This window comes from Erythrobacter sp. KY5, assembly GCF_003264115.1.
Lineage (GTDB): Bacteria > Pseudomonadota > Alphaproteobacteria > Sphingomonadales > Sphingomonadaceae > Erythrobacter.
Genome location: NZ_CP021912.1, coordinates 2,743,919 through 2,801,589 on the forward strand (window position 1 = coordinate 2,743,919; position 57,671 = coordinate 2,801,589).

Genomic DNA, 57,671 nt, shown 5'->3' on the forward strand with positions numbered 1-57,671 from the left:
TTGCTTGTCGAGCTTCATCCAGTTTTCGTTGACCGCCTCCCACGCCTGTGTCGACAGGTTGGTCCTCGCGGTCCGGGCGTTATTGCGCACCGCACTGAACATCTCTCGCACATTGGCAGGGTTCGCCTTGTCGCGAAGGACGAAGTTCCACACTGAGACACCGTCATAGCCATCATAGTTGGCTTCGTATTGCTGTTTGAGCCCCAGTGTCGCGATTACTGAACGCCATTCTTCTTCGGCGCGTTCCAAATCGCGGGTCAGCGCCATGCGAAGCGCCGCATCTAGCAGACGCGATGTGTTCTCCGCCCGCTCAAGATAGCGGAACATCCAGAACAGGCCGTTGGCTGTGCGTCCTAACATCAGTCTTTCAAAACCCACGTATCCTTGGTGCCGCCACCTTGCGAGGAATTGACCACAAGCGACCCCTTCTTGAGCGCAACGCGTGTCAGGCCGCCGGGCGTGATCTCGATCCCGTTGGGAGAGACCAGCACATAGGGGCGCAGGTCCACGTGACGCGGCGCAAGGCCGGCTTTCGTGTAGATCGGACAGGTCGAAAGCGAGAGCGTGGGCTGCGCGATATAGTTTTCTGGATCGGCCTTGAGCTTGGCGCGGAACTCCTTGATTTCCTTCCTGCTAGCGGTCGGGCCGATCAGCATTCCGTAACCGCCCGAACCGTGCACCTCCTTGACCACAAGCTCATCCAGATTGTCGAGTACGTAGCCAAGGCTGTCCTTGTCCGCGCACCGCCATGTCTGGACGTTGGGCAGCAGCGGCTTCTCGCCGGTGTAGAATTCGACGATCTCGGGCATGAGGGAATAGATCGCCTTGTCATCGGAAACGCCCGTTCCCGGCGCATTGGCAATCGTGATCCCGCCTGAGCGGTAAACATCCATGATGCCCGGCACGCCAAGCACGCTGTCCGGTTCGAATGTCAGCGGATCGAGATAATCGTCATCGACCCGGCGGTAGAGAACGTCGACCGGTTGGAAGCCGCGCGTGCAGCGCATCTGGACCCTGCCATCAACGACGCGAAGGTCGCTGCCTTCCACCAGCTCGGCACCCATCTGGTCGGCGAGGAAGGCGTGTTCGAAATAGGCGGAGTTGTAGATACCCGGTGTCAGGACCGCGACGGTCGGCTTGTCGCCGCTGCTGCCGTCAAACTTGGGTGGAGCGCAAGCGGCGAGGCTGCGCGCGAGGCGGCGCGGATAATTGGAAACAGGCTCAACCGAGACCTGACTGAACAGGTCGGGGAACATGTTCATCATCGTCTCGCGATTTTCGAGCATATAGGAAACGCCCGAAGGCGTCCTTGCGTTATCCTCGAGGACGTAGAATTCATCCGGTCCTGTACGCACAAGGTCGATGCCGACGATGTGAGTGTAAATGCCGCCCGGCGGCGTCATGCCAACCATGTTCGGCAGCCACGCTTCGTTGTTGCGCAGCAATCGTTCAGGCAGGCGTCCTGCGCGCACGATCTCTTGCCGGTGATAAAGGTCGTAGAGAAACGCGTTGAGCGCGCTGACGCGTTGTTCAATCCCGCGGGTCAGCTTTCTCCATTCGGCCGCAGTGATGATGCGCGGAACCATGTCGAAGGGGATGAGACGCTCTTCGGCTTCATCCTCTCCATAGACGTTGAAAGTGATGCCAGTGCGGCGAAAGCTTTCGTCGGCTTCGGCATTCTTGCGTTTGAGGAGCGCGGGTTCCTGTTTCTCATACCAGCCGCAATAGGCATCGTAAGCGGGGCGAATGTCGCCGCCGGCCGAATGCATTTCATCGAATTTTTCCGGACTGCCCGGCTGATCCCCTGCCATAAACTTGCGCGCTTGCTCCCATCAGGCCGTGCTGCACTCAATCAACACAGTCTACTGGAAGACGTTCCAATTAAAAGGGGCGCGATTGCGGGAGAGCCGCCCTCTGGCTCAGCGGTCGAGCTGTTCGAGGACCGTCAGGATCGATTCCGGCGCATAGGTAAAGCCATTGTGCGTGCAGCGCAGCGCGATGGCGCGGTCGCGCTGTCCCGGAAGGCCCGCTGCGCTGCGGGGCGCGATTGCACCGTCGAGCGGGCTCCACAAGGCGATGGTTTCGACCGGAGGCTTTTCGCCGAGATCCGCCTCGATTGGCGGCTGGTCGACGCGGTGGCCTGCGATGGCCTGATAGACGCGCCAGACATTGTTCGCACGCGGACTGCCCGAAAAGGGAGAACCCATCGTGATAACCTTGTCGATGCAGATCGGATGTCGCTTTGCCAGTTCGCGAGCATAAAGCCCGCCGAGGCTCCACCCTACCAGCGACACGGACGTCTCATACCGTTCACACACTTCGAACAGGCGGTCTTCGAGCCGATCCATCTGCTCCTGAGCAACGCCCCAATTGCGACCGAGGCCCCAGTTCTTGACCTTGTGCCCTGCCCGCTCGATGTTTTTCGCCATGTAGCGCATCCGGTGCGGGCCGGTCGCAAAGCCGGGTAGCAGGATGATGATCTGCCGGTTTTCAGCCTTCGGAATGTCGATGCGGCGCGTAAGCCGGCGCAGCGGCTCAGCCAGATAGCTCAACTCGCCAGCCAGCTTGGCCAGCGTGGGTTTGCCCGTTTCCTGATCCGGGTACACTTCGCGCGCCAGAGCAATCCGGCGCGCAAACTCACCCTCGCCAAAGCGGGCGCGGGGGGTGTGCAGTAAGGATGCGCGATGTTCCATAAGAGAAACAGGAATAGCCCATGGCAGTGAATACGAGGTGAAGGTTCGGTTCAACTAATCCATCACCTCGCACTTTGTGCCACGAAATCGCAACTTTTCACATAGCTGTAACAAAAGAAGGCGGCGAAGGCATTTCACCCTCGCCGCCATCCTTTTGCATCGCTTGCCTTGGTCAGACCTTACTCTGCCGGACACTCCCCGATCAGCTTGCCCTTGCTCGATGCGCTGATCGTCATGGTGCCCATTTCAGGGCTCTCGATCGCGACGGTCATGTCCATATCGTAGGAGTCTTCGGAATAGGTGCCGGTGTTGGTAATCTTGGCCGTGCCGGAAGACGGGTCCTGGCACGTCATTTCCATGTTCATCGTGCCGCCGCCGAATTCGAACGCGTTGTATTCACAATCCGCATTCTCATTGCCCGAGAACATTTCGGCAGCCGGCTTTTCGGCCTCTTCAGGTGTGACGCAGTTCTTGCTGGTGTTGACCTGCCCCTTCATGCCTTCGAGCATTCCGGTCATCATGCCGCGCGCTTCTTCGGGGATCTTGGTTTCATCGAAGGTGATGTCGACGAACTCGACCGTATTTTCCCACTCGCCCGGCGAGATGGACACGTCACCCATCGCTGCCTGAACTTCCTTCTGGGTAATCGTGCCGTCACCGTCAGCATCGGCGTCAGTCGCCCCGCCGCAAGCGGTAAGCATAAACACCGCGCTTGCGGCCAGAATCGCATTCTTCATTTCGTATTCCTCGTTAGATTGTCTCAGAAATTCTCAACGGCATTCGCCGATACGCTCATGTTGCGAGCGCAGCTTGATCGTCGCATCGCCCATGCCGAAATCGCCGTTCATGGTCATCGTCATGTCGGACGAGGTCGCGCCGCCTGTCCCGGTCATTTCCATCCGCATGTTCTGCCCGTCGACCCTGCATTGGATCACCGCGTCGATTTTCCCGCCCGAATAATCGAAACGTTCGTAAGTGCAGTCCTCGGCGTCTCGGGTCGAACGGTCGGTGATCGCGCGATAGCCCTCGGCAATCTCGGCCTCGGTCAGGCAGTAGGTGACCGAATTCGACATCATCTGGCTCATCATGTCCGCCACCTGCGGCGGGGCGCCGGGCATGTCGATCGAAATGAATGTTGTCGTGGCGCGGTACTGACCCGCTGTTGGACGACCGCCCGCATCGATCTGGGCGTTTGTCGTGGTGCTACCGACTATTAAAGCAGCGCCAAGTGCGCCGCCGATCAACCATGCTTTCACGAAGCATCTCCCTCACTTTTTGAACGATTCGGCGCGACCTTTTGCTTTGGCTCGGCATGCTAGGGGCGACACAGGCACTTCACAACCGCGCTGCCTGCACACATATCTTGTTCCATGTCTGATCTCATCATCCGCCGCGGTCTCGAAGAACCTGAAACTGGAGAGGAATTCACCCCTCACCGCCCCAACCGCCCGGAAAAATCGATGCCGGGCAAGAAGTTCAAGCTGGTCTCGGATTACGAACCGGCGGGCGATCAGCCGACCGCGATAAAGGAGCTGGTCGAAGGCGCGCTTGCCGGTGATCAGACGCAGACGCTGCTGGGTGTGACGGGTTCGGGTAAGACCTTCACCATGGCCAAGGTGATCGAGACGCTTCAGCGCCCCGCCCTGATCCTCGCGCCCAACAAGATCCTCGCCGCGCAGCTTTACGGAGAGATGAAAAGCTTCTTTCCTGAAAACGCAGTCGAGTATTTCGTCAGCTATTACGATTACTACCAGCCCGAAGCCTACGTCCCGCGCTCCGACACCTACATCGAAAAAGAGTCGAGCGTGAACGAGGCGATCGACCGGATGCGTCACTCGGCCACTCGCGCGTTGCTGGAGCGGGACGACGTGATCATAGTTGCCTCGGTTTCGTGCCTTTACGGTATCGGTTCGGTTGAAACCTATTCGGCGATGGTCTTCGACATCAAGAAGGACGAAACCGTCGACCAGCGCGAGCTGATCCGCAAACTCGTCGCCTTGCAGTACAAGCGCAACGACGCCGCCTTCACGCGCGGATGTTTCCGGGTGCGCGGCGACAACCTCGAACTGTTTCCCAGCCACTACGAAGACATGGCATGGCGTATCAGCTTCTTCGGTGATGAGATTGAAGAGATTGCAGAATTCGACCCGCTGACCGGCAAGACCGGTGCGAAGCTCGATAAGGTGCGCGTTTACGCCAATTCGCACTATGTGACGCCCGGCCCGACGATGAAACAGGCGACGCAGGCGATCAAGTTCGAGCTGGAGCATCGCCTGAAGGAGCTTGAGGAAGAGGGCAAGCTGTTGGAGCACCAGCGGCTTGAACAGCGCACGCATTTCGACCTTGAAATGATCGCCGCGACCGGCAGCTGCAACGGGATCGAGAACTATTCGCGCTTCCTCACCGGACGCCTTCCGGGTGAGCCACCGCCGACCCTGTTCGAATACCTTCCCGAAAACGCGCTGCTGTTTGTCGATGAAAGCCACCAGACCGTGCCGCAGATCGGCGCGATGGCGCGCGGGGACCACCGCCGCAAGATCACGCTTGCCGAATATGGCTTTCGCCTGCCGTCCTGCATCGACAACCGTCCCTTACGCTTCAACGAATGGGACGCGATGCGACCGCAGACCTTTGCGGTATCGGCCACACCCGGCCCGTGGGAGATCGAGCAGACCGGCGGCGTCTTTGCCGAACAGGTCATCCGCCCCACCGGCCTGATCGACCCGCCGGTCGAAATCAGACCTGTAGAGGATCAGGTTCAGGACTGCATTCAGGAATGCCTCGCCACCGCCAGGAAAGGCTACCGGACGCTGGTCACCACGCTGACAAAGCGCATGGCGGAAGACCTCACCGAATTCATGCACGAAGCGGGCGTCAAGGTCCGTTACATGCACTCCGACGTAGAGACGCTGGAGCGCATCGAGCTGATCCGCGACTTGCGCATGGGCGTGTACGATGTGCTGATCGGGATCAACCTGTTGCGCGAGGGGCTCGACATTCCCGAATGCGGGCTGGTCTGCATCCTCGATGCCGACAAGGAAGGGTTTCTGCGCTCGGAGACCAGCCTCGTCCAGACGATTGGCCGCGCCGCGCGCAACGTCGATGGCCGCGTCATCCTCTATGCCGACCGCATCACCGGATCGATGGAGCGCGCAATGGCCGAAACCGACCGTCGCCGCGAAAAGCAACGGGCGTATAACGAAGAGCACGGCATCACGCCCCAGACGATCAAGCGCGACATTGCGGACATCGTCGCTCACACCGCTTCGCAGGACGGCGTCACGGTCGATACCGGCGATGACGAGGTCAACAACCTGGTCGGGCACAATTTGCGCAGCTACATCGAAGACCTCGAAAAGCGCATGCGCGATGCCGCCGCGAACCTCGAATTCGAAGAAGCCGGACGCCTGCGCGACGAAATCCGCCGGCTCGAGAACGACGAACTTGGCCTGCCCGACGATCAGAAGAAAGCGCCGCGCGTGGGCCGCTCCAATGAAGGCAAGCCGGGGACGCGCAAAACGCGGTATGGCAAGACGCGATACAAGAGGATGGGCGGGAAGCCTTAAGACTCGGACTTTGACTAACTAATCTAATTTTGCTATTAAGGCTGACATGAGCCAGTCATACATGCAAATCCCGATTGATTTTGACGTCTTTCAAGGCCTTACCGCCCGACTCGAAGGGGGGCATGAGGATTACAACGAAGTCATTAGGCGATTGCTTGGTTTGCCTGCGAGTCAAAGCGCCCTCCTGCCAGGCGAAGTAGACATGCCCGGCCTGCCTGCACCAACAAATGCGCTCGCTCCGCGGGATGGAGGCGTTTGGTACTCCAACGTATTTTTCCCAAATGGCACTCACCTCCGCGCAACGTACAAAGGGAAAACCTACCGAGGCTGGATTACTAATTCTCAATGGTTAGATGAATTCGGAAAAGTTAGGACAAGCCCATCAGACGCGGCGAGCGCAATTTCTGAGACTAATGTGAACGGATGGCGCTTTTGGTTTGTGAGACGTCCGCAGGATGAGGATTGGCAGCGGATGGACACTCTTAAGTCGTGAGCGCATTTGAAATCATCAGCTTGATAATAGCAATCGTTCTCCTCGCTGGAGGATTCGCTTTCGCTGGGATCCAGATAGGACTTTGGATGGGCGGGAAGCCTTGACCCAGAGCGGCGTTCCCTGCCAATCAGCGCGCCATGAAAAATCCGCTCATTCCTGCGCTTGCCGCTGCGCTTCTCGCCACCTCCGCCGCAAGCCCGCTCGCCGCTGACGCGCACAAGGAAGGCGCCGCTTCTGCCGAGCGGATCGAGCCGCAGGTTCGCACTTCACAGCATGCCGGCACATTTGGCAGTCAGCGCATCAGCTACACCGCGACGGTTCGCGAGACGATCCTTGAAAGCGATGACGGCAAGCAGGAAGCAGTCATCGTCACCAGCTCCTACGTCAAGGATCCCGCCGACAAGACGCGGCCCGTCTTCTTCATCTACAATGGTGGTCCCGGTTCAGGCTCCGTCTGGTTGCAGATGGGCGCGTGGGGGCCAAAGCGGGTCGCTATCCCCTCGGACGCGCGCGACGATGGCGCGCCGCCTTATCCGCTGCTCGACAATCCCGACAGCTTGCTCGACGTCGCGGACCTCGTCTTCATCGACCCGCCGGGAACCGGTTTCAGCTATCTGACACAAGGGACCGATCCCAAGAAATATTACGGCCTGCGCCAGGACGCCCGCGCGGTTGCTCAGGTGATCCGGCGCTGGATCAACGACAACGAACGCTGGTCGAGCCCCAAATATCTCGGCGGGGAAAGCTACGGCACGAGCCGCACCGCGATGGTGGTCGATGAGCTTGAGGGATCGACTTTCAACGATGTCGGTCTCAACGGGCTGATCCTGATCTCGACCATCCTCGATTTCGCAGGGCGCGAGCCGACGCCGGGCAATGAGATGGCCTATATCGTCACGCTCCCCAATATGGCGGCGGCGGCGTGGTACCACGGCAAGGTCGAAGCGCCCTCGGTCGAAGCGATTGCGCAGCAAGCGCGCGAATTTGCCATCGGCCCGTTCGCAACCGCGCTTCTGAAAGGGCAGGACTTGCCCGATGCCGAGCGCGCGGCTGTCCGCGCCGAGCTTTCGCGCCTGACCGGCCTTTCGGAGCAATATCTCGATCAGGCGAACCTGCGCGTCACGGCGCAGCGTTTCTACAAGGAGCTTTTGCGCGACAGGGGCCTCACTATCGGAAGGCTCGATGCGCGCTACACAGGCGTCGATTACGACAATGCGGGCGAAACGCCCGACAGCGATCCCAGCTTCTACGGCATCGACGCTGGCTACACGGCGGCTGTGAACCAGTGGCTGCGCGAAGGGCTCGGCTTCAAGACGGATCGGGAATACCAGTCTATCGGCAGCCTCGGTGCGCAATGGGACTGGTCGCTCCAGGGGCGCGGGCGCAACGCCTATCTCAATGTCGCTCCGTTCATCGGGCGCGCGATGCGGCAGAACTCGCAGCTGCGTGTATTCAATGCGCAAGGGTGGTACGACTTTGCGACGCCGTTCTTCGGGGCGGAGTATTCGCTCAACCGGTTTGGCATTCCGCAGGATCGGATCACCTACACCTATTATGACGCAGGCCACATGATGTATGTCCGCGACGAGGACCGCCGTCAGCTTTCCGCCGATTTGCGCGAGTTTATCACCGCGCGATGAGGATGATTGCACTGGCGTCCGTACTGGCGCTTGCCGCATGCAAGCCGCCGCCGACCGATGCCGACATGACCCGCGACATGCCGGCGGCGGAGCCGACATTCGCCTCCGAACCGCTCCCCTCGCCCGAGACCGAAGGGGCGATGTGGGCGCGCTCGCAGAAGAATGTACAGCGGCTGGTCTACGGCATACCGGGCGAGCCTGCGCTGGTGACGCTCGAATGCCGCGATCAGGATGGTTCTGTCCCCGAGCTTCAGATTACCCGCATATCGCCCGCCGATGAAGGCGCGGGCGCAATGCTAGCGCTGGTCGGAAACGGACATATCGGACGCATGGCAGTCGATGCGCGCGAGGTAAACGGGCGGCTGATGTGGCAGGGAGAGCGCCTTGCCGCCGATCTGGTGTGGGAACCGCTCGCCGGGCCGCGCGCGCTTGGATTGACTGTACCGGGAGCTGGCCGGGTCGAGTTGAACCCAAGCGATCTTCCCGGCGAGTTTATCGAGGACTGCCGGGAAAGTTAGCGCGACCGCTCAGCCCGCTCTGTCAGCATGTCGGGAGTGAGAACCTGCGGCAATTGTTCGGCGTCCGCTCCCGGTTCGTACCACAGGTATAGCGGCACGCCCGCCGCGCCCTGCTCGCCCAGAAAGCCGGTGATTTCCTCATCACGCACAGTCCAATCACCGACAATCGCGATCACGCCCGCCTGCTCGAAAGCGTCGGCGGTGACTTCGCGTTCGATCGCGACGCTTTCGTTGACCTTGCAGGTGACGCACCAGTCTGCGGTGAACCATACGAAAACCGGCTGGCCGCTGGCGCGCGCTTCGGCAAGCGCCTCACGGCTGAATTCCTGTGGGGAGAGGAGCGAGGCGGCAAGATCGCGGCTTGGCGGGGCGTAGCCGCTTGGCAGGGCGAAAGCGCCGAAGATGAGGAACGGCGCGGCGACAAGCCCGAATGCAGGCCACGCCATCTTGCCCGCCTGCTGCAAACGCCCGACCACGAACAGCGCAAGCACGATCCCGAACAGCATGATGAGCGCGAACAGCGCAAAGCCGCGCCCGCCAAGCTGCGCCGTGAGCCAGATGAGCGCGAGCGCGGTGAGGCCCATGGGGATCGCCATCAGGCGGCGGAACCGGTCCATCCATGCGCCGGGCTTGGGCAGCATCCGGCGCAAGGCAGGGACGAACCCGATGGCGAGGAATGGCAACGCCAACCCCAGCCCAAGCGTGGCGAACAGCACGAGCGCGAGTGGCGTCGGCAACAGCAGCGCAGCACCCAACGCCGCAGCCATGAACGGCCCGGTGCACGGCGTCGCTGCGATTGCGGCAAGCAGCCCGGTCGCAAAGGCGCTGCGCCCTGCTCCGTTACCGGTGTCGATACTGGGCAGCTCGAAGATGCCTGCAAAGTTCATCGTGATGACGGTGGCAAGCACCAGCAAGGCGATGACGACGCTCGGCTCCTGCAACTGAAACGCCCAGCCCACCTGCTCTCCTGCCGCGCGCAGAGCCAGCATGATGCCGCCAAGCGCCACGCAGGCAATCACCACGCCAGCGGTGTAGGCAATACCTTCGGCCCGCGCCTCGGCCTCGCTCCCGCCGGCGCGCGCAAGGCTCAGGGCCTTGAGGCTCAGGATCGGGAAGACACAAGGCATGATGTTGAGGATGAGCCCGCCCACCAGTGCGCCAAGGATCAGGGTCCAGAGCGCAGGCGCATTGACGCCCATCTGCGCGCCGATTGACGGCAGGCCTTGCGGCACCTCGCCCGGTTCCGCGGTGAAACGAACGCCCGTTTCCTTGTCGAATGCGAGAATGCCGGACACGCTCTGAGCTTCGCCTGAGCCGAAAGGATCCAGCGGTATCTCCGCGACCAGCATATCGCCTTCGCGGTAGAGCGCCTGTGCGGGTGGGTACTGGACCAGCCGCGCCTCGGCGATGAAGACATGCGGCTCAGCCAAAGCCACGCTCTCGGGGATCGGAATGGCGAGGCGCAGCATGTCGCCCGCGATCTCGAACTGCGCGCTCGCATCGAGAAGCGGCGCAATTTCGGCCCGCCAGCGCGCAAAATCGCCGCCCTGCCCTGCACTCAGCGCAGCGTCCTGCGGCACGCAAAGGACATCGGTGCAGGCGAGATACTCGGCATAGCCGGTGACATTCGGCAGCCCTTCGATTGCCGTGCCATCAGGCACGCTGACCGGCACCAGCACCGTGTAAGGCCCCTTGTAGATGTGGTTCATCAGGCTCTGCGTCGGCAGCTCCTGAATGAACCGTTCGGGCACGGGATACAGCGCCTCGCCCATCTCCCAGCCCTCTGGCAGGTTGGGCCGCAAGACCATCCCCAGCCCCGCATCTCCGGGATTGGACCAATAGCCGTGCCACTCATCACTCGTCGGGGTGAAACGCAGCGCGAGCATCCATTCCTCGCCCGCGCGCGGCATGCCATCGGCGACCAGCTGCACCGCGATGTTATCATCGCCATAACGGACGCGCGGTTCGCTCTCCGCCTCCTGCGCAGCCGCACCGCTCGCCAGCAAAAGCGCGGCGAACAGCCCGATCAACCATGCAGGAAGCGCAAAGCGCGGTGCAGCGAACAATATTGCCTCGTCTCGTTTCGTCAGCGTAAGCGGCCTTAACCGGCGAAGATAATCTTCGCAAAGGCCGCGTGAAGGGTTACGAGGGTTCGCATGACGACCAAAGCAGAATTCGATACCGCCGATCTCCTGATCCTCGGCGGGGGTCTTGTGGGCATGACGCTGGCGCTGGCCGCTGCAAAACAGGGCATGACCAGCCATGTCATCGACCGCGCCGACCCGGCCGAGCTCACTGCCGAGGGCTTCGACGACCGCGCCACCGCGATCTCGACCGCAAGCTGGCACCTGTTCCGCAATATCGGGATCGCAGACGGGCTCGAACCCTTCGCCTGCGACATCGCCAGCATTGCCGTCACCGACCAGAACCGCCCCGGTCGTCTCGACTTCACACCTGAGCCGCATGAGGGGACGCTGGGCCGCATGTTCCCCAATCGCCGCCTGCGCCTTGCCCTGTTCGAAGCCGCTGCGGACGAGCCGAACATCAACTGGGTTTCCAAGGCCGAAATCGTCGAGCGTCAGCGCAGCGAATTCGGTGTTGCCGCCGTGCTGGCAGATGGCCGCAAGCTGAAAGGCCGGCTCATGGTCGCCGCCGAAGGGCGCGGATCGCCGACCCGCGACGAGGCAGGCATCACCATTGCCAAGTGGGACTACCACCACCGCGCCATCATCGCCGGGCTCACCCATTCCAAACCGCACGACAATGTTGCGTGGGAAATCTTCTACCCCGCAGGGCCCTTCGCGCTTCTGCCAATGAATGACGATGCCGACGGCACGCATCGCTCTTCGCTGGTGTGGACTGTTTCGGAAGAGGACGGCAAGGCAGTGACCAAGCTCGGCGACCGCGCGTTCATGGCCGAAGTGCAAAAGCGCATGGGCGATATCCTCGGCGAGGTGACCAGCATCGGTGCGCGTTCAAGCTGGCCGCTCGGCTTTCACCATACCGCCAAGATAACCGACGAGCGGCTCGCGCTGATCGGGGATGCAGCGCACGGTATCCACCCGATTGCAGGCCAAGGCCTTAACCTTGGCCTTCGCGATGTAGGCGCCTTGGTAGAGGTTCTTGCAGAGGGCGCTCGCATCGGGCTCGATCCGGGCGATGCGCAGCTGTTGAAGCGCTATGAGACGTGGCGCGGGCTCGACAGCTTCATGGTCGCGCTCGCCACCGACGGGCTCACCCGCCTGTTCGGCGTACCCGGCAAAACGGCTAGCGCTGTGCGCCGGATCGGCATGGCAGCGGTTCAGCGCACGCCTGTGCTCAAGACCTTCTTCATGGACGAAGCGCGCGGTGTCTCGGGCGACTTGCCTGAACTGCTGAAGGCCTGACGAAGCTGCTTGGAAGTCAGCGATTACACGCGCCACCGTCTACTTACCCAAGACCCAACCCACAAAGCGTGTCCAAGGGTCATATGCGAAGAAGGTTGCCCAAGCAAAAGCGTTCATCGAGAGCAAAACGATGCCGGACTCCCAATCAAGATCTTCGGTCAAAATGCTGTCGCCAAAAATGAACTGCGAGACCATCGCAGCCAAAGTAAAGATCGTTACGAGCGACGCGACAAGGCCGAGCCAAGTTCGCGAGTTCGAGTGAAAGAAACTCATTGCGGACCCCTATCTCGCACCATTCAGACCGAGCGACTATGCCTATGCGCTAGTCGTCGCCCGTCTGATCAACAGGGCTTGGTTGGCGCACGACATTGCCTGCTCCATCGCGAAGACCGCTTTGGTCAAGGACGGCAGCGGTCTCGATCACTTCCAACGCCTGCATAGCGTCGCGAAAACGCTCGGCATCGGCAATCCAGCTTTCGGCCTGCTCGGCGCCCGGCATGCCGCGGATCTCATCGATTGCGTTCTGGTAGCGCCCTTGTTCGAGCGCGATGCGCGCACGGTCCAGCCGGCGTTCCGGCTGTGACGACGGAGTGCTCTCGCGGCGGATCACGAAAAGCTGGCTCATCTCGCGCTGCATGCGTTCCCAGCTGATGCCCTCATCGCGCTCGACCAGTTGCGGACCAAGGCCATCGAGACGCGCGGTGAGGTTGTCGTAGCGGATCGGGTTGCGCGCAAAGGTGATGATCGTGTTGACCGCGTTGGGCCATTGATCTGAGAAACGTAGGCGCAGCTGGTCGGCGAGATAGCCCAGTTCCGCCCCACGCTCGACCGCGCGGCGGGTGGCAAAGGCGATCAGAAGTCCTTCGGCGCGCGCCGCGTTACCCGCAGCCGCCTGTGCCTGAAGATCAAGCCGCGCGAGCCGCTGTTCGGCGGCGGCAAGCCGCTGGTCGAGGCCGCCCTGCTGCTCGGCAACGTTGCGAACGGCCTCCGCTGCGCCTTCGGTGTCGCCCTCTTCCAGGGCTGCGACTGCGTCAGCGATTGGGCTCGGCGAAGGGCTCGCAGGCGTTGTCGGCGTGGGCGACGGGTCGCCCGCAATCGGTGTCGCGCCGGGAAGCTCCGGCGGGACTTCGGCAGCCGCAATCGGCTGCTCTTCTGGTGTCAGATTGTACCAAACCACATACCCCACCAGCGCTCCGCCGACGAGGAATGAAGCAAACGCAGCCAGCGCAAACCGCCCGGTAGAGGCGGGCTTTCTGCGGCTGCCATATTTCGATGCCATCGAATATCCGTCTATAATGACCCAAGAGGCCGGAGTTTTCTCCGTACCGGGACGATCCGCTTGCCTATATGCACGTCTCGCGGACCAATTCCAACAATGCGGTGTCATTGGGCGCGGGCGAGACGTGGATAGATTGCCAGCCGGTTCCGGCAGCTTCGGCGATGCGCGGGCCGAGAACGGCAAGCTTAATGCGCGAGCGTTGAAGTGCAAGGCGCCGGGTTTCGCTATCGAAGCGTTCGGCTGCGACGGCGGAGTGAAGCAGCACCGTCAGGCCAAGCTGGTCGAGCGCGCGTAAGGGTTCAGGCAATTCGAGCGGCACGCTCTCATAAGCGATACGGGTCACGATCTCGACGCCATCTGGAGCAGTTAGCGGAACGTGTTTCTCACCCGCGATTCGCAGGAAGCGGGTGGGCTTGGTGACAGCATCGAGAACGTTCTGAAGACCGCCTGTGCCGACATTCGCAATCTCGAATCCAGCCTCTTGCGCCGCCTCAGCAGTGGTCTGCCCTACTGCGTGAACGGGCTTGTTCGTGATGGAACTGAGCGCATCGCCCCCATGCCGGATCGCATTGGCGCTACCGATGAGGATGGCATCGAAACTTGAGGAATCAGGGCAATCCCATTCGCGCGGCCGCACTTCAAACAGCGGGTATCCTATCATGTTCAGGCCCAGCTGCTTGCCTGCCTCCATTGTCGCGGCAAGCCCCGGTTCGGGCCGCACGGCAAGAACGAAACCGGACATGGAGTGCGCTTACCCTTCGCCGCCGAAATGCTCGGCGATGGCGGGGGTGGCGCGGTGGAGCAGGTCTGCGGCGAGCGCATGGACAGGAGCATGATCGCCAGCACTGAAACTCGCTTCGCCATCGACCCGCTCGGAGCCATCCGGGCTGAACAAGGCGGCGCGCATGGTCAGTTCGCCCGCATCGCCGCTGCAAAGGACAGCCACCGGCGAGTGGCACGTACCGCCAAGCTTGGCGAGCAATGCGCGTTCCGCTTCAAGCTCTGCTCGGGTCGCTGTGTGGTCGATTGCAGCCAGCAATTCGCCTGCCACCTCATCGTCTGCACGGCATTCGAGAGCGATCACCCCTTGCGCTGCTGCCGGTATCCAGTCGCCCGTTTCAAGCGGTGCGCCGACTTCGCTCTGGCCCAAACGTTCAAGACCGGCCGCCGCAAGAAAAGTCACGTCCGCCTCGCCCGCTTCAAGCTTGCCGAGCCGTGTCGCGACATTGCCGCGGAATGTCACGACCTTGCAGTCGGGCCGAAGATTGAGGAGCTGCGAGGCGCGGCGCGGTGCGCTTGTCCCGACGGTCGCGCCACGGGGAATATCGGCGATGCTGGCCGCTCCCACCAACGCATCGCGGCGGTCAGCGCGCGGCAGGAAGGCGGCAAAGCGAAAGGCGTCGGGACGGATCGTCTCCACGTCCTTTGCCGAATGAACCGCCACGTCGATCTTGCCCTCTGCAAGCCACGCATCGAGTTCCTTGGTCCACAGTGCCTTGCCTCCGATCTCGGCAAGCGGGCGGTCCAGCACCTTGTCGCCGCTGGCCACCACGGGGACCAGTTCGACCGCGTCCTCAGCCCAGCCGTGGGCCGCGCACAATCGCTCGCGCGTTTCGAACGCCTGCGCCATCGCGAGCGGTGAATTTCGTGTTCCCAGCTTGAGTTTTGGACGCAATTCACCCGCGCCCCTGGTCGTTTCTGTCACCAAAGTGTCTCCCGTCACGCTTGCTCTAGCCACGCGAGAGACTAGATGGAAGCGCAATGGGATCGACGCGCAACATTGTCCTCGGAATCGAATCGAGCTGTGACGAAACGGCAGTGGCGCTGGTCACGTCCGACCGCCGCATCCTCGCCGAACGCATCGCCAGCCAGGAGGCCGAGCACGCCCCCTATGGCGGCGTCGTGCCCGAAATCGCCGCGCGAGCTCATGCCGAAAGGCTTGCGCCGATGCTCGAAGGGGTGATGGCGGACGTTGGACTGACCTTGGACGATGTGGACGCGATTGCGGCGACCGCCGGGCCCGGCCTGATCGGCGGGGTGATGGTGGGCCTTGTCAGCGCAAAGGCGCTGGCGATGGCATCGGGCAAGCCGTTGATCGCAGTGAACCACCTCGAAGGGCACGCGCTGTCCCCCCGGCTCGCGGACGAGGCGCTGGGCTATCCTTATCTGTTGCTGCTCGTTTCCGGCGGTCATTGCCAGATCCTCAGCGTCGAGGGTGTCGGCGCATATCGCCGCCTCGCAACGACAATCGACGATGCGCTGGGCGAGGCATTCGACAAGACCGCCAAGATTCTCGGCCTCGGCTATCCCGGCGGGCCTGCGGTGGAGCGATTGGCGCTCGAAGGCGACGCAAAGGCAGTCCCACTGCCCCGCCCTATGAAGGGCTCGAAGGAGCCGCATTTCTCCTTTGCGGGGCTGAAAAGCGCCGTGCTGCGCGCTCACGAAAGCGGCGAGCATGAAGCGGCCGACATTGCCGCGAGCTTTCAGCAGGCGGCGATAGACTGCCTGATCGACCGGCTTGAAAAGGCGCTTGGCGCAGCGGGTGCGTACCCTGCTCTGGTTGTCGCCGGAGGCGTTGCCGCGAATGAGGCGGTGCGCGGTGCGCTGGAGGAGCTCGCCTCGCGCCGCTCCATGCGCTTCGTCGCGCCGCCGCTCAAATTGTGCACCGACAATGCAGCGATGATCGCATGGGCCGGGTGCGAGCGGCTTGCGAAGGATCCTGATTTCAAGGGCGACCCTCTCGACCTTAAGGCGCGCCCGCGATGGCCGCTTGATCCGGAGGCCGATAAGGTGCGCGGTGCGGGAGTGAAGGCATGAGCACATCCATCGGTGTCATCGGTGCAGGCGCCTGGGGAACTGCCCTTGCGCAAATGCTCGCCAGCGATGGGCGCGAGGTCCTGCTCTGGGCTTACGAAAGCGAAGTCGTCGACGCGATCAACACCTCGCGCCGCAACCCGCAATTCCTGCCGAGCGCGCAGCTTGCCGACACGATCCGCGCGACCGGCGACCTTGTCGAATTCGCAGCCATCGACACTGCACTGGTCGTCACGCCCGCGCAGCTTTTAGGCAAGGTGCTGTCGGGGCTGACACAGGCCCCGCGCGACCTCGTTCTGTGCTCAAAAGGGATCGAGGCGGGCACCGGACGCCTGATGAACGATGTCGCGCGCGAGGCCGCTCCCGGCAGCGAAATCGCCGTCCTTTCCGGACCGACCTTCGCGCATGAGGTTGCCGCCGGTCTTCCTACCGCCGTAACGCTCGCCTGTGAGGGCGGGCGCGAGCAGTGGGAGCGCCTGTCGCCCGCCATCGCGCGCACAGCCTTCCGCCCCTATTATTCCGACGACGTCACCGGCGCAGAAATCGGGGGTTCGATCAAGAACGTCCTCGCCATCGCCTGCGGCGTGGTCGAAGGGCTTGAGCTTGGCCAGAACGCGCGCGCTGCGCTCATCGCGCGCGGCTATGCCGAAATGCTGCGGTTTGGCGAGCATATGGGAGCGCAGGCCGAGACGCTGGCTGGTCTGTGCGGTCTGGGCGATCTGGTGCTCACCTGCTCATCGACCTCCAGCCGCAATTTCTCGCTCGGCAAGGCGCTCGGCGAAGGGGAAAAGGCCGCCGACCTGATGGCCGACCGCACCACCGTTGCCGAGGGCGCGCACACCGCGCCGGTCCTCGCCAGCCTTGCGAGCGAGCGCGATATCGCGATGCCGATCGTCATCGCGGTCAACGCAATCCTTGACGGCGCATTGCCCAAGGCCGTTGTCGCCGAATTGCTCTCCCGGCCCCTGCGCGCCGAAACACCGTCCGATCAGGGCGACGTCGAGTGACCACACCCACGGACAAACCTGCGGCCCAGCCGCAACCCGCGTCCGGCGGGAATGACGACATGGAAACGCTTGCCAAGGGCGGGCGCACCAACACTCTTGGTTTTGTCCTGCGCCTGCTCGGCGGTATTCCGTTCCTGTTCGTAGGTTTCCGCCTTTACGGCGTCGACGAAATGGGCCGCTTTGCCGCAGCCTTTGTCGTCATCGAGATATTCGCGCTCATCTGCGCGCTGGGCGAAAAGCGCGGGCTTGCGCAGCGCCTGACCGAAGGTGCGGAGGATCACGCCAGAGGTACAGGCGTTCCACCGACCAACCTTGTATTCGACGGGATGCTGACATCGCTTTTGTTCAGCATTGTCGCCTGCGCACTGCTTGTCATCTTCCCGGTGATCATCTTCCCAAGCGGGACGAACAGCGAATTCGACATGTGGATGATCGCCGCGATCCCGGCTTTCGCCCTGACCGAGATCATGCTTGCGGCGCAGGCCTATCGCTATGACATCGCCTCCACCGTGCGTGCGCGTGCCGTGGTCGAGCCGTGGACCAAGTCGATCCTTGTCGCCGGACTGTTCTTCATCCCCGCTCTGGCAAGCGGAGGCATTGCGCTTGCTTTCCTCGCCTCGATCTATGCCGCGCTTTTTACCGCGGCCTGGTCGTTCTTTCGCACCTATGGCTGGCCCGAGGGCTGGCGACCGCGGCCGCGTTACCTGACCAAGATGACCGCGCGCGCCCTCCCCCTGATCGGGGCGGACGTGATTGAGCGCGGGACGCGGCTGCTTGATGTGTTCCTGCTGGGTCAGGCGACCTCGGCGGCGACCGTTGGCATCTACTGGTTCGCAAAGGAAGTCGTCAGCCTGCCGCAAAAGCTCAAATCCAGTTTCGAACCGATCCTTTCGCCGGTCATCACCAAGAACCTGAAGATCGGGAACATGGAAGCCATCGCCGCGCAGGTGCGTCAGGTGGGCTTCTGGATCATCGCCTTGCAATTCGGCATCGCGCTGATGCTTGCGATACCGGGCGAGGCGGTGATGGGCCTTGGCGGTCCGGCCATCGTCGGGGGAACGGGCGCGCTTGCGATCCTGCTTGCTGCCGAAGTGGTCGCATCGATGGCGGTCGTTTCCGAAAGCGTGCTGGTCTACATCGCGAGGAAGCGAAACCTGCTGATCTCGGTCGGGATCATCACCTTGCAGGCCGCGCTGACGATCGGCTTTATCTGGCTGGCGCAGGAAATGGGTTTCGACGAAGGGTTCCAGGCCGCCGGTGCGGCGCTTGCCTTGTTCATTGCCCTTGGCACCTCCAGCCTTATCAAAGCGCTGGTGCTCAAGACGCTGCTGAAAGCGCCTGTGTCGAACTACCGCGCGGCTCTGGTCTATGCGGCGGCGCCCGCTGTGCTTGTCGGCTTCCTGTTCACCGAATTCACGCCCGAATGGGTCGAGCTGGCCATCGGCGGACCGCTGATTCTCGTGGTCTATATGTGGGTCATCTGGAAACGCGGTTTCGATGAGGCGGACAAGGTGCTGTTCCGCAAGAACGCCAAGCTGCCCGAAGAAATTCTTGAGGCAGCGGAAAGCACCGGGAAACCACTGTAACCGGCAGAAAACCGAGCGTCTCCCGCAGCTTGCGCCCCAACATTTCATCGTCCTGACAGCACGTTCAGTCGCTATTCACGCCGCGAGGCAGACTTTTCGAACGGGTAATTCGAGGGGACTGACAATGGGTCTGATGAAGCGTTTCCACCTCAAACTGGTCGGAGCTGCAACGCTCGGCCTCTTCGTTGCAAGCTGCACGCAGCAAGGTGAGCAGATCGTTGTGACGAGCTCGCCTGCGCCGGACACGGGGACAAAGGCTCCGCCACCTCCGCCTCCCCCGCCACCTCCGCCGCCGCCCCCACCGTCTCAAGCGTTGGCCGACAACACGGTCATCGTAACCGGCTCGCGCCGGACCAGTGCCTCGCGCGACCGCAGAAGGACCGGCGCGGTCGAAGCCGAAGTGGCAGCCGCACCGCAGGGCTACTCGGTTCCCGCCGTAATCGTGCCAGTCGATCCGGGCCGTGAACGGTATGACGGTGAGGAAGTTTCTCCGGTCAAGCTGGTCAGCGCCGAACCGGTCTCGACCTTCAGCGTCGATGTCGACACCGGGGCATACGCCAACGCCCGCCGGTTCCTGCGTCAAGGGATCACGCCGCCGCGCGATGCCGTGCGGACCGAGGAAATGATCAATTATTTCCGCTATGATTATGCGCGCCCGACAACGCGCGACGTGCCTTTCACCACCAATATCGATGTCGCGAAGACCCCGTGGAACGAGGACACCTATCTCATGCGCATCGGGCTGCGCGGATACGATATCGAACGTGACGAGCGCCCGCCTGCAAACCTTGTCTTTCTGATGGATGTGTCGGGTTCGATGGGCCGCCCCGACAAGCTGCCGCTGGTGCAGACCGCGCTTTCCGGCCTTGCGGGCGAGCTTGGCGAGCAGGACCGCGTTTCGATCGTGGTCTATGCAGGCGCGGCTGGCCTCGTGCTTGAACCCACCAATGACACGGCAAAAATCCGCGCGGCGCTCCAGTCGCTGTCGGCAGGCGGATCGACCGCTGGCGGGGCCGGCATCCAGCTTGCCTACAACATCGCCGAGGACAACTTCATCGAAGGCGGCGTCAACCGCGTGATCCTTGCCACCGACGGCGATTTCAACGTGGGCGTTTCGGACCGCGACGCGCTGGTCGAAATGGTCGAGAAGAACCGCGACCGCGGTATCACGCTCACCACGCTCGGCTTTGGCACGGGCAATTACAACGAAGCACTGATGGAGCAGATCGCCAATCACGGGAACGGCAATTACGCCTATATCGACAGCGCGCTTGAGGCGAAGAAAGTGCTGGGCGATGAGATGAGCTCGACCCTCTTCACCATCGCAAAGGACGTGAAAATCCAGGTCGAGTTCAATCCCGCAGTCATCAGCCAGTATCGCCTCGTGGGTTACGAAAACCGGGCGCTGCGTGAACAGGATTTCGACAACGATGCGGTCGATGCCGGCGATATCGGGGCCGGGCACCAGGTCACCGCGATCTACGAAGTCGCGCCCACCGGCTCCGATGGCTGGATCAAGCCGCGCCGATACGAAGACACCCCGGACAGCGCCGCAACCCGCCGCATGGCCGAGGCTGCGCATGTGAAGCTGCGCTATAAACTGCCCGATGGCGACACCTCGCGCATGATCGAAACCGTGGTGATGAGCGACAGCTTCCTCGAAGCGGGCAGACCGTCGGGCGACTTCGCCTTCGCCGCTGCGGTGGCCGCCTATGGGCAGATCCTTCGCGGAGACGATCTGATGATGGGTTTCGGCCACGATGATGTCGAGGCGCTCGCCGGGCGGCAGAACAACTTCATCCGGCAGGAATTTCTCGAATTGAACGCAATTGCGCGCACGGCCCGAACAGGGGGCTGAAACATGCGACCCCGTGACGCCGCGCTCCTTGGTTAGGGAGAGCGCGGCGTCAGGCGCACGGCTGGAACCACCTGGCGAGTGTGGTTCCAGCCGTTTTCGCATGTGAAGCAAGGGCTTTTGCGCGCGCGGCGCTTGCTGCTAAAGGCGCTGCCAGAACCCATTCACAAAAGGCGATTTTCATGGATCCCCAATTGCAGCAATATCTCCCGCTCATCATCGCCGTCGTGGTTGCGCTTCTTTTCCTCGGCTGGATTATCCTGCGCGCCAATCGCAAGACGACGATCGTGGATGACACAACCGGCGGGAAGGACGTGCTCGACGATGGCGCTGAACGGGCCGCCCGCAATCAGGCGCTGATCGACGCGCCCACGGCGGTAAAGCAAGACTTCGGACAGACCAGCGCCAACGCCAATTCGGACAAGATCGCCGCCGCGGGCGAAGTGGCTGACGCGGAAGCCGGTGTCTCGGTTGCGCCGACGGTCGGCGATCCGGTGCCCGAGCGCCCCGATCACTGGGAAGCAGAGCAGCCCGCAGACGCCATTCCTGAGCCTGCTCCCGAACCCGCCCCGGCCCCTGCCTCCGCCCCCGCGACGCCCGTTGCGAGCGGCGAGGCCGACGACCTCACCCGCATAAAGGGGCTTGGTCCCAAGCTTCAGACCATCCTGGCCCAACAGGGGATCACGCGGTATGGCCAGATTGCCGCCTGGAGCGAGGACGACATCGCCCGGATCGATGCGGGTCTTGGCCGTTTCTCCGGTCGCATCACCCGCGACCAGTGGGTCGAACAGGCCAAATTGCTGAGTGCCGGCGACGAAACCGGATTCAGCGAAAAGTTCGGCCGCACACAATAGAAACAAAGGCTAAAGTCTCAGCCACGGAAACTTTCCTAGGCCGCGCATTAGGGTTCGCGCACAATTTGTGTTACCTACTTACCGAGGGATCAGGACGGCATTGAGGGGACTGATTCGTGACGCACAAAATCCTGGTTGCAGAAGACGAGATGATCGTCGCTTTCGATCTGATCGAAACCGTTGAGGAAGCGGGATTTGAGGTCGACGGACCCCATGCGGGCGTCTCTTCGGCCATGCTCGCCTACCAGAAAGAAAAGCCGGCTCTCGCGATCTTTGATATCCAGTTACAGGATGGCAATGCGCTCGAACTCGCGCGCACCATGATGGAAGAAGACGTGCCGGTCGTGTTCTACACGGGCAGCCGCGATGTCATGGAAGTGGCCGAGCAATTCCCAAATTCCTACGCGCTTGCCAAGCCGTGCCCCCCTTCGGCGATGCTCAGCACGATCAGCGAAGCGCTGGAATTCCGCTCCGCTCAAGCGTAAGCTCCCGAGACGTTAGCCACGCCCCTTGCAGGCCACCGCGAGTCCTGCGAGAGACGGGCAACAAGTTTCAGGAGCAACCAGATGCACGCGCCGAAAGCCCTTGGCCCTTCCCCCGAACTCGCAAGCGCCGGGATCGTACCGTTCAATTGGGAAGACCCCTTCGACCTCGAAAGCCAGCTGACCGAAGACGAACGCATGATCCGCGATGCCGCACGCGGCTTTGCGCAGAGCGAGCTGCAACCGCGCGTCATCGAGGCTTTCCGTAACGAAGCGAGTGCGCCCGAACTCTTCCCGCTGATGGGACAGGCGGGATTGCTCGGCGCAACCATCCCCGAAGAGCTTGGCGGCGCTGGTGCCGGCTATGTCGCCTATGGCCTCATCGCGCGCGAGATTGAGCGCGTGGACAGCGGCTATCGTTCGATGGCGAGCGTTCAATCCAGCCTCGTGATGCATCCGATCTACGCCTACGGATCGACCGAGCAACGCGAGAAATATCTGCCCGGCCTCGCCAGCGGCGAACTCATCGGCTGTTTCGGCCTGACAGAGCCCGATGCGGGCTCCGACCCTGCCGGTATGAAAACCTACGCGAAGATGGACGGCGACGGTTTCGTGATTTCGGGGTCGAAGACCTGGATTTCGAATTCGCCGTTTGCCGACGTCTTCGTCGTCTGGGCCAAATCCGAAGCGCATGATGGCGCAATCCGCGGCTTCATCCTTGAAAAGGGCATGGAAGGGCTTTCCGCACCCAAGATCGAAGGCAAGATTTCGCTGCGCGCCTCGCCCACCGGCATGATCATGATGGACGAGGTGAAGCTGCCTGCCGATGCGCTGCTTCCCAATGTCGAAGGCCTTAAGGGGCCGTTCGGCTGTCTCAATCGCGCGCGCTATGGCATCAGCTGGGGCGCAATGGGCGCGGCGGAGTTTTGCATGCACGCCGCGCGCCAGTATGGCCTCGACCGCAAGCAATTCGGGCGCCCGCTCGCAGGAACGCAGCTTTATCAGAAAAAACTCGCAGACATGCTCACCGACATTGCGCTCGGGCTTCAGGCGTCGCTTCGCGTGGGTCGCCTGATGGATGAAAACCGTTTCAGCCCCGACATGATTTCAATCGTGAAGCGCAACAATGTCGGCAAGGCTCTCGATATCGCCCGCACCGCTCGCGACATGCATGGCGGCAACGGCATTTCAGAGGAATATCAGGTCATCCGCCACGCGGTGAACCTTGAAACGGTCAACACCTATGAGGGCACACATGATGTTCACGCGCTTATCCTTGGGCGCGGCATCACCGGTCTTGCGGCGTTTTGATCGCCGCATTCGTGCTCGCTGGAAAGCAAAACGGACCGCTGTCCTACACGGCTTGCAATCGCTATGGAGACCGCGTGACGACGCGCGCCGACCTTCTTGCGAACCGCTCGCAAACGATGCTCCAAGTGCCTGAAAACACTAGCGCAGTTTTTGCCCTGGACCGTGTAACATGCGGTCCACTTCTTGGCGCGGGAGAAGGCTCATGAAGCTCTACGGCTACTATCGAAGCTCGACCAGCTACCGCTTGCGGATCGCGCTTGAACTCAAGGGTTTCGATTACGAGAACGTGCCGGTGAACCTGCTCAAGGCTGAGCAGAAGGACGCAAGCTTCACCAGTCGCAACCCGTTCGGCTCGGTGCCGCTTCTCGAAGCCGGTGGCCGCGACCGCGCCCAGTCGATGGCGATGCTCGAATGGCTGGACGAGGCCTATCCCGATCCCGCGCTGCTGCCAGCCGATACCGAAGCGCGCTATACCGTGCGCGAACTGACCTACGCCATTGCGACCGAACTGCACGCGCCGCTCAACCTGCCGGTGCTGAAATGGCTCAAGGACGAATACGGCAAGTCCCAGGAGGAGATCGGCGAGTGGTATCGCCATTGGCTTGAGCGCACGCTCTCGCCGGTGGAGGCGCGGCTGTCGCAGCTTGGGACGACGCGCTTCCTCGGCGATGCGCCGGGCATGTTCGAAGTCGTGCTGTTGCCGCAGGTCTACAATGCGCGCCGCTTCGACTTCGACTTCACCGACTATCACCACATCACCGCGATCGAGGCGGCGTGCCTTGCCCTGCCCGCCTTCCAGCGCGCTCACCCGGACAACCAACCAGACAACCCTGAGAGGAACACATGAAACTAGCCACACTCAACGATGGCACTCGCGACGGCAAACTGGTCGTCGTCTCGAAGGACCTCACCCGCTGCTGCGCGGCGGGCTATATCGCCCCCACGATGCAGGCCGCGCTCGACAATTGGGCGCGGGTTGCGCCGGAACTCGAACTGCTGGCCCGCGACGTCGAGCATGAGGCCGTGCCGTGCGAACGCTTTCACGAGCGGCAGGCGCACTCGCCGCTTCCCCGCGCCTACCAATGGGCGGACGGCAGCGCTTACATCAACCACGTGGAACTGGTGCGAAAAGCGCGCGATGCCGAGGTGCCGGAGAGCTTCTACCACGACCCGCTGATGTATCAGGGCGGCAGCGACGGCTTCCTCCCGCCACGCGCCGACATCCCGCTGGGCGACATCAAGTGGGGCTGCGACATGGAAGGCGAGATCGCGGTGATCGTCGACGATGTGCCGATGGGCGTGAGCGCAGAAGATGCGGCAGGGCACATCAAGCTCATCATGCTGGTCAACGATGTGAGCTTGCGCGGACTGATCCCCGGCGAGCTTGCCAAGGGCTTCGGGTTCTTCCAGTCCAAGCCTGCCAGCGCCTTCTCACCGGTTGCGGTTACGCCCGACGAGCTTGGCGATGCGTGGAAGGACAGTCTCATCCATCTGCCGCTGATGGTCGATTACAATGGCGAACCCTTCGGCCGCGCTGAGGCTGGTGAGGATGCGACCTTCAACCTTGCCGAGCTGGTCGCGCATGCTGCCAAGACGCGCTCGCTGGGCGCGGGCTCGATCATCGGTTCGGGCACGGTCTCGAACAAGGGGCCCCAAGGCGATCCCGGCAAGCCGGTCAGCGAAGGCGGCCTTGGCTATTCGTGCATCGCCGAGATCCGCATGATCGAGACGATCCGCGACGGCAAAGCGACGACCCCCTTCATGTCGCCGGGCGACACGGTGAAGGTCGAGATGAGGGACAAGGACAACCACTCGATCTTCGGTTCGATCGAGCAGGCCGTGGTGCAGGCCTAGGCACGCGATGGGCGAGGTTCAGGCCTCGCCCAGCTTGCGGCGCTTGGCGCGCGTTCCTTCGCGGCGCTCGTCGATGCGGTCGACGAAGCAGTGGTTGACGTCGCGGTGCTCCGCCTCGTCAGCGCGCACCGCGATGATGACATCGCGAAGGCGCGCATCGCTCGGCAGCTGCCAGTAATCGATCGCGATCTGCGGCGCAGATACGTCCTCATGCCGCCCTGCCTCGACCTCGTTCAGGTAGGCAGTGTAGCTGATGACGGCCTCCTCCTCGAAGTAGCCGACGACCCGGTGTGCGGTGCGCGGGGCGAGCAGGTAGAGGAAGAAGTAGAAGTTGTAGAAGACCAGCTGGACCGAGAGGATCAGGAACCGCTCAAACGCATTGGGCTTGGCGATCTCGATGAAGGTCATGAGGTGCATCCGCTCATTCTCGGCCTCGTCAAGAAGCGTGCGGATCCAGCCCTGGTCATCGCGCATCCGGCGAAGCGCGCGCAGGTGCTGGAGAAGCCCGCCAACCATGCCGGGAACCGCAGCAACGGTCTCAAGCACCACGGCGCGGTGGCCGTAGCGCTTGGCAAAAAAAGTGTCGGCAAAGAAGCGCAGCAGCTTCACGAAAGCGAAGGCTACGTGATCGCTCTTCGACTGCGGCGGAACATGGCTGGAAACGTCAGCGTCGTAATTGACCTGGCGCACGAGAGGACGGGTGTCGAACTGTTGCATGAGTAACTCTCAAGTGGCCTGATCCCTTCTACTCGACCCTCATGTCGAGCGCCCTGATCAGGTCGCCATCGGCACCCGAGATATAGCAATCAGGCCCCGGAATTACCCGAGAAACGCACACAATAGGTGTTCGCTTTTGTGCAACTCAAACGCCAGCTGAGACAAAGCGCCTGCGAAATGCGCAAGTCCCAGCAATCAGAAGCCGAGGCTCTCCGCCACCGCCTCGTTCACGATCTTGCCCTCATGCACGTTGAGGCCAAGGCGCAGATGCGGATCGTCCTCACACGCCTTGACCACACCCTTGTTCGCGAGCTCAAGGCCAAAGGGCAGCGTCGCATTGTTGAGGGCGTAGCTCGACGTGTGCGGCACCGCGCCCGGCATATTGGCGACGCAATAATGGATGATGTCGTCGACCATGTAAGTCGGCGCATCGTGCGTGGTCGGCTTTGACGTCTCGAAGCAGCCGCCCTGATCGATTGCGACATCGACCAGCACAGCGCGGTGCTTCATCAGGCCGAGCATGTCGCGCGTCACCAGCTTGGGAGCGCTGGCACCGGGGATGAGGACCGCGCCGACAACCACGTCCGCCGCCGTAATGGCGTCTTCGATGGTCCCGGCATTGGAGTAACGCGTTGTGGCGCGCCCCTGGAACATGTCATCAAGCTCTCGGATGCGAGGCAGCGAACGGTCGAGAATCTCGACATTCGCGCCAAGCCCAACCGCCATGCGCGCGGCTTGCGTTCCGACAACTCCGCCGCCAATCACCACGACCTTGGCCGGAAGCACGCCGGGTACGCCGCCCATAAGGATGCCGCGCCCGCCATTGTTTGCATGGCTCGAATGCGCGCTCGCTTCGATAGAAAGACGCCCCGCGACTTCGCTCATTGGGGCTAGCAGCGGAAGGCCGCCATCGCGGTCTGTCACCGTCTCGTAGGCGACAGCCGACACGCCGCTTTCCATCAGGCCCTTCGCCTGCTCGGGATCGGGTGCGAGGTGGAGATAGGTGAAAAGGATCTGCCCTTCGCGCAGCTGGACCCACTCGTTCGGCTGCGGCTCCTTGACCTTCACGATCATCTCGGCGCTCGCAAAGACCTCTTCTGCGGTGTCCACGATCTCGGCGCCGATGGCGCGGTAATCGTCATCGGTCTTGCTGATCCCCGTGCCAGCGCCGCTTTCGAGCATGACGCGGTGGCCGGCGGCGATGTATTCGCGAGCAGATTCAGGCGTCAAACCGACGCGGTATTCGTGGTTCTTGATCTCTTTAGGAACGCCGACAAGCATGGCTTTCTCCTCTCGACTCAGGTTTTGCGTCCCCCTAGCGCCGACGCAACAATGTTTCAATTGAAACGAACTCAATTGCTCGCCACATTGACGCGCAAGAGACAAGCAGGAGACACCGCATGACCGCCTACCCACAAGTCAAGATGTTGATCGCCGGAAATTGGGTGGCCGAAGGCGGCGACGGCGAAATGGCGATTGTGAACCCCGCTAGCGAAGAACGGATCGGCAGCGCTCCCAAAGCTTCGAAAGCGCAGCTCGATGCCGCTTTGGCAGCGGCCGATGCAGGCTTTCAGATCTGGAGCAACACGCCAGCCATTGAACGCTTCCGCGTGATCCGACGCGCTGCTGAACTGCTTCGCGAACGGGCCGAAGAAATTGCCCGCGTGATGACGCTCGAAATGGGAAAGCCGCACGCACAGGCGCTGGGCGAAACGACGGGAGCCGCTGACCTGATCGACTTCCTGGGCGAAGAGGCAAAGCGCCAGGGCGGTCGACTGGTGCCGGTGCGCTCGCACAACCTTCTTGAACAGCGGGTCACGCAAGAGCCGGTTGGACCTGCGGTGCTGCTCACGCCGTGGAACTTCCCAATCAACCTGCCGGCCAAGAAAATCGCAGGCGCGCTCGCCGCAGGATGTTCGGCAATCTTGAAGCCTGCCGAAACCACGCCTGCATGCGCGCAGATGCTGGCAGAGTGCTTTGTGGATGCCGGGCTTCCCGAAGGGGTGCTCAACCTCGTCTACGGTGACCCGGCCATGATCAGTGAGCACCTGATCGCCTCTCCCATTACTCGCAAAGTCAGCTTCACCGGCTCGACCGCGGTCGGCAAGCAGTTGGGCGCGCTCGCTGCCCAAGGCATGAAGCGCTTCACGCCTGAGCTTGGCGGCCACGCCCCTGTGGTGATCGGTGAGAGCGCTGACTTCGACCGCACCGTTGCTGCGTGCGCCGCGACCAAGTTCCGCAATGCCGGCCAGGTGTGCGTATCTCCGACGCGCTTTCTCGTCGCGCGCGGCATTTTCGACAAGTTCGTAGCCGAATTCTCGGCCCGGTCGCAGAAGCTCAAGATCGGCGATGCCAGCCAGGACGACAGCGTGGAAATGGGGCCGCTTGCTCACGCCGGACGCGTCGCCGCCATGCAGGATCTGATGGGGTCAATGGGCGGAGATCAGGGAGAGATCGTCAGCGGGGGCTCCGCTTTGGATCGCCCCGGACATTTCTTCGAGCCGACGGTGATCGCCTCCCCCTCCCCCACAAGCCGTTTGATGACCGAGGAACCCTTTGGTCCCGTGGCCGGCATTGTTCCTTACGATGATATTGAGGAGGCAGTGCGCATTGCAAACTCGCTGCGCTATGGGCTTGCCGCCTACGCTTTCACCGCCAGCCTCGATGAGAGTCACTATCTCGGCAAATCGCTGCGAGCCGGGATGGTTGCGATCAATCACTTTGCCGTCGGCTCGCCCGAGACGCCGTTTGGCGGGATCGGTGACAGCGGGTTTGGCTCGGAAAGCGGTGTGGAAGGTTATCTCGGATATACCGAAACCAAGCTGGTCACGGTCGCCAAGTCGGCGCCGTGATCCCGCGCACGGATCGATCTACTGAAAACAGTGGGCTGTGGAACTAGCGCCTGCCGACCAAGCGCCAGAGCACCGATTTCCACCTGCTGCGGCGTGGCATCGGGCGAATTCGTCCGTAACGTGCACGGCGTGAAAGCTCGTCTCCGAAACAGACTGTCCGGCCCAAGGTGTCTGGGCCCGACGAGATAATAGTCGGTCGTTCCATGCTGCGCGGTTCCCGAGTCGCGTTGTTATCGTCCCGTAAGGTAACACGATTCTGTGGAAAACTAAGTCCGAATTTGACCGATTCGGATTCTAACGTCGCGCGGACGTCAAGCGCACCAAACAGAACCGGTTTCACGAAGACTTGCAGCTGTGGCTTTTGCGACCAGCGGTGTTCAGACCGTGCGCTGAGCCCCGGCTTCGCGTACAGCCTTCAGCGTTGGATAGCCGTTCACCGCCATCAGCAAGTCTGCTTCGGCCAGGATCGATCGAAGCACCCACGCCGCGCCTTTGTCGCCGCCAATTGCCAGACCATATGTGTACGGTCGCCCGATCCCGACTGCGGTCGCGCCAAGTGCGATGGCCTTGATCGCATCGGTGCCAGACCGAACGCCGCTGTCGAACAGAACCGGCAGGTCACCGGACGCAGCGACGATGTCGGGCAACAGATCGATGGTCGAAATCCCGCCATTCGCCTGCCGTCCGCCATGGTTCGAACAGTAGATGGCATCGGCTCCATGATCGATTGCGCGCTTGGCATCATCGGGATGGCAGATGCCCTTCAGTACGATCGGCAGGTCAGTGACCGACTTGAAGAACTCCATATCGTCCCATGTCAGCACCTGCCCGAAGATACCGGCGAAGAGCATGATCGCCGCCCTCGGATCTTCCCCCGGAGGTTTTTCGAGCAAGGAGCGGAACACCGGATCCGAGAAGTAATTGTGCAGCACCTTTCCGCGCAATTGCGGGAAGTTTGACGCGTTGAGATCGCGCGGGCGCCACCCGGTGAGCCATGTGTCAAGCGTCACCACGATCGCCTTCGCACCAGACTTTTCGGCGCGTTTGATCAGGCTGGTGGCAAGCTCGCGATTGCGCGGAGTATAGAGCTGGAACATGGCAGGCGTCTCGCCGCAGGCCGGGAAAACGTCTTCCATCGGGTCGTTTGAGAGTGTCGAAACGCAAAAAGGCACGCCGGTCATCGCCGAAGCCCGAGCGGCGGCCATGTCCCCATGGCGGTCCTGGGTCGCCTCTCCATTAAGGCCAATGGGCGCCATGAAAAGCGGCGTCGGCAGATCCATTCCGAACAGATTGATCGACAGATCCCGCTCGGTGCAATCGACCATCATGCGAGGGGTCATGCCCCAGTGGTGAAACGCACTCGCATTGGTATCCTGCGTGTGCTCGTCCCCGCATCCGCCGGCGACATAATTGGTGAGCATGGGCCCGAGCGCCTCATGCGCTCGATCTTCCAGTGTTGCGAAATCAACCGGGAAATCGGGCAGGATGCCCTGCAAACCCGCATTGTAGATTTCGTTCTGCATCCCGCCGAAATTGTGCCCGGAATTGCTCATCGCGTCGGTCCTCTCCCATTCGCTCTTTCTTTGAGCGCAGGAGAGCCGATCACATGGACAGCGGCAAGTGTTTTCGTGAAGCTTCAGCTCGCCAGTTTCTGCAAGCGTGGACGGACTTTGAGGAACGCTTTGTAAAGCCTCTCCAGCAAGCGCAGCGCAATTCGGTTTCGGGCAATCAGCCCCAGCGGCCTAAAAGCAGGAATTACGCGCCACATTGCCGCGAAAGCGGCTGCCCCACTCAACACCACGCCGTTTTCCTCGGCGTGAAACCGCGCAAGCAATTCACTTTGGTCAATCGGGCATGACGCATCACTCTTGTCCGCAACATTGACGAACTCGATCGCATCCCTGCTGTCGAGCCTGCGCATCAATGCGATCTCGCGACGGCAAAGCGGGCAATCACCATCGAACCAGACTTTGACAGGCTTATTTTTCATACTTCCAGATACGCGAAAGGGCCGCGCTTGGACGCGGCCCTTCCTTCGTGCAATCACCTTTCAGGTGGCGGCGATTGATCAGCGCGAAGCTTCTGCCTCGGCCACATCAGCCAGCAGTGCAAGCTGATTGGTGCAGCCACGCTCTGCAAGCGCCTGAGCCACCTGGAGGCCGGTGAGGGCATCCTGCGGCATCAGGGCGAAGGTTACGTTGACCGACTGCGGCGCAGACTGACCTGCGGCAGGATTTTCCGCCATGGCATCTTCGGCTGCGCCTTCACCATCCATCTCCGGCGAAGTCGGTCCACTGATTGTGAAAGCCGCTCCGCTTGAAAGCGTCAGGATTGCCGGGTCGAGAGCACGAATGGCTTCGGTACCAGCGAAAGTCACGTCGAGCGAATTTGCGCTCGTGGAATTGGTCACGGTGTAAGTCTGCGCTTCTTCGGCAGTCGGACGCCACAGGCGAACACGCTCGAAATCGTAGAGGCAGGTCGTACCCTCGGACGTTACGTCGACCAGCCATAGGTTGGGACGCTGCGGCGTGCCTTCGCCAGCGCTCCGCACTGCCCCAGTGCGTGACCGCGATGATGCATTGCGCCGGGTGAGGTTTGAGAAACGCGCTCTTTGACGGGTCGCGCCCTCGCCAACACGGAAAGTGCCAGGCCCCTGCATGACTTTCGTACCGTCGTCGGTAAGAACGGTGATCTTGTCACCGGCACGCAAGGTGATCGTCGCGCTGTCAGCAACCTGGCGCCCAACCGGGTAACTTCCGGCCGACGGGCCCGAGGATTTCACAACAACACCGGCGCTTGCCACGCCAGGAATCGACAGTACCGCGCCCGCGAGCGCGAGACCCGCGAGGCGGGCCTTACATTTATCCGAGAACATATGCTCCCCCATCATTCAAATTTCGAATGCGATTGCTGTAATTTTGTAGCGCCAAATCGTCAGGATGGCCAGCAAGCACTTCATCGATAAGTTTGGCTGCTAATTCAGGATCAGTGTCTGAAACCTGAACAACCTCTTCAAGTTTGCGGCGATCTTCTTCCGGAAATCCGGGTTTGGGGTGGTAAATGTCCACCGGCCGCGCACGGCCACGCAAAACGATCCGCCCCATCGGCACCCACCAGTCGGGATTTGACTTCTCGATGAACTCGCGACTTGCGGAAACGTTTGAATCAAGAGGTTTGTTCGCCGCCTCCAGCCTTGCAGCGGTGTTCATCGAATCGCCGAGTGCGGTGTACTGGATGCGCATATCACCGCCGAAGTTGCCGACAACTGCCTCTCCATAATGCAGGCCCACGCGGGTCTTGCCGATCTTTGGCAGATCGGGATCCATCGCTGCGACCTCTTCGCGAAAATCTTCTCCCGCTTTCCACATCGCATAACCTGCCTCAAGCGCACGCTGCGCATCGTCAGATCGTGCGATCGGCGCGCCCCAGAAAGCGACAACGGCGTCGCCCACATATTTGTCGATCACGCCGCCATGCTCGAGCACGACGTTGCTCAGCATTTCGAGGTATCGGTTGAGCAGTTTCGCGACCATTTCCGGCTGGATCGCGTGGCTCATCTTGGTGAAGCCCTCGAGATCGCTGAACAACACGTAAATTTCGCGCTTTTCGCCACCGAGCGAGAGAAGCTCTGGCTCATCGATGATTTGCTGGGCGATATCCTTGGGGATGTATTTTCCAAGCGCCCCTTGCGCGAAACTTCGCTGGGCGGCGCCCGCCGATCTGGCGGCTGCGGTCACAGCGGTAAACGCGACGATCCACCCCACCAGCCAGCCCACAGCAGGCAAGCCGTAAGTATCGACGCTCTGGAAATGCAGGACGAACGGGATGCCAATAAACAATCCCGCCAACCCGAATAGCAACGGCACCAGCTTCTTGGCCGGCCATTCAAGCAAGGCGGTGAGCACTGCGGTCGAGACGACCAGAATAGCCATCGCCCAAAGCATCCATACGGGCACTTGTGTCAGGCGCTTTCCATCAAGCATCTGCGCGATAAGCTCACCGTGAACGGACAATCCGGCAGGCTCGAAACCGGTCCATGCGTAGAGCGAGGTGACGACACGGTCATAGTCGAGGATGTCGCCGCCGATGAGAACATATTTCCCCTCGATCTGTTGCGCGACGAACTCCGCTACCGCCGGGTCCATATCGAGGAACAGCTCAATCGAAATTGACTGGAACAGGGGCTCTTCGACGACAGAATCTGAGGTTATCTCACCCTCGCCACCTTCGAAGTCGGCGCGAAGCGGGCGGCGATACTCAATTGCCCCTTCGTACCCTTCGAAAGCCTCGTACGGGCCGCCTGCATCTTCGAGCATCGCACGCCCGAGAAGCGGCGGTAGCGTCGGCACGATGTCGGGCCAGACGCGCGTCGCACCGAACTCATCATCCAGCCGGATGCTCGCGCGGCGTGCGTTGGTGCCGCCCTCCTCAATTGCCGCCATGAAATCATCGAGAAACAGCTGCTGCTCGAAGGCAATGTCAGCTTCATTCGTTGCGACCGTCGCGTAGGCCACCGATGTCGGCGTCTGCATTGCGCGCAGCGTTTCGACAAGGTCGATGTCTTCGGCCTGAGGCTGATCGAACAGAATATCAATCCCGATCGCCTTGGCGCCCATGCCGTCGAGGTTGCGCAAAGCCTCAGCTATCGCGCCGCGCGGCAGAGGCGAACGCTTCTCAAGGTTGATAAGCGCCTGATCGTTGAACACGACCAGGATGATGCGTTCGTCCTGCTCCACAAGGTCTGCCGAGAGATAGGCGCGCGTATCGTAGAGGGCTCTTTCCGCATCGTTGGTGATTGGCGTTGGCTCTTCTCCACCAGGCAAGACCCAGCTGTAGCGAGCGATAAACAGTGCAAGCAGCACCAGAACCACGGTCGAGGCGAGCTGGACCGTTCCGGCTTCGCGCACGCTGCGCCAGCCTTTGGCGATAAAGCCGCCGCGCTTGTTGGTCCTGTCGGTTTCTTCGCTCATTGCCCGCCCCTGTTATCACGGCGCAACAAAGCCGGATTGCATGGCGCGTGCAAGTCCGGCGCCATGCGTATTCCCACTAAATAGTGCCGCTTACCAAAGCGTTTAGCGAGCAACCCGAACCGAACCGTCGCCGACGACCGCGAAGGCCGACCAATAGAACGGATGCGAGGTTTCAAGATCATCCATCAGACCCAGCTGAGAGCGCCGCAGCGCCTCGGCAGTTTCGGCACCGTCACCTTCGAACAGACCCGAGATAAGCCGTTTGGTTGCGTCGAAATCGTCTGGCACCGGCCAGTGACTGGCAAGCACGGTCCGGCCACCTGCGCCAACAAAAGCGCGGACCAGCCCGTCGAGCGCAAAGTCGCCGCCCGAAGTGATCCCGGCCTCAAGCGTCGCACCTACCGTTGCGCTTCCGGCGGTGTCACATGCCGAAAGGATCACGAGGTCAGCGTCGATGCGCAGCCCGAAAATTTCCGCAAAGGTCAAAAGCCCATCCGAATTGTCGTCTCCGAAAGACGTCAGAAGCGCGGGGCGCGGCGGACATTCAGGCTGAGGCGCGGTGACAAGGCCGTGCGTCGCAAAGTGCAGGATGCGATACTCGGCAAGGTCCTCTCGATTTTTGATCCGGGTGTCGGTGAAGACATCCTTAGTCAGAACATCGGCCCGCCCCGATTGATCGCCCCCGAACCTTGCAGCCGCGTCGTACAATTCGTCAGACGAAATCGGGTTCGACCAGATGGCTTCGGACCACAGGCAATTGTCGCCGCCAGCAAGGGCCGAACGTGTGCCCGTCGAGACACTGGGCGTGTCGCTGATCGGCGTGTTTTCACCTAGACCGAGATAGGACTTGCTCGCCGTGCTGCTGGGCGCTGCGCGAACGTCGCGGAACGCGGTGGGAGCAACTGCAGTGGATATCTGCGAATTGCGTCCGAGCCAGGCAACACCGCGGAAATCGAACTCGTCGCCCTCCGGTCCGGCGAGCTGCTCATTATAGCGTTCGACGCTCTCGTCATCGGTGACGAGCAGGTTGATCGGCAACTTGAGCAAGGCGCCATCGGGTTCGAACACGATGTGTTTCTTGCTCGGCAGGCGATCGGCCACTGGCGAGAACAATCGCTTGTAAAGGTCGCGGGAAGTTTCCAGTTCGAACGGAAGCGTAAGAACCTGTCCACCTTCCGCAATCGCAATGCTTTCGCGCAATCTGAGCACGATATCGTCGAGCTCGGCCGGTGTCGCATCGATACGATACGCCAACGATTCTGCCGGGGTGATATAGATCATGTACGCTTCTTCATCGAGCGCGATCATCTTCACGTATGCTTCGTCATCGCGCAGGATTTCCTGCATCCCGGCAAGGTTGATAGCCCCGCTCGATACCGCCCTGAAGCGAGGGTATTCGGCGAGCTTTTGAAGCACTTCGGCCTGTTGCTCCAGCAGCGATTCAAGGCGTGTCTGACGATCAGCCAGAGCTCCTGCTGCCTGCGGATTGATCTGTGCCTCACCCTCGATCTCGACAATCGAAGCGCGAAGACGCTGGATCGAGCGACCGAGATTGACGCTGCGACGGAAAAGGAGAGACGCCTCGTCGCTGCCGCCTGAAAGCTCGCGCGCGAGAACCGCCTGCGTCTGGGCAAGGCCCGGACGAAGCAGCAGCTGGCTCGCTGCAAACATGTCATCGGCAGCAGACGCGCTCGCACCATCGGCAAGCAGCAATCCGAAATAGTTGGACATGTAGCTGCGCAGTGAAGGAGCGGGACGCCCCTCCGCCTCGGCCACGATCCCGCGATAAAGATCGATGGCTTCACTTTCGCGACCATTGCGCGAGTAGAAGCCCGCCAGCTGGGCCTGCGCGCTATAGAGCGCGGGCGAGTCAGGATAGGAGAAGGAAAGCAGCGATATGCCTTGCTGGTGCAGCAGCTCGGCATCACCGCCCTGGCCGGAAGCTTCAGCCAGCTCGGCAAGCTCACTAAGCACCTGAGCACGCAACCAGACGATCGAGTTGATGCGACCATCGCGCACTTCGGCGAGCGTGGTGTTGGCGCGATTGAGATTGTTGGTGGCCGCTGCGTTATTGCCGACGAGTCGCAAGCCGGTGGCGCGCAGATAATCGGCCTGACCATCGAGCAGCTGCGCACGTTCGAGAGGAGTCAGCGATTCCGACAAGGTGGCCCCGCCGACGCTCTCACTCTCTGCGGCAAGGCGGCGCGCCATTGCCGGTCCGATCTGCAAGCTTCGCAGAGCATTCGTATCGCCGAACTCGGTCGCAAGCGGTCGATTGAGAATATCGATCGCTCGGCCCGGTTCGCTCTGATTGAGCGCGTCGATGGCTTCGTAATTGCGCAGGAGGCGGGCCAATACCGGACTGGTCGTCGCAGAGGGGCGGGTCTGGTCGAACCGGCGCTTTGCCTCTGCGAAGTTGCCGAGGTTCGACTGGAGCAGACCTTCGTTCAGGCGTGCCTCGATCTCGCCATTGCCGCTCAACACTTCTGCAGATGCGGAGAAGAATTCGGCAGCTTCTGCAAACTCGCCTGCATTGGCGCGGCGATAGGCTTCGACAAGCGCCTGATCCGCGGTGATGGATTCCGCCTGTTGGCGAATAAATGCCAGCGAATCCGTCGTCTGCGTGAGTGGAATGTCGACAGTGCCCGGAACGATCTGGTCTGTGGCGAGCGATGCCACTCCCAGCTCAAGCGCGGTGCCATAGGCCGACAAGCCTGTCGCGGCATAGGTTCGATTGCCGACTTCGCCGACCAGCAGCTCGGTACGGATGATGCTGCCCTCGCGGCTGCATACCAACCGCTTCCCGTCTGAAAGCCCGGTTGGCATCTGGGCCGCTTCACGTTCGACGCAATTGGCTCCGGGTCCGATGAAGCGGGTCGCCGCCTCGTCTGCAAGGCGACCACGCACCACCCACAAGGTTCCGATCGAGGCGGCGGCATCGCGGCAGAGGACATTGTACTTGCGATCGAACAGCCCAGCCCCAGCCTCTGGCGCCTGTATTTGTGCTTCGCACAGTCCGTTCGATCCAACCGGGAAAGTGTCGCGCAGGCTGATAGAGCGCTGCTGAGCCGTCTGGGTGGTGCCGGGAACCGCCCAGAATGCGGCGGCGCCGACCGCGACTGCGCTACATATCGAAAGCAGTGATTTCAATGGCTTGTTAGTCATTTGGATTGCCTTCTACTTGGACATTGCCGCTTGCACCCTGACCATAGAGCGAGCTGTCGCCGCCCGATGCGACCGGATCCTCGATGTCCGATTCCTCTTCAAGCTCTTCGGATTCCACGAGGCCCGGGAAGTCGATGCCGAACTCGTCATTGCTTTCCTGCTCGGTCGCAACGATGGGCTGAGCGGCCTGGATCGGTGCTGCAATAACCGCCGGGTTGTTGATCGGAGGCGCTTCCTCGATCGGAGGCGGCGGGGGCGGAGGCGGTGGCGGCGGCGGTGGCGGTGGCGGCGGTGTTTCGCCTCCAGCGCACCCATTCAGGATGCTGCAATTGTTGAACATCGCCGCCTCGGCAAAGCGCGAAGCCAGGGTTGCCGGATCGCCGAAGTTTACCTCGTCATAAAAGGCATTGCCGGTGATCCTGCCACCATCGCTGGTGACGCGGCTTCCGTATGCGAACACATTGATCGGATCGCCGGTACCAGGCCCGGAGACGCTGTCAGCGCCTCTGACCTCGAAGAAGAAGAACGGCGTGCGATCGCCGAAGCTTGTTTCACCACTGCCCTGGAAAGGATCGTTGATGTTGTCTCCGGCAAAGTTCGCGAAGACCGAAACCGATGCGGTGTAATCACCGGGCGGGACAGTCTGTTCAAGAAGCGTATCGAAACGCGAACCCGTGACCGGATCGGCAGGCACGCCTTCACCATCATCGTTCTGGCCGATGAGGTCTCCATTGGGTCCGAACAGCGCCAGGATAGGATCGAAGCCGCCCGAAGGCACGACGGTCCCATCACCAGCCGTACCACCAGCATAGCTGAAGGTGCGAAGAGTGATGTTGGACGAATCTGCGGTGGTGAACTCAAAGAACAGAACTTCGTCAGGCGTGCTTAGCGTGCCTGAGAAGGTAAACACCTCCTGCCCACTCAGCGTAATGGTCGTGGTCATCTGACCGATCAGAAGCCCGCCATCACCCACCAGGATACCGCCCGGCGCCTCGTTGGTGCCGGTGTTCTGGATGAGAATGTTCTCGCCAGCGACGACTGCCACCGAATTGGCTCGGATGTAGCCGTCTGCATCCAGCGTACCGTCATTGCTGTTCAGCGCTTCGGCAAGCCCGGCAAACTGCGGATCCTCGGCAATCTGGGCTGCGAGGTCAGCAACTGCCGCCACGATGGTCTGCGATGACAGACTGAGCGATCCGGCTAGGTTCCCATCGGGACCGGTGATGCTGATGCCACCGGTTGGAATGATCACCTCAAGCGCCCTGCCAGCATTGATCCGCAACCGATCGGTTGCAGCCGCGCTGATCATCTGGACCTGGCCAACAACGCGAATGGCGCCGGGCGTCGTGATTGACAGGCTCGTTACGCCTTCGTCTAGCGAGCCGAAGACGGTGAGGTCACCAATCAGAAGGTCGGGCAAGGAACCGCTCTGCGCGGTTACCACCGGCGCGGTAAAGGATGCCGTACCCGCCTCGATCCGCGCGGCCTCCGCCTGGCTCAGCGTATAGCCGAATGGGGTCGATGGATCAGGTGAAGGAAGTTCGCCGACAAGCGCCGGTGCATCCTGATTGGTCGATACAAGGTTGAAGCTGGTTCCGCCTATCCGCGCACCTTCGTTGATCTCGATATCGTTCGAAGACAGCAGGACCGAACGACCACCGAAGCCGATGAAATCGTCATTGTCGCCGAAGAAGCTGAGCGTGCCCTGCGTGAAAATGTCGATATCGGCATTTGGCTCTGATACGCTCGGTCCACCGATGATGCTCGAATTGCCAGTCGTGACGCTGAAGCTGTCGAGAACGTCAATGAAGAGACTCTCGCTTATCAGGATGCTTCCGCCAGTCGCGACAATCGAGGACTGACCGCCTTCGCCCTGAGCGACGTCTCCCAGAGCAGTACCTGAAAGATTCTGGACTGATAGCTGCCCGTTCAAAACCCGAATTCGGAATTCGCCGGGCTCGTTGAACGGCTCGTCAGGTGCGATGAATGAGCCACCCGATGCATCCGCAGCGATGGTCAGTTCGCCGATATTGACGTTCGATGAGCCCGAGAACTCAGGCGAACCCACTGTGAATTCGATCTCTCCGCCCTCTGCCAGTCCGCCAACGGAAGACTGTGCGCTTGCGGAGAGTTCAAGCGAGCTAAGTACGGCGTTGGTCGAGCCGAAGAACTCAGCGTCAGCCGACCCTTCGCCTACGTTCCCGCCCACGATTGCTTCGTTGGGCTGACCTGTGACCGGATCAATCGGGGCAACACCGGTCGAATCGGCTGTTATGCTGACAGTGCCCCCGGACAGGTCTGTATTGATAGCAGTCAGCCTCGAGCTACCGCTGGCAGCGCGGCCAATTTCCTCGGCGCCAACCCCGCCCGCCCCGTTCGTGCTTAGTTCGAAAGATGCACCAAGGCCAACGGTAGAATTTGTAAAGGTCGCGCTGGCTCTGCCACCCTCGCCCTCACCGCCGACAATGCCGCGCCCGCCGGTGCCGGTTGCGCTAACTGAGCTGTCACCGGTGAAATTTGCCTGCGAGCCAGAAAGCGAAATGTCGATCTGACCACCCGATGCATTACCGCCGTCTGCGGTCGGATCAGTGTCATCGTCGCCGCTGTCACCGCCGACGGCATTGGCGGAGAACATCAGCCCTGCAACGTTGAGGATCGAGTCGATCATGCTGAAGTCAATCGTCCCGGCCACAGCGTTACCGGGATTTCCGGCGCCGCCGGTGGCGTTTGCGCTCATCACCAGCAAGCCAGCTTGCGTCGTGGAGCTAGCGATTGAAACATTAGACCCGGAAAGAGTTAAACCGACGCTCCCTCCGGCCGCATCTCCGCCGAATACGCCAGACCCACCGGTCGCATTTGCGGAAAAGCTGTTGAACGTACCAGGAATGGTGATCGGCGTTTGCTGACCAGTCGGATCAAAGTCGAAGCCGGTTGTGTCAGGTTGGGTTGCCAATTGCAGATCAGACCCACTGATGTCGGCCGTTATCGTACCGCCCGTAGCTGATCCGCCTTGGCCAATCATTGCATCGGACGCAGATCCGCCGATAGCATCAGCGTTGACCAGGATCGCGCCGCGGCCGGTAATGTCTGTGCCTGAGATAGCTACAGTTACGTTTGCGCCGATCGCATCGCCACCTGCCTCAATTCCCTCACCGCCAATTGTTGGGCCAGAGATGAGGAGCTCGGCAATGCCGTCAGAGTTAGCAATGAAGTTGATGACACTGTCCGTGATCTCGACCGTAGCCTCACCCCCGGTCGCATCACCGCCGGTCGAGCCCGTTCCGCCAGCGTTTTGAACTGGCATAACGTTGCGACCAACAAAATTGACCGTTGCGTTATCGACGAGAAGTGAAGCGCTTCCTCCCGAAGCGTTTCCGCCAGTCCCTGAGCCGAAACCGCCACCGCCTTGACCGCCGCTCGTCCCTGCGAACAGCTCGATGGTGAGTTCGCCGCCGTTAGTGACACTGATGTTGCGATCGCCGCCGACCGCATCACCACCTGAGACGTTGAAGCCGTTGTCGAAGAACTGGCCTCCAGAGCTGAATACAGACAGAAAAACCCGTCCGGCATCCACCGTGCCGCCTTCCACTTCGATCAAGCCCAGTCCGCCGAAACCGGCGCCGCTTGTCCCGCCATCGACTCTCGCTTCGCCACCGAACCCGCGTGCCGTGATCGCATTGCCGAATGGCGCTGCAGGGTCTGATGAGAGAGTGATCGAACCACCGCTGGCGGCAGAAAGAATTGCTTCGCCGCCCGTTCCTGAACCGCCAATTCCGGTTCCACCAGTCGCGATACCGCCTTGGCCATTCGCTCCGAGGATCGAACTTGCAGAGCTTCCGCCCATATTCATATTTGCATTCAGGACGGTGACCTGGCTGCCTGCATCGGTGCTAATCAACTCGGCAAGCCCGCCGATACCTGCACCACCCGCTGTGGATACGCCGGAACCGCCTGTGCCGTTGGCAGCGACCAGAAGGCTGCCGATCGAAATAGTTCCCCCTGCCTGAGCCTGTACGAACGCTCTCCCGCCAGTTCCGACACCGCCGGCAAAGTTCACACTGCCATCCCCACCGAAGCCGTCTGCGACTACGCGGGCATTGCCTACGATGTTGCCGGTCCCCGCTGAAGCGGTGAACACCGCAAGATCAGCAACTCCGCCCGTACCATCGCCGCCATCACCGTTCGCTGATGATCCGCCGATGCCGCTGGAGTCGAGTAATACATCTCCGGTGACCGTGGTGGCCCCGCCCTGGAAACCCATGAAGCTTTGACCGCCTAGACCGGCGCCACCTACTCCGTTTTCGCTAAAGCCACCTTGCCCGATTGCGAGCGCCGTCAGGCTTGCGATGTTGATTGTGCCGCCGTCGGTGGTGTTGGTGAATACGCCGACACGCTCACCGCCAGTGCCGTCACCTCCGACCGCGCCGTCGCCCCCGGTTCCGTCGCCCGACGCGAACACGTCGGTCGCGGTAAAGCTGCCACCTTGCGTGGACGCGAGCGCGCGATTGCCGGTCCCGTCGCCACCATTGCCTCGGGGATCGGTTGTCGAACCGCCGAAGCCACCTGCGCCGCCAAGTCCGATGGCAGTGACGGTTACGGTGCCGAGTTGGATTGAGCCGTTTCCGACCAGCGGCGACGGAGCAAGGAAAGAGACTGTGCCAACATTGGCATCGCCGCCCAGCCCGTCACCACCAGCGCCGCCAGCCTGGTCAGGACCTCCATTGCCCCCGGCACCACCGATACCATCGGCACTAACCGTAGATGCTCCCGAAATAGTGACGAAGCCATTGTCGCTTCCGGCCGCAATGCGGGCAAAGCTCACCTCGTTGTCATCGCCAGCCAAGACAAAGTCGAAGTTTCCGCCAAAGCCATCACCGCCGCGACCGGCTGCGATGGTGTTACCATCGCCATTACCGCCGATACCGCCAAAACCGTTCGAAAACGCGCCTGCCTCGCCGCCGATTGTCAGGCGTGCAGCTAGCGTTTCTGAGCCGATCGCCGCGATGTTTGCCTGGCCAGCCTGGCCGTCACCGCCGCGTCCACCTGCTCCTATTGCAGCACCACCGCGTGCGTCTGAATTGACGAAGAGATTTCCACCGACAGTTGCCTCGGCCCCGCCCTCAACGATGAACGCGGCCATGCCAGCGAACGCATCGCCGCCGTCGAAGCCGACGCCGCCCATGGCAAAGGCAAGCGTGTCATAGTCACCGGTCAGTTCAAAGACCGCACCGTTCTCCAGCAGCGTAACGGATTCGCCAGCAATGCCGGTGCCGCCTTTACCGGTGCCATTGTTCACGCCGCCATTGCCGTCGGCCTGCATGTTGATGTTGCCGTCAATAAGGACAGTGCTGAGGCCCTGAATCTCGATCCGGGAATCGCCGCCCTCGGCTACGGCGCCAAGAGTGCTTGACACACCAGCCCCGGAAAAGCCGGTCGAATCCAGCCTGACATTACCGTTGATGGTGAGCAGGTTACCTTCGTCGCTCAGGCCTTCGCCATCGACGCGGATATCCGCATTTCCGCCATTGCCAGATCCGCCCTCGCCAGTTGTGCTGCTGCCGCCGAAGCCAAAGCCTTGAAGCAGGACGTCGCCATTGATGGTCACATCGGCAACATTGGACAATTCGATCGTAGCGCCGCCGCCGCTGCCAAGGCCAGACGCGGCAACACCGGTGCCTCCTCGAGCGTCTGAGAGCGCTGTCAGTGAGGCAATGGTCGCCGATCCGCCGGAGCTGACTGACAACACTGAATCGCCACCCAAGGCTTCTCCGCCGTTATTGCCGACACCGCCGTCGGCGCCAGAAACAAGCAAGACGTCGTCGGCAACCGCGCTGCCCGCACGTGAACTGAACACGGCGGCGCCGCCTTCAGCATTACCGCCATTGCCATTCAAAAATCCGGGCGATTGGGGAGCCCCGATGCCGCCATTTCCACCTCGAGCAGACGCGTCGACTTCCATAAGACCGAAATTGGCTGAGCCGAGACCGACCGAGCCATCTCCGAGCAGGAAGACCAGGCCAACCTGAGCAAGGCCACCATAGGCATCGCCACCGATCCCGCCATCTCGGAATTCTACGCCATCTCCGCCGTTGCCTCCGATTGCCGACGCACTGGCTCTGGAAACGCCGCCAACGGTAATAGTACCGTTATCTCCGCCCGCCAGAATGAATGCGCCGTTGTTTGGGACATTCTGCGGATCGGCCTGGTTGGGGGTTACAAATTGCCCGCCGAACCCGCGACCGCCATTGCCAGCAGGCGCGTCGGACGACCCGTCGCCGCCATTGCCACCTTCCCCATTGGAAGTGGCCGTTGCATCGCCTGCGATGGTGAGGCTGGCTGTGCCGGTCAGGGTCCCTGTTGCTTGCAGGAAGGCGTTGCCACCCTCGCCGATACCGCCATCGCCACCGGTTTCGGTAGCGTCGCCACCAAATCCGCTGGCGTTTGCCAAGGCATTGCCCCCGACATTGATGGTTCCAACGTCGACACGCAGGCCAGCAAAGCCGCCGAAACCGTCTCCACCTTCCGACCCATCTCCGCCGACTGCGGTCGCGAGTGCGCGGAAATCGCCTGCAACGTTGACCGTGCCGCCCTGATCCATAAACACCAGTGCGCCGCCGCCGAGCGCCTGTCCGCCAACCTCGAAACCTTCGCCAATCACAATCGCATTGGCGAGCAGGCTGAGATCGCCCTGGAAGTCGATAGTGTTGATGGCGCCGACAGCGACCCGCGCCAGTCCTGCGTCAGCTACACCGAAATCACCGGACTCGGCACCAGCGTTCACTACGGCATTGCCAGTCACTGTGATCGCGCCATCGTCCACAATGGCGATCTCAGCAAATCCGCCAAAGACGTTGGCAGGGCTGCCTGCGCGGGAAATTCCTGCCGCATCGACCAGCAGTTCTGCACCAAATGTAATCTGGCCTCCGCTCGCGACAAAGACCTGCGCCGTGCCACCTGCTACGTCACCGCTGATATCGAGCACACCAAACAACGGATCGAATGCCAAGGCACCAAGAGTCGCATTGCCAGCGATGTTTACCGAGCCACCATTCGATGCGATTTGTGCGGTTCCCGCGCTGGCCACGCCAGCAACATTGGTTGCTCCGTCGCGCCCGGCAAAAGCGCTTGCCAACACGCTCGCGGTTCCGGCGATGTTGACGGCTCCGCCATTGAAGCCGTCGATGAAGGCATTTCCGGCAACCGCATCGAGCAGTGCCGCATCGATATCATCGCCATTTACACCATAGGCGCGCGTGTCGACGACAACGCTTCCGAGAATATCGAACGTAAAGCCATTATTCGACGTGAGTTCCGAGCGATTGCGGCCATACATGACCAGATCACCGGCAATCGAGCTATCTGCAATGTTAGTTGTGATCTGAACCAGATCATTCGCAACCGCGAAAACCGAACTGGTCGCCTCAAACCCTTCCATGAAAATGCTGCCAGAAGTCGGGGTCAGCTCGGTGTTGCCGACAAAGCTGGTATCAATTCCATTCGCAATGCTGTCGCCAGCAACGCTCCGCCCGCTTACATCATAATTCGCCGAAAGAATGATCTCGCCATTCACGATCGCTGCGCTTGCGGCCGGATCGAAGCCGAGATTTCCGCTGAACAGCAGCGAAATCGGATCGGTCTGCGCGGCAGCGACAGCGTAGATTAGGTGGTTGTCGCCAGTTAGACCCGAGCTCGACGGACCGCCGACATTGCCGTCGAAAACGATCGCGTTCGCGACGGTGGTCCCGGTCGGGATCTGGATGTCGAACAAGCCGTTCGACACTGTAATATTTACTGCCTCGCCAGCGACGAATGCCTGGCTGCCATTGATGTTCGAGGTGCCGAACATCTGGATTTCGGCTGCGGTGACCGCGAAGTATGAGTTTTCCGCGCTTGCTGTGATTGTCGCGCCGGGATTGATCTGAATCCGTGCTGTCGTCGGCGTCCCGCCCATCTGGAGCTGGCCGCCTTGAAGAGCAAAATCGTCAAAACTGGCCAGATCGATATCGAGCGTCGTGAGAATCAGATTCCCGACGTCAAACACGGCGTTGTCACCAATCAGCAGACCGGTCGGAGAATAGAAGGCTACCGTGCCGCCAACGCTCTGCGGGATGCCTTGTCCATCCACGAGCCGCGAAATCACGGTCCCATCGATGACTGTGATGTTGCCATTGTCCGAAGGAAGTATTCGGTTCAACACCGCGAAATCGGATATCAGCGGATCGTTCTGAAACGTGACGTCATTTCCGTTCGGAAGAAAGGTCAGCGCATCGCCAGTATCTGTTTGCAGCGGGGTCCAGTCGATCACCGCCGTTCGGGTGGCAATCTCGATCGTCTCGCTGTTAGAACCGGTGAATATCCTGTTTCCGGAGCCTGATACGAAGGCCTCGGTCGCTTGAATCGCCTGAGCACTTGCCACGTTGGGCGTCGCCAGCATACCCATGGCCATAGCCGCGGAGCCGCAGCCGATCAGAAGTTTCGAGCGGTTGTGGTTCAGATGAGCCATCTTAGTATCTCCACGGGAAAAGTCGGGCGGTTACGCTGAACATGAAACGGACATCGCCTCGCTGCGGCGAAAGATCAGGCCGTTCGAGCGGAACCGCGACAAAGGCGTCAGCTTGGATCTTGGAGCCCCATGCAGCGCGCACGCCGCCGCCAGCGGACCAAAGCCGATCAGGATTGAGCGGCCTGCGACTGGGATCTTCATTCCAGGCGTAAGCGACGTCTGTGAAAACGTAAGGTTGGTAAGCGATCGCTTCTGGGCCAGCGGGCGCGAGCGTGCCGTAACTGACCTGGAACGAGGCCGCGACACCGCTATCGCCCAATACCGCGCCTGGATCGTATCCGCGACCGATTGAGAAACTGCCTGCAGCAAACTCTTCAAAGGCTGGCAGCGGGTCGTCGGAATATTGCGCGAAAGTCTCCAGCGAGAACGTCACCATCGGATCAGGACGGAATTCCAGCGCGCCGTCATATCGGAAGAGCAGCGGCTCTGGATCGGCCTCGATGCGGCTGGGCGGGATCGAGCCGCCGGTGGTGCAGGCGAGCGGGTTTGCCCGGCAATCCGGGCTCGTCTCGAACACGTCGAGACCTTTGCGAACCTCGAAGCCCCAGCGATAACGCCAGCGTGGTTCGAACGGCGAATAGCCGTCGATGCGCTGGATGCTGCCCTCATCGGTGCGCTCGCCCGAAATCCGGGCGAAAAGCGTGCGAACCCTGTCGGTCGACAGGGCGAAATTGTTGACGTCGACTTCCTGATTGACGAGATCGAATCCGCCCGAGGCAAAGATGCTCGACTGGCGGGAACGCATCAAAGGATACGTTGCGAAAATTCCTGCGAGGAAAGTCTCCGAATCCACATCGAAGTTCGGCAAGCCGACATCAGGATCGGTCACGCTGTAAGTAAGATTCACACCGAGCCGCAGGCCCTCTCCACCGACGGCGAAGTCGTGGCCGAATTGATAGGTCTGCTGCTCCGTAAACTCTAGTGTCGAATAGGCGGCAATAGACGTGCGATCGCCCAGCCCCGTGATGTCGTAAATCTCGCCTCGCACCAGTCCGCCAAAGCGACCGATGGCTGTCGAGCCAAAGTTTTGGACGTTTACATCGATGATCCCGCGCTGGCGCACGACAGCGATTTCACCCAGAAGATCCCCAGGCGCACCGCCTGCCGCTGGCCTTAGCGACAGACGCACCGCGACGCCGGGCAAATCGTCAGCCAATAGCAGGTATCGCTCGGCGTCCTGCGTGTTGAAGACCGGCTGGTCTGTCAGCTTTTCGAGATAGGCAGCAACCAGCGCTTCGGAAGGCCCCGCATCGCCGCGCACGCGGACACCGGTCAGCCGACCAAACACCACACCGAAATCGGCCACCCCATCGCTGAGGTTCTGCTCAGGAATTTCGACTGTTGCGAGGTACCCCTGGGAGCGCAGGATTGAGTTGGCTTGGGCGCGAATGTCGCACAGCACCGCAAGCGGAAGCTCGCGGCCAAGATAGCCTTCATAGGCTTCCGCGAGCGAGAGGCCAGGGACCTTTTCGAGCCCCGAGAACTGAACGCCGGACAGCGTCAGCGTGATGTCTGAATACTCCTCGCGGTCGAGGACGCAGGGCGAGCGCTCAAGGTCACCGTCGATGGTCAGCGTGACGCTGCGATCCTCACGGCGAAACTCCGGCGGCGTCAACTGGTTTCGCGGCGGCGGCGTGGTGACCGGCGGCAGTTGCGCACCGGGCGTCGTCTGAGCAAACGCCGCGTCGGACGGAACGATTGATATCGCTGTGATCGCGAGCGCCGATACCGAACCGGCAACCCAGCGGCGCCTCGAACCGGTTCGCCCCTCAATCACACACGGCGAAGGATCAGTATCCGATGAAAATCGGACAAAACTCGACAATTGATCAAGTGCTGACAAACGTGCCCCCATCTCTGTCCCCATGCAGCGCTCGAAAGCGCTTCGAAGCAGATATTGCGCTTCGACGAACTCGCGAAATAGGCCTGAAACGACTTTTGTCTGTCTTCAGGCATCGCAGGTTGGGCGACCCGTTTGTTCAGGCAGTGATACCCACTTCACGCCTGAAAACAAGGGTATGAGCAACGATAGGTAGGGGAAATTGCTAAGTTGTCGTGTTTTCACAAGTTCTGGCAGGAGATTGGCGAGCGAGCCTTCGAAATCCGCAAGCAATGAGTGATTCTGCATGACTGAAATGAAAGGGAAAATTTACTTTCTACTGGTTGGGTGGTCGCGTCCCCCCACAAGGTCGCAAAACAAGGCAGAAGAAGAGTGCACAACATAGCCACAATAGCGCCGGTCCTCGGAGCTTATGACGCAAGCCACGCGCGCAATCGCGCAGCATTTGGCAATCGGGTTAAGCCGCGCTATGCAACTCGAATGACAGGCGCACAACTCGACTGGAAAACCGAAGAACGTGGCGGCGCTAGTATCATCGCGGCTTCGGGACGGATCGACGAATCGACCGCAGACGACTTTCGGACCAATCTGATCGAACATGTGAAAGCGGCACCTGCGAATGCCGTCATCGACCTTGCAGGTATCGAGTACATGTCATCGCGCGGCCTTCGCGCCCTGACCCTTGCTCAGCGTGCGGGCCAGGAAACAGGCACCACAATCGTGCTTGCCAGACCGAATGAAACCATGCGAGAAATCTTGGCGATAAGTCGCTACGACATGGTTTTCCGAGTTGCTGATACGATTGAGGACGCAATCGGACACTAAGAATGCATAAGGGGGGAATTTATGCATATCCGGTTTTGGGGAACGCGCGGGTCGCTGCCGGTTGCACCTCACGCCTCCACGATAACTGACAAGGTCGCTGACGCACTCCTCAAAGCAGATGGAAAAAGCTTCGCTGACAAGGAAGCCGCGGTTGAGTTCGCTCGCAACGAACTCGAATTCGCGGTTGGTCAGGGGTATGGCGGCGCGACGAGCTGCGTAGAAATTGACGCAGGAATTGGCGCATTCGTCGTTTGCGACATGGGCTCAGGGCTGCGAGAATTCGGGCTCGACACCTTGCGGCGTTTGTCAGATGGAAACCGTCCGAAAGAATGGCATTTCTTCCTGTCGCACCTCCACTGGGATCACATCATGGGGTTCCCTTTCTTCGTGCCTGCTTTTGTCGATGGGGCGAAAGTCATCATCCACGCAGGTCATACCGATGCAGAGGAAGCTTTGCGTCGTCAGCAGGAAGAAATCTCGTTCCCCGTCCCCTTCGAGTGGCTGAAAGCGGACATCGAGTTCCGCACGCTCGAAACGGGGCGCGATTACCAGATTGGTGAACTCACCGTGGCGATGATCCGGCAGGAACATTCACATGCAAGCTACGGATACCGGTTCAAGAGCGCTGATGGACGCGTTGCGATCTATTCGACCGATGCCGAATACAAGATCGATAAGATGGAAGACGAATCCGCAATGGCCGACTTCATGGCCGATGCCGATCTCGTTATCGCCGATACAATGTATTCGCTCGCAGACAGTGTTTCGATGAAGGAAGACTGGGGGCATTCCTCCAACATTGTGGCGGTCGACCTTTGTCATGAAGCGGGCGCCAAGAGGCTGGCCCTCTTCCATCACGAGCCGACATACAGCGACGCCGATATCCAGCGAATGCATTCTGAAACAATCCGCTACGAAGAACTGACCCGCAACGACACCGAGCTTGAGGTTCTGTGTTCTTACGACGGGCTCTGTGTCGAACTCTAATCCCGGTCAGCCCGAAAACAGCGCCCGCCGCCTGGCGGTCGCTGCGGTTCTGGTCGGTGCGCTGATCGGCTCGCTCATCACCTGGATCGGACAGGATTTTGAACAGCGTCTGGTGTTTGACACCTGGCAACGGGCCGATGCGCGCGAAGTGATGGACGACGAAGTTGTCGTCGTGATGATCGACGACAACAGCGTCGACAAGGTCGGCCAGTGGCCTTGGGTCCGGCTCAATGTGGCGGTGCTTTTGGACCGCATTGCAACAGCCGAGCCGGCCGCGATCGGGATCGACATCTACTTTACCGAAGAGGATGCGATCAGGCCCGAGGCATTTGCCGACATTTACGAGGGGCGAGAGCTGGACGAAGAAACCGCTGCAAGGATCCGTGAACTACCGAGCATGGATCTCGCGCTTGCGGGTATTATTGCCCGGCCATCCTCTCCAACAGTCATGGCGCGCGCCGCCTCAAGAGAAAAGGGTACTGACGCAGGCAGCCTCACCTACGATTTCATCGAAGGTGAACCGCCCTCACAAACAGAGAGATATGATAGGGTCATTGCAAGCATTCCCGCACTTGAGGACGAGGCCTATTCTCATGCGTTCGTGAATGGTTCGCCCGATTCTGATGGCGTTGTGCGACGTGTTCCTTTGTCGATCTGGTCGGGGGATAGCCTGGAGTCCGGCTTTGCCGTGGAGCTGGCTAGGATCAAAAAGGGTGCCGAGTTTCTTGCGTGGGACGGAGATAGACTCAATCTGGCCGACCTGACCATCCCCTCGGACAGCCGAGCGGATCTGCTTTTCAAGATGGGGCCGGCGCAACCTTACTATTCTGCGGTGGACCTGCTCAGTGACGAATTCCCTCTCGAAAAGCTGTCTGGCAAGGTCGTAATTCTCGGTGTGGGCGCAACCGGCACAGGCGATATTGTCGCAACGCCTCACGGCAACGAGGTGCTTGGCGCATTGGTTCAGGCACAAGCTGTCGATGCGATCCTCAAACGTGACTGGCTGTCATATCCTGACTGGAGCAAGGCGCTCGAAATTGTCTTTACGCTCGCCTTGTTTGCCCTGATCCTCGCTTGTGCGGTCAGCGCATGGAATTGGCTTTTGTTGCCCGCGGGCGCAATCGCAATCGCCCTGCCCATCGGCTCCTATCTCGCATATGCGCAGGCAAACCTGCTGTTCGATCCGGCGCGTCCGCTCATCATCGCTTTGTTTGCAGCCCTTGGACTTCTGCTCGCCCGTTACGCCACCGCGCTTCAGGAGCTGGTCGCGCAAAGGATCCGGGAGGCAGAGCAGAAGAAGGAAAACGAGAACGCCCGCGACCTTCAATTGCGTATGGTTCCAAGCCCTGAAAGGCTCGCGGAGCTCGGACGGCGGACGGAGATCGGCGCAAAACTGCGACCTGCAAAATCCGTCGGCGGGGACTTCTACGATGCCTTTGAACTCGAAGACGACCGCCTGCTGTTCCTAGTCGGCGATGTCAGCGGCAAGGGATTGGGAGCCGCTTTGTTCATGGCGTTCTCCAAGACTGCGGCGAAAAGCAAGTTTCTCTCCCACGGCACCCGGTTGGACGACGCGGTTATCGCGCTCAATGATGAGCTTTCTCGCGAGGAAGATGACGCAATGGACCTGACCTTGCTTGCGGGCCTGATCGACTGCACGAGCGGGAAGGTCGAGCTTGTGAATGCCGGTCATGAAAATCCGCTGCGCGTGTACCGCAACGGCAAGGTCGAGATGGTCGATCTAAGGGGCGGCCCTCGTCTGCGCAGCTTCGATGGTTTCCCATATCAGATCGAGGAAGTGCTCCTTGACGAAGGCGACACCCTTGTCCTCATCAGCGATGGGGCGACCGACGCTGAAAACATCCAGAGAGTGCAGTTCGGGTTCGAAGGCGTAATCCGGGCCTTGGAGGAACAGTCAGACGTCACCGCCAACGCACGCGTCGAGTTTCTCGCGGATCGTATCGCCGAGTTCGAGGGCGATGCCGACCCGGCGGATGATCTTACTATCTTCGCGCTTCGCTATGTCGGTGAGGGCTATGCGCCCTCACCTGAATAGTCACGTCATCTGACGATTACATCGACACGGCGGTAGCGCACGTCGTCGATCTCATCACCGATCTCGCTCACGGCGAGGGCTTCACCTCGCCCGATGATGTCGGTGTCATCGATTTCGAAGCCCAGGCCCCTCAGAATGTTGGCAACGAAAGCCGCTCTCTCAAGTGAGATGGTCATGTTGCGAGAAGCGCCGCCATCGGAGCTTGTATGGCCGACCACTTCGATCTGTGGCGCGGGCCTATCCTGAAGCGCACTTCTGAGACCGTCCGTCACTTGAGCGGTCTGCTGTGGCGAAAGCTCCATGCTTCCCACCTTCTCGAAGGGAACTTCAAGCGTGCCCACATCAGGCGGGAAGTTGCCGACGATCGCGACATGACGCGGGTCTGGCTGGTCGAGTGTCGTCAACTGAGGTGGCCGCGTGCGCCCGCGCAGCTGAGCCTGCTCATTCTCGCCTGTAATGGCCGTCTCACCGCCCTCATACTCGACGACGAGTGAGCCACGGTCACCGCTTTCGATCTTTTCCGGCTGAACCGGAGCCAGAAGCGTTACTCGTTCATTGGGCGTCGCACATCCTGCGAGTGCCAGCGCGCCCCCCAGCGCCAAAGCCCAGCGCATCACTCATCGACCTCGATGACGAAGGTCGTGCCGCGAACACCAAGCGTAGAATTGGGAGTGTGAAAACGCATGTTGCCGGAACCGGATAGATTGCCGGAGTCCACCCCAACAGCTCCACGTTCGACGGTCATGTCGGACGCGTTGTTCGCATCGTTGAAATTGCTGCGATTGAAACGGTATTTGGAGATGATCATGCGGCTGCTTTCGGCAATCGAAATCCGCGTATCGTCGACGAAAGTGATACCAACCCGGCCCCGCGCAGTCGTTTCAACAATATCGCCTTCGACAAGCTTGAACCCGGACCGCGCTGGCTGGCTCTCGCCGCCGCGAATAACGTTCACGCCGCTAGCGGTCACATTTTTTATTCGACCGATCTCATTCGCCAGTACGGGTTGCGCTACCATGGCAAGCAGGGCAGCAACCAAGAGCCAAATTTTTTGCATATCTTCCCTCCATCGGAGTCTGTGTTAGCATACAATCATGGATCTAAGGAGACGCTTTTCTGCTTTTGTGGCCGCAGGTCACGATCCGCGGCCTTCGATCCTCGAAGCGATCGAGTTTGCGCGAGACTTCTTGAACCAAACCGGACTGGGTGAGCGTACTGTCATCAAAGTCTCGATCATCGTTGAGGAACTCGTCTCAAATGCGCTGCGGCATGGCGGCGAAGATTGCGATGTCTCCTTGTGGATGTCGATGTCCCTCAACAGCGACGCTGTTCTGATCGAAGTCGAAGATGACGGCGCCTCGTTCAATCTCGTCAAGGCACCCGCATTCACCAGCCCTCACCCACAGACGGGCGGAGGCATTGGCATTGCCATCGTTCGAGCCTGGGCACAGGACATGGTTTATGCGAGGCGCGGCAATCACAACGTGCTCAGCCTGAAGATCGGTTGATCTGCGCAAGCCAATTACTCGATCAAAACAAATGGCGCCCACACCGACGGCGAATTGCCGCCCGGGACGCTCGGATCGTTGAGAAGGCTAAGCTGCGCCTGACGAAGCGCTTCGCTGCGCGGCATTCCGGCACGTGACGCCACAAGTGTTGCGATGCTGAGCCGAGATGCCGCATCGTCGCGCACCGGCCAGTGCGAAAGCAAAAGAGACCGCGCTCCCGCAAGCTGAAACGCGCGAGCAAGACCGCTATAGATCGGCGCATGCTGCCCTTCCCCCGCAGCCGTGTTGCATGCCGACAAGATAACCCATTGTGCGGTAAGCCTGAGCTGCGCGATCTCGCTCGCGGTGAGCAGTCCATCGTTTTGAGCAGAAGTCACTCCCAATTGCGGCGTCATGACGAGCGCCGGCTCTGACAGGCCTGAAATCTGTCCGCTGACCAAACCGTGGGTGGCGAAAGCGAGGACCTGATAATTCTCCAGCGAAGCGGCGCGAACTGCGGCTTCGGTCGCCGCATCGCCAGTCATGATCAGCGGTTGGCTATCCGAAAATGCTGCACCCAAGGCTGCAAGCTCGGACATGGCACCTGGCAGGGATGGAAGGTCAAGAATGCTGTTCACGTCAACAACGGCGCCGCGCAGCCCAGCGCGATCTGCCGGAGCGTCGGCCAGTTTGGGCGCGCCGATCCCGGCAAATGTCATGGTCGGGGCACCTTCGTCCTTTTTTCGAAGCCCAAGACCCGGAGTGATGGCAATGGCATAATCATGGATGAGGAATTCAGGCGCAGCGTTCGCTTCTGGCGGCCTGCTTATCAAGACAGCCGGCGGGATCGCGGCAAGCGATCCGCCTGCAGGAAAGATCAGCTTGGACTTCCCTTCGAGTGCGGCAGTGATGTCATCGGTAAAAATCCTCTTGTACAGTTCGTGCGCCGCCTCGGCATCGAACGTCAGCTCTCCGCCAAGCCCTGCATCGAGCGAGGCGCGCAAGCGTTCGACAAGACGACGGGTCGAATGAAGATCGCTGGTCGATGATCCCCATGTGAAACCGTCCGAAGTGAGCGCGATGGTCACTATGCGGTCAGAGTAAACCAGCGGGACGAGATACGCTTCGTCCTCGCTCAAAAACGCCTGAGCCTGGCCGATTGAAAGTGGTCGGGGCCGGAGAAAATTGGCATAATCGGGAAACCGGGTGTCAAGCGCCAGCTCGGCAGCTTTTCGGGTGTCGCTCGCATCGGCGAGAGCGTTGGCCGACCCCTCCCCCGCTGCCAGACTTTCACGCGCAGCGATCTCTGCGGCTCGAGAAGCCCGAAGATCCTCAATTGCTGCGGCGAAGCCCTCAGGATCGCCCGGATAAGCCAGCGCACCCGCGCTCGCCTGCAGGTCGCTCATCACGGCAAGCTGCGCGCTGCGCCATGCACGGTCGGCATCTGCACCCAGCAGTGCAATGAGAGTTGAATCCCGGAATATAGTCTTCCCGTCGGACGCAATGGCTGCGCGATCCTGCTCGCGCGCATAGATGTCCAAGAGCATGTCCTCGTTAGCGCCAAGGACTTCTCCCATGATTTCAGCCGCCCGTTCGATGCGACCTGCGCGCGCATGGACCAAGGCGGCGGTCGATTGCCGGACACGCCGATCTGGATTGATGGGGTCCAGCTTGCCGAAGGTTTCTAGTGAGCGCTGCGACAAGGCCAGGGCCTCTTCATGCTCACCAGCCACACTGAGCGCGTTCGCCAGATCGAGCCGGGTACGCGCTACGGTTGTTTCGTCGTCCGAAGAGGCGTCATAGGTGTCCAAGGCGCGGCGATAATAGGATATCGCTTCCTCACCTCGCGCATCTTCGAACAGCAGCCTTGCAATAAGGGTCTGATGGTAACCGAGCTCTCTTTCATCGGAATAGGCTTGGTTGGCCTGCGCTGTAAGAGCCACCTCTACTGCCTGCCGGGTGCGCCCTACGCGCGACAGCAGGATCGCGGTGTTCTGGTAGATGCCAAGCAATTGGGGATCGTTTGGCCCCCACTCCTTCACCCCGATATCAGCGATCCGTGAAAACAAATCGGCAGCTTCACCGATCCGTCCTTTGTCGAGCGCCACAAGCGCATTGTTGAGGAAGACGTACAGCCAACCGAGGTGATCGTCGCGCGGAAGCAATTCGAGAGCGAGCGCTTCGGTTTCGCGGGTCGCGATTTCAGCGGCTTCTAGGTCCTGATTGCGAAGATAGGCGGCGTATTGATACGCGAAGTTGACCCGCGCAGGATCGCTCGGCGCAAGGTCTTCGCGCGAGAGATCGAGCGCCCGCTTGTGCCACTGAATTGATTTCGCAAGGTCATCTTCGACGTTGAAAAAGTATCGAGCGAGATGGTGCGCGGCAAAGGTTCGCGCATAGCAAGGTGCGCAGCTTTCAGTCTCGACGAATTGCTCCAGCGTCTGGATGTACTGCGCAACAAGTGCTTCGTCCTTGGTGAAAGCGACGAGGCCGTGCCCGATCGCTGCCATTCGCGCATCGGGGTGAAGCGCGAGAGACTGGTTCTCCAAGTAAAGCTCATATACTTCTTTGTACTTCGCTTTCCCGATCAGTCCCATGATCAGGTCGGACACCAGTTCAGCACGCATCTGCATGCCGGCATCATCGGGCATCGCGTCAAACGCGCTTTGAGCTGCCGGCAGAGTGCGGTTCGCATCGCCGTAGATATCGAAATATTGTGCCGCAGCAGGGCTGCCCCAAACAAGGCTTACCGCGAGGACAAGCGCCTTAGTCAAAGACGAGGAAATAGACCGCACGGCCACGTCCTTCATTAACGAGCTCGATCTCATATCGCTGCGTGTACATCGGGGTGAAGCGACAGGCCGGTTTGCTTACTCGTCCCGGATCGCAGATTGCCCGCGCGCTCTGATCGCGCACCTTCATTCGCACTGGCCCTGATCCCTCGTGAGAGACCGCCAATGTGCTTGGAACGCCCGATTTGAAGGTTTGCGCGCTGCGCCATACCTCGCCAGCTGCAAGCTCGCCGCGGACATAGGCAGGGCCCAGAAGGCGGCCTCGATAAGGAGAGCTCTCAACGCCTGTCGCATTTGCCCAGATGGCGAGAACATCCCGGTCTGCATCCTCGCGCCTTGCAAGGCCGCTAGCGCGCAGCGAGCCGACCAGCGATGCAAGCGTCGCTTGCTCTCCTTCGGTGTAAGCGGCTTCAGCCTCGGCCAGAGCGCGCGCAATCCGGCTCGCGCGGTGCTCGACAGTGTCAGGGGCAGCGGTCTGTGCCGCCGCTATACCCGTCGCTCGATCCGCGGGGAGAAAGGCCGCTGCCGCTATAATGGCCATGACTATCAATGATCTTGCCATGCTCACATTCCCCTATGACCCCACGGACAGACTACTGCTTACCCAGACTAACCTCTTGTATGGAAGCGACGCCGCGCGCGCCGCTCAGCTGAGGCGGAAACTCGCTCCTTTTTTGGTCTCATCAAGCGTCAGGCTCAATCCGTGCCGTTCGGCAATCGCCTGCGCGAGAGCCAGTCCCAATCCACTTCCGTGCGTTTCGCTGATGCTCGCCCGCCCGCGATAAAATCGTTCAAAAATCCGCAAGCGATCTGAGGGCGCTATGCCCGGTCCGTTATCGCGTATGACCAGCTGAGGACCTTGCGTGAGAACCACCTCGATCCGCCCACCCGGCGGCACGTATTTCAATGCATTGTCGAGAAGATTTGTGACAAGGCGGCCCAGTTGATGCTCCTCACCGTCTACGATGATGCCTGGTTCGACATCGCAGATCAGTTCATGTCCAGTTTCCTCGGCGCTTCCTGAATAAAGATCGCAAATCCGCAGGATCAGCGCACTGAGATCGACAGGTTCAAGCCCCGCAGCGTCCCCACGCCGCGTTTTGCTGGACGCAATGTCGAGCAGCGATTCCAAGGTCTGCACCAGCCGCTTGATCTCTGTTCGCGCCTCGATCAAACGCTCGCCGACCTTCGGGTCAGGCCCTGATTGCAGCGCTTTCAAAAGCCGGTTGTCGAGGTGCGAGAGCGGGGTCCGCATCTCGTGGGCAAGCTGTTCAGAGGTTTCCCTATACGCTTCCATAAGGTTTCGCTGACGGCGCAGTGCCTTGGCCGAATGGCTGGCGAGTTCATCGATCTCATCGCCCTCGCCCCTGTGCTCCAGTTCGCTTTCCGCTTCCGGGTCGCGAAAGGCGGAGTTGATCTGCCCTATGCGTCGCTGCAATCCCAAGGCCGCGAGCCTTCCCAGAAGCGCGACGATCACGACGAAAAACGACCCCGCGGAAGCAAAGGCAAGCGCAACATTGCCGAGCACTGCGTCGTTGCCGTCAATCCGACGAGCAACCACGAGCCGCAGGTCCGGCCCGAGCTGAACCGCGCGCGCAAACGCCTCGGAATGTTGCCCGATCGCAATCACACCAGCTTCGGAAATGCGGGCATCGAGCGCAGGCCAGCTCGCGATATCGCCGGCGATTGCCTCGCCAGCGCCGTTGGCCAGGAGATAATGGGGCGTGCTCCCTTGCGATGGTGTGAGCGCGATCCGGTCAGCGATGCGTTTTTCAAGCTCGGCCTGACCGCTGGTTGCATAGATGTCGACCAGCCCTGCGATATCGACATCGACCTCGCTCCTTGCACCCTCGTTCAGGGTGGAAAGCACGGTCTGGTGCGTGACAAACCAAAGAGCCAGCACAAGCGCCAGAGACAGACCTATCGCGGCCAGAACGATACGCGAGAATATCGAACGGCGCGCTTCGATGCTTACCTCCCGTCCAAGATACGATATCCCGATCCCCAGATCGTCTCCAATGCCGGCGCGTCGAAGCCCTCTTCGAGCTTACGCCTCAGCCGACCGATATTGACGTCAAC

The 57,671-nt window shown here is 60.9% G+C and carries 42 protein-coding genes (2 of these 42 running past the window's edge); 18 read left to right on the forward strand and 24 right to left on the reverse strand.

What is annotated here, in order from left to right; all coding sequences use genetic code 11:
* The 5 genes from CD351_RS13070 to CD351_RS13090 form a co-directional block, all read right to left on the reverse strand.
* A protein-coding gene (locus CD351_RS13070) for an alpha-E domain-containing protein (protein ID WP_111993043.1) crosses the window boundary here: on the reverse strand, positions 1-360 show its beginning. 585 nt of this gene lie to the left of the window's left edge; the window shows 360 of its 945 coding nt (coding positions 1-360); it begins with the start codon at positions 358-360; the stop codon falls past the left edge of the window.
* Positions 360-1,811 carry a circularly permuted type 2 ATP-grasp protein gene (locus CD351_RS13075; RefSeq protein ID WP_111993044.1) on the reverse strand — a complete coding sequence of 484 codons (1,452 nt, stop codon included), beginning with the start codon at positions 1,809-1,811 and terminating at the stop codon, positions 360-362. The genes CD351_RS13070 and CD351_RS13075 overlap by 1 nt, the downstream gene beginning before the upstream one ends.
* A gap of 108 nt (positions 1,812-1,919) precedes the next feature.
* On the reverse strand, positions 1,920-2,693 hold the full coding sequence (locus CD351_RS13080) for a triacylglycerol lipase (protein WP_111993045.1): 774 nt from the start codon (positions 2,691-2,693) through the stop codon (positions 1,920-1,922).
* A gap of 179 nt (positions 2,694-2,872) precedes the next feature.
* Positions 2,873-3,430: a DUF3617 domain-containing protein gene (locus CD351_RS13085; RefSeq protein WP_111993046.1), complete on the reverse strand. Its 558-nt coding sequence runs from the start codon at positions 3,428-3,430 to the stop codon at positions 2,873-2,875.
* Between the two features lie 33 nt (positions 3,431-3,463).
* On the reverse strand, positions 3,464-3,949 hold the full coding sequence (locus tag CD351_RS13090) for a DUF3617 domain-containing protein (protein WP_111993047.1): 486 nt from the start codon (positions 3,947-3,949) through the stop codon (positions 3,464-3,466).
* 114 nt (positions 3,950-4,063) lie between these two features.
* On the opposite strand from CD351_RS13090, the gene uvrB reads away from it, so the two are divergent.
* From uvrB to CD351_RS13110, 3 genes are all read left to right on the forward strand, one after another.
* Complete coding sequence (uvrB, locus tag CD351_RS13095; protein WP_111993048.1) at positions 4,064-6,259, forward strand: excinuclease ABC subunit UvrB; 2,196 nt, start codon at positions 4,064-4,066, stop codon at positions 6,257-6,259.
* Positions 6,260-6,889: 630 nt separating this feature from the next.
* On the forward strand, positions 6,890-8,392 hold the full coding sequence (locus CD351_RS13105; RefSeq protein WP_111993050.1) for a S10 family peptidase: 1,503 nt from the start codon (positions 6,890-6,892) through the stop codon (positions 8,390-8,392).
* 2 nt (positions 8,393-8,394) lie between these two features.
* Positions 8,395-8,910 carry a hypothetical protein gene (locus CD351_RS13110; RefSeq protein WP_111993051.1) on the forward strand — a complete coding sequence of 172 codons (516 nt, stop codon included), beginning with the start codon at positions 8,395-8,397 and terminating at the stop codon, positions 8,908-8,910.
* On the opposite strand, the gene CD351_RS13115 is transcribed toward CD351_RS13110, so the two are convergent.
* Positions 8,907-10,976: a protein-disulfide reductase DsbD gene (locus CD351_RS13115; RefSeq protein WP_111993052.1), complete on the reverse strand. Its 2,070-nt coding sequence runs from the start codon at positions 10,974-10,976 to the stop codon at positions 8,907-8,909. The genes CD351_RS13110 and CD351_RS13115 overlap by 4 nt on opposite strands.
* A gap of 90 nt (positions 10,977-11,066) precedes the next feature.
* Between CD351_RS13115 and CD351_RS13120 the strand changes: the two genes are divergently transcribed.
* Positions 11,067-12,296: an FAD-dependent monooxygenase gene (locus tag CD351_RS13120; RefSeq protein ID WP_111993053.1), complete on the forward strand. Its 1,230-nt coding sequence runs from the start codon at positions 11,067-11,069 to the stop codon at positions 12,294-12,296.
* A gap of 322 nt (positions 12,297-12,618) precedes the next feature.
* Here CD351_RS13120 and CD351_RS13130 read toward each other — a convergent pair whose 3' ends face one another.
* The 3 genes from CD351_RS13130 to hemC all read right to left on the reverse strand — a co-directional run bounded on the left by CD351_RS13130 (position 12,619) and on the right by hemC (position 15,250).
* Positions 12,619-13,575 (reverse strand): hypothetical protein, encoded by a 957-nt coding sequence (locus tag CD351_RS13130; protein ID WP_111993055.1) that lies wholly within the window; start codon positions 13,573-13,575, stop codon positions 12,619-12,621.
* 64 nt (positions 13,576-13,639) lie between these two features.
* Positions 13,640-14,317: a uroporphyrinogen-III synthase gene (locus CD351_RS13135; RefSeq protein WP_111993056.1), complete on the reverse strand. Its 678-nt coding sequence runs from the start codon at positions 14,315-14,317 to the stop codon at positions 13,640-13,642.
* A 9-nt stretch (positions 14,318-14,326) separates the two neighbouring features.
* Positions 14,327-15,250, reverse strand: coding sequence for a hydroxymethylbilane synthase (hemC, locus tag CD351_RS13140; RefSeq protein WP_111993057.1), 924 nt, complete (start codon positions 15,248-15,250; stop codon positions 14,327-14,329).
* 86 nt (positions 15,251-15,336) lie between these two features.
* On the opposite strand from hemC, the gene tsaD reads away from it, so the two are divergent.
* The 9 genes from tsaD (at position 15,337) to CD351_RS13190 (ending at position 25,338) form a co-directional block, all read left to right on the forward strand.
* Positions 15,337-16,392 carry a tRNA (adenosine(37)-N6)-threonylcarbamoyltransferase complex transferase subunit TsaD gene (gene tsaD, locus CD351_RS13145; RefSeq protein WP_111993058.1) on the forward strand — a complete coding sequence of 352 codons (1,056 nt, stop codon included), beginning with the start codon at positions 15,337-15,339 and terminating at the stop codon, positions 16,390-16,392.
* On the forward strand, positions 16,389-17,396 hold the full coding sequence (locus CD351_RS13150) for an NAD(P)H-dependent glycerol-3-phosphate dehydrogenase (protein ID WP_111993059.1): 1,008 nt from the start codon (positions 16,389-16,391) through the stop codon (positions 17,394-17,396). Before tsaD ends, CD351_RS13150 begins: the two co-directional genes overlap by 4 nt.
* Positions 17,393-18,982, forward strand: coding sequence for a lipopolysaccharide biosynthesis protein (locus tag CD351_RS13155; protein ID WP_111993060.1), 1,590 nt, complete (start codon positions 17,393-17,395; stop codon positions 18,980-18,982). The genes CD351_RS13150 and CD351_RS13155 overlap by 4 nt, the downstream gene beginning before the upstream one ends.
* Before the next feature lie 124 nt (positions 18,983-19,106).
* A complete protein-coding gene (locus CD351_RS13160) occupies positions 19,107-20,840 on the forward strand; it encodes a VWA domain-containing protein (protein ID WP_111993061.1) in 1,734 nt (577 codons plus the stop codon).
* A gap of 179 nt (positions 20,841-21,019) precedes the next feature.
* Entirely contained in the window at positions 21,020-21,691 is a 672-nt protein-coding gene (locus tag CD351_RS13165) for a hypothetical protein (protein WP_111993062.1), read from the forward strand.
* Positions 21,692-21,807: 116 nt separating this feature from the next.
* Positions 21,808-22,176: a response regulator gene (locus tag CD351_RS13170; protein WP_111993063.1), complete on the forward strand. Its 369-nt coding sequence runs from the start codon at positions 21,808-21,810 to the stop codon at positions 22,174-22,176.
* 81 nt (positions 22,177-22,257) lie between these two features.
* Positions 22,258-23,484, forward strand: coding sequence for an acyl-CoA dehydrogenase (locus CD351_RS13175; protein ID WP_174214272.1), 1,227 nt, complete (start codon positions 22,258-22,260; stop codon positions 23,482-23,484).
* A 202-nt stretch (positions 23,485-23,686) separates the two neighbouring features.
* Entirely contained in the window at positions 23,687-24,331 is a 645-nt protein-coding gene (maiA, locus tag CD351_RS13185) for a maleylacetoacetate isomerase (protein WP_111993065.1), read from the forward strand.
* Positions 24,328-25,338, forward strand: coding sequence for a fumarylacetoacetate hydrolase family protein (locus tag CD351_RS13190; RefSeq protein ID WP_111993066.1), 1,011 nt, complete (start codon positions 24,328-24,330; stop codon positions 25,336-25,338). The genes maiA and CD351_RS13190 overlap by 4 nt, the downstream gene beginning before the upstream one ends.
* Before the next feature lie 18 nt (positions 25,339-25,356).
* On the opposite strand, the gene CD351_RS13195 is transcribed toward CD351_RS13190, so the two are convergent.
* Both CD351_RS13195 and ald read right to left on the reverse strand, forming a co-directional pair.
* The gene (locus tag CD351_RS13195) at positions 25,357-26,055 is read right to left on the reverse strand and encodes an alternative oxidase (protein ID WP_111993067.1); all 699 of its coding nucleotides are present in this window, start codon (positions 26,053-26,055) and stop codon (positions 25,357-25,359) included.
* Positions 26,056-26,250: 195 nt separating this feature from the next.
* On the reverse strand, positions 26,251-27,336 hold the full coding sequence (gene ald / locus CD351_RS13200) for an alanine dehydrogenase (RefSeq protein ID WP_111993068.1): 1,086 nt from the start codon (positions 27,334-27,336) through the stop codon (positions 26,251-26,253).
* 119 nt (positions 27,337-27,455) lie between these two features.
* Here ald and CD351_RS13205 point away from each other — a divergent pair, with 119 nt between their 5' ends.
* Positions 27,456-28,907, forward strand: coding sequence for an NAD-dependent succinate-semialdehyde dehydrogenase (locus CD351_RS13205; protein ID WP_111993069.1), 1,452 nt, complete (start codon positions 27,456-27,458; stop codon positions 28,905-28,907).
* Between the two features lie 377 nt (positions 28,908-29,284).
* Here the strand turns inward: CD351_RS13205 and CD351_RS13210 are convergent, their stop codons facing one another.
* From CD351_RS13210 to CD351_RS13240, 7 genes are all read right to left on the reverse strand, one after another.
* The gene (locus CD351_RS13210; RefSeq protein WP_111993070.1) at positions 29,285-30,460 is read right to left on the reverse strand and encodes an alpha-hydroxy-acid oxidizing protein; all 1,176 of its coding nucleotides are present in this window, start codon (positions 30,458-30,460) and stop codon (positions 29,285-29,287) included.
* Between the two features lie 83 nt (positions 30,461-30,543).
* Complete coding sequence (locus CD351_RS13215) at positions 30,544-30,897, reverse strand: thiol-disulfide oxidoreductase DCC family protein (RefSeq protein ID WP_111993071.1); 354 nt, start codon at positions 30,895-30,897, stop codon at positions 30,544-30,546.
* Between the two features lie 78 nt (positions 30,898-30,975).
* Entirely contained in the window at positions 30,976-31,710 is a 735-nt protein-coding gene (locus CD351_RS13220; RefSeq protein WP_162627727.1) for a hypothetical protein, read from the reverse strand.
* 58 nt (positions 31,711-31,768) lie between these two features.
* Positions 31,769-33,877: an adenylate/guanylate cyclase domain-containing protein gene (locus tag CD351_RS13225; protein ID WP_111993073.1), complete on the reverse strand. Its 2,109-nt coding sequence runs from the start codon at positions 33,875-33,877 to the stop codon at positions 31,769-31,771.
* A 102-nt stretch (positions 33,878-33,979) separates the two neighbouring features.
* Positions 33,980-37,042 (reverse strand): CHAT domain-containing protein, encoded by a 3,063-nt coding sequence (locus CD351_RS13230; protein WP_111993074.1) that lies wholly within the window; start codon positions 37,040-37,042, stop codon positions 33,980-33,982.
* Positions 37,035-45,545 carry a hypothetical protein gene (locus CD351_RS13235; RefSeq protein ID WP_111993075.1) on the reverse strand — a complete coding sequence of 2,837 codons (8,511 nt, stop codon included), beginning with the start codon at positions 45,543-45,545 and terminating at the stop codon, positions 37,035-37,037. Before CD351_RS13235 ends, CD351_RS13230 begins: the two co-directional genes overlap by 8 nt.
* Position 45,546: 1 nt before the next feature.
* Positions 45,547-47,448 carry a ShlB/FhaC/HecB family hemolysin secretion/activation protein gene (locus CD351_RS13240; RefSeq protein ID WP_234027136.1) on the reverse strand — a complete coding sequence of 634 codons (1,902 nt, stop codon included), beginning with the start codon at positions 47,446-47,448 and terminating at the stop codon, positions 45,547-45,549.
* A 477-nt stretch (positions 47,449-47,925) separates the two neighbouring features.
* On the opposite strand from CD351_RS13240, the gene CD351_RS13245 reads away from it, so the two are divergent.
* The 3 genes from CD351_RS13245 to CD351_RS13255 are packed head-to-tail and all read left to right on the forward strand — an operon-like array spanning position 47,926 to position 51,313.
* Positions 47,926-48,270 (forward strand): STAS domain-containing protein, encoded by a 345-nt coding sequence (locus tag CD351_RS13245; protein WP_111993077.1) that lies wholly within the window; start codon positions 47,926-47,928, stop codon positions 48,268-48,270.
* A 21-nt stretch (positions 48,271-48,291) separates the two neighbouring features.
* On the forward strand, positions 48,292-49,257 hold the full coding sequence (locus CD351_RS13250) for an MBL fold metallo-hydrolase (RefSeq protein WP_111993078.1): 966 nt from the start codon (positions 48,292-48,294) through the stop codon (positions 49,255-49,257).
* Positions 49,244-51,313, forward strand: coding sequence for a CHASE2 domain-containing protein (locus tag CD351_RS13255; protein WP_162627728.1), 2,070 nt, complete (start codon positions 49,244-49,246; stop codon positions 51,311-51,313). The genes CD351_RS13250 and CD351_RS13255 overlap by 14 nt, the downstream gene beginning before the upstream one ends.
* Before the next feature lie 5 nt (positions 51,314-51,318).
* On the opposite strand, the gene CD351_RS13260 is transcribed toward CD351_RS13255, so the two are convergent.
* Positions 51,319-51,927: an OmpA family protein gene (locus CD351_RS13260; protein ID WP_111993080.1), complete on the reverse strand. Its 609-nt coding sequence runs from the start codon at positions 51,925-51,927 to the stop codon at positions 51,319-51,321.
* Positions 51,927-52,370: a FecR domain-containing protein gene (locus tag CD351_RS13265; protein WP_111993081.1), complete on the reverse strand. Its 444-nt coding sequence runs from the start codon at positions 52,368-52,370 to the stop codon at positions 51,927-51,929. The genes CD351_RS13260 and CD351_RS13265 overlap by 1 nt, the downstream gene beginning before the upstream one ends.
* A 37-nt stretch (positions 52,371-52,407) precedes the next feature.
* Between CD351_RS13265 and CD351_RS13270 the strand changes: the two genes are divergently transcribed.
* Positions 52,408-52,821, forward strand: a complete 414-nt coding sequence (locus tag CD351_RS13270; RefSeq protein WP_111993082.1) for an ATP-binding protein — start codon at positions 52,408-52,410, stop codon at positions 52,819-52,821.
* Between the two features lie 14 nt (positions 52,822-52,835).
* Here the strand turns inward: CD351_RS13270 and CD351_RS13275 are convergent, their stop codons facing one another.
* The 4 genes from CD351_RS13275 to CD351_RS13290 form a co-directional block, all read right to left on the reverse strand.
* Positions 52,836-55,595, reverse strand: coding sequence for a CHAT domain-containing protein (locus CD351_RS13275; protein WP_162627731.1), 2,760 nt, complete (start codon positions 55,593-55,595; stop codon positions 52,836-52,838).
* Positions 55,567-56,154, reverse strand: coding sequence for a hypothetical protein (locus CD351_RS13280; RefSeq protein ID WP_162627732.1), 588 nt, complete (start codon positions 56,152-56,154; stop codon positions 55,567-55,569). Before CD351_RS13280 ends, CD351_RS13275 begins: the two co-directional genes overlap by 29 nt.
* Positions 56,155-56,238: 84 nt before the next feature.
* Entirely contained in the window at positions 56,239-57,462 is a 1,224-nt protein-coding gene (locus CD351_RS13285; protein WP_234027137.1) for a sensor histidine kinase KdpD, read from the reverse strand.
* Between the two features lie 101 nt (positions 57,463-57,563).
* Positions 57,564-57,671, reverse strand: the final stretch of a protein-coding gene (locus CD351_RS13290; protein ID WP_111993757.1) for a response regulator transcription factor. Its footprint extends 585 nt past the window's final position; only the last 108 of its 693 coding nucleotides appear in the window; its start codon lies beyond the right edge, outside the window — the gene reads right to left on this strand; it ends in the stop codon at positions 57,564-57,566.

Excerpts from the sequence above, each read along its gene's own strand:
- CD351_RS13075 (WP_111993044.1), bottom strand. The coding sequence starts at position 1,811 with ATGGCAGGGGATCAGCCGGGCAGTCCGGAAAAATTCGATGAAATGCAT.
- CD351_RS13080 (WP_111993045.1), bottom strand. The coding sequence starts at position 2,693 with ATGGAACATCGCGCATCCTTACTGCACACCCCCCGCGCCCGCTTTGGC.
- CD351_RS13085 (WP_111993046.1), bottom strand. The coding sequence starts at position 3,430 with ATGAAGAATGCGATTCTGGCCGCAAGCGCGGTGTTTATGCTTACCGCT.
- uvrB (WP_111993048.1), top strand. The coding sequence starts at position 4,064 with ATGTCTGATCTCATCATCCGCCGCGGTCTCGAAGAACCTGAAACTGGA.
- CD351_RS13105 (WP_111993050.1), top strand. The coding sequence starts at position 6,890 with ATGAAAAATCCGCTCATTCCTGCGCTTGCCGCTGCGCTTCTCGCCACC.
- CD351_RS13110 (WP_111993051.1), top strand. The coding sequence starts at position 8,395 with ATGATTGCACTGGCGTCCGTACTGGCGCTTGCCGCATGCAAGCCGCCG.
- CD351_RS13120 (WP_111993053.1), top strand. The coding sequence starts at position 11,067 with ATGACGACCAAAGCAGAATTCGATACCGCCGATCTCCTGATCCTCGGC.
- CD351_RS13130 (WP_111993055.1), bottom strand. The coding sequence starts at position 13,575 with ATGGCATCGAAATATGGCAGCCGCAGAAAGCCCGCCTCTACCGGGCGG.
- CD351_RS13135 (WP_111993056.1), bottom strand. The coding sequence starts at position 14,317 with ATGTCCGGTTTCGTTCTTGCCGTGCGGCCCGAACCGGGGCTTGCCGCG.
- tsaD (WP_111993058.1), top strand. The coding sequence starts at position 15,337 with ATGGGATCGACGCGCAACATTGTCCTCGGAATCGAATCGAGCTGTGAC.
- CD351_RS13150 (WP_111993059.1), top strand. The coding sequence starts at position 16,389 with ATGAGCACATCCATCGGTGTCATCGGTGCAGGCGCCTGGGGAACTGCC.
- CD351_RS13160 (WP_111993061.1), top strand. The coding sequence starts at position 19,107 with ATGGGTCTGATGAAGCGTTTCCACCTCAAACTGGTCGGAGCTGCAACG.
- CD351_RS13165 (WP_111993062.1), top strand. The coding sequence starts at position 21,020 with ATGGATCCCCAATTGCAGCAATATCTCCCGCTCATCATCGCCGTCGTG.
- CD351_RS13175 (WP_174214272.1), top strand. The coding sequence starts at position 22,258 with ATGCACGCGCCGAAAGCCCTTGGCCCTTCCCCCGAACTCGCAAGCGCC.
- maiA (WP_111993065.1), top strand. The coding sequence starts at position 23,687 with ATGAAGCTCTACGGCTACTATCGAAGCTCGACCAGCTACCGCTTGCGG.
- CD351_RS13190 (WP_111993066.1), top strand. The coding sequence starts at position 24,328 with ATGAAACTAGCCACACTCAACGATGGCACTCGCGACGGCAAACTGGTC.
- CD351_RS13195 (WP_111993067.1), bottom strand. The coding sequence starts at position 26,055 with ATGCAACAGTTCGACACCCGTCCTCTCGTGCGCCAGGTCAATTACGAC.
- ald (WP_111993068.1), bottom strand. The coding sequence starts at position 27,336 with ATGCTTGTCGGCGTTCCTAAAGAGATCAAGAACCACGAATACCGCGTC.
- CD351_RS13205 (WP_111993069.1), top strand. The coding sequence starts at position 27,456 with ATGACCGCCTACCCACAAGTCAAGATGTTGATCGCCGGAAATTGGGTG.
- CD351_RS13210 (WP_111993070.1), bottom strand. The coding sequence starts at position 30,460 with ATGAGCAATTCCGGGCACAATTTCGGCGGGATGCAGAACGAAATCTAC.
- CD351_RS13215 (WP_111993071.1), bottom strand. The coding sequence starts at position 30,897 with ATGAAAAATAAGCCTGTCAAAGTCTGGTTCGATGGTGATTGCCCGCTT.
- CD351_RS13225 (WP_111993073.1), bottom strand. The coding sequence starts at position 33,877 with ATGAGCGAAGAAACCGACAGGACCAACAAGCGCGGCGGCTTTATCGCC.
- CD351_RS13230 (WP_111993074.1), bottom strand. The coding sequence starts at position 37,042 with ATGACTAACAAGCCATTGAAATCACTGCTTTCGATATGTAGCGCAGTC.
- CD351_RS13235 (WP_111993075.1), bottom strand. The coding sequence starts at position 45,545 with ATGGCTCATCTGAACCACAACCGCTCGAAACTTCTGATCGGCTGCGGC.
- CD351_RS13245 (WP_111993077.1), top strand. The coding sequence starts at position 47,926 with ATGACAGGCGCACAACTCGACTGGAAAACCGAAGAACGTGGCGGCGCT.
- CD351_RS13250 (WP_111993078.1), top strand. The coding sequence starts at position 48,292 with ATGCATATCCGGTTTTGGGGAACGCGCGGGTCGCTGCCGGTTGCACCT.
- CD351_RS13260 (WP_111993080.1), bottom strand. The coding sequence starts at position 51,927 with ATGCGCTGGGCTTTGGCGCTGGGGGGCGCGCTGGCACTCGCAGGATGT.
- CD351_RS13265 (WP_111993081.1), bottom strand. The coding sequence starts at position 52,370 with ATGCAAAAAATTTGGCTCTTGGTTGCTGCCCTGCTTGCCATGGTAGCG.
- CD351_RS13270 (WP_111993082.1), top strand. The coding sequence starts at position 52,408 with ATGGATCTAAGGAGACGCTTTTCTGCTTTTGTGGCCGCAGGTCACGAT.
- CD351_RS13280 (WP_162627732.1), bottom strand. The coding sequence starts at position 56,154 with ATGGCAAGATCATTGATAGTCATGGCCATTATAGCGGCAGCGGCCTTT.